Source organism: Bradyrhizobium sp. cir1 (genome assembly GCF_014198245.1).
Classification (GTDB): domain Bacteria; phylum Pseudomonadota; class Alphaproteobacteria; order Rhizobiales; family Xanthobacteraceae; genus Bradyrhizobium.
In genome coordinates, this window is sequence record NZ_JACIHE010000033.1 from 1 (window position 1) to 55,564 (window position 55,564).

Genomic DNA, 55,564 nt, shown 5'->3' on the forward strand with positions numbered 1-55,564 from the left:
CTCTCGCCAAGGCATCGGCTGGTCCTCCCAGCCGACAGAGAACTGTCACCCATCCATCCGGTCTACTGTGTTACCTCTCTATCCGGTCTGGACACGCGCTCTTACCCTCCCCTGGAGGGGGAGGGTAAGAAAGCGGCGATGTCGATCTAATCTCAGCCGTCCTGCGGCTGCGGGCCGTCATAGCCCTCGATGATGATGAGGTCGGCGATCGAGTGCGGCTGGCGCACCTTGATGTTGGCCTGGTATTCCGGCGAATTGTAGCAGGCGATCGCGGTCTGATAGTCCGGGAATTCGATCACGACGTTGCGGGTGCGGCTGGCGCCCTCGACGGTGGTGAACTTGCCGCCGCGGATGACGAAGCGGCCGCCCCATTTCTTGAAGATCGGGCCGTTGGCGACGATGTAGGGCTTGTAGCCCTCGTCATTGTTCACGTCGACGCGTCCGATCCAGTAGCCTTTTGCCATTGTTCTTCTCCCTGGTTGTTAGTGGTTAGCCGAGAGCCTGCGCGATCTCGGCGTGGATGGCGTCGGCGACGGCCTTCGGATCGGCGGCTTCCACCACCGGGCGCCCGACGACGAGATAATCGGCGCCCGCGGTGATCGCACGGCCCGGCGTCATGATGCGCTTCTGGTCACCGCTGGCGGCGCCCGCCGGACGAATGCCGGGAGTGACGAGGCTCATCTGGTGACCGACAATCTTGCGCAAGGCTCCGACCTCTTCCGGCGACGACACAAGGCCATCGACGCCGAGCACCTGCGCCTGCTGCGCGCGCGCCTCGACCAGCTCGGAGACGCTGAGCCGATAGCCGGCAGCGTGCAGATCATCGTCGTTGTAGGACGTCAGCACCGTGACGGCGAGAATCTTCAGGCTGGCGCTGCCGCGGCCTTCGACGGCGCCCTTCATGGTCTGCGGATAGGCGTGCACGGTGACGAAGGTCGCGCCCAGCCTGGCCACGCTCTCCACACCGCGCGTCACCGTGTTGCCGATGTCGTGCATCTTGAGATCGGCAAAAACCTTCTTGCCCCTGTCGGCGAGCTTGCCGATCAGCGGCAGGCCGCCGGCATAGGCGAGCTGATACCCGATCTTGTAGAACGAGACGCTGTCGCCGAGCTTCGCGATCATCGCCTCCGCGGCATCAACGCTCGGCAGATCGAGCGCAACGATCAGGCGGTCTTTCGGGGCGATCTCGGCTGGCGTCATGTCACCTCACATCATGCGTTGGGAAACGTCGATCAACTGCGCTACCAGCTCCTTCAACGCGGCGATATCGCCCTCGTTCTTCAGCCTGTCCATATCGTCATAGGCATCGTTGGCAAAGGCGAGCGTGAGCTGGCTGGCAATCACATTGGCGTGGCAGGAGGTCAGGATCAGCCGCAACGCCTGGAGCGCGCGGGCGGCACCTAACCGGCTCTGCGAAGCGCCGGCGAGCGCGAAGGTGCGGTTGCGGAACACCTCGCCGCGCGCCTCGTGCAGTTCGTGGACGCGGCTGACCCAGTCGATCGCGTTCTTGAGCAGCGGCGGCACCGAGGCATTGTATTCGGGCGAGACGATCAGCACGCCGTGATGCGCGCCGATCATGCGCTTCAGATTGATCGCGTTCTTGGGGACGCCGGACTTGGCCTGGAGATCGCCGTCATAGATCGGCAGCGGAAAATCGGCGAGCGAGATGCGGGTGACGTCGACGCCGGCCCGGGCGAATTCATAGGCCAAGACCGCCGCCAGCTTCGCATTGTGCGAGCCGGTGCGAAGCGAGCCGGGAATGACCAGGATTTTGGGTGCGGACATCCGCTTCCATGCGTTCGGCGAAACGAGCCCGCCGCGCAAAGAGCAATGCCGGCGGAATTAGTGCTTGCGATACACCCAGACGCGGGCCGGCGGAAGGTTCATCCAGATCCGTTCCGAGGCCTCTGTGGACACGCCGGGCAGCGATTTCGGGATCGGCGGCACCACCGCATAGGTGAACTGGATGAAGGGCGCGCCGGGCGCCAGCGCCGTGAAGGCATCGCGAATGAGCCGCAGCCGCGTCAGCATCGGTTTCGTGACCAGCGGCAGGCCCGAGACGACGGCCGAGGCCGGCGCGCTCAGGACGTTCCAGAGCGTGTCGCGCAGCCGATAGGCATCGCCCTGTACGACCTTGGCCTGCGGGTAGCGATCGCGCAGCAGCGCGCAGAAGCCGGGATTGTATTCGACGAGGACGAGACGCTTCTGGTCGACGCCGCGTTCGATCAGCGCCGAGGTGATGGCGCCGGTGCCGGGCCCGAGTTCGACCACGGGCGCGTCCGAATCGACGTCGACATAGTGGGCCATGGTCCGGGCCAAGAGCTTGCCCGACGGCATCACCGCGCCCATGTGGAGGGGCTTTTCGATCCACGATCTGAGAAAGCGCACCTCGTCGTCGAGACGGGGCTTCTTCAACGCACGCGCGGACGATGGCAATGGCATGTCTGGACCGGACGGGACCGCGGAACCGCGGCGTGTCAGAAAATGGTCATAAACAGGTATAGGCCGCGGGCGATACGGTCAAGCCGACTCAGTTCGCCCGATTACCGAAGAAGTCCTTGACCTTGGCGAAGAAACCCTCGGATTCCGGCTGGGTGTTGCCGGAGGAGAGCTTTTCGAACTCGGCCAGCAATTCCTGCTGCTTCTTGGTGAGGTTCTGCGGGGTCTCGACCACGACCTGGACATACATGTCGCCGGTCTGGCGCGAGCGCAGCACCGGCATGCCTTTTGATGCAATGCGGAATCGACGGTTGGACTGGGTCCCGGCGGGCACCTTTACCTTGGCCTTGGCCTTGTCGATGGTCGGCACCTCGAATTCGCCGCCGAGGGCGGCCGTCACCATCGAGATCGGCACCCGGCAATGCAGGTCGGCGCCGTCGCGCTGGAAGAACTGGTGCTGGGCCAGCGACAGGAAGATGTAGAGGTCGCCGGGCGGACCACCGCGGACACCCGCTTCGCCTTCGCCGGCGAGCCTGATCCGCGTGCCGTCCTCGACGCCGGCGGGAATGTTGACCGACAGCGTGCGCTCGCGGGTGACACGGCCCTGGCCCGAGCAGGACGGGCAGGCGTCCTCGATCGTCTGGCCGCGGCCCTGGCAGCCCGGGCAGGTGCGCTCGAGTGTGAAGAAGCCCTGCGACTGCCGCATGCGGCCGGCGCCGCCGCAGGTCGAGCAGGTCTTCGGCTTGGTGCCGGCCTTGGCGCCGATGCCCGAGCAGGCCTCGCAGGTGACCGAGACCGGGATCTCGATCTGCGCGGTCTTGCCGCCAAAGGCTTCCTCGAGGGTGATTTCCATGTTGTAGCGCAGATCGGCGCCGCGCTCGCGGCCGCCCCGGCCGCGCTGTCCGGCCATGCCGAACAGGTCCTCGAAAATGTCGGAGAAGGAGGAGGCGAAGCCGGCGCCGAAACCGGCGCCGCCGCCGGGACCACCCTGCTCGAAGGCCGCATGGCCGAAGCGGTCATAGGCCGCGCGCTTGTCCTTGTCCTTCAGGACCTCGTAGGCCTCGTTGAGTTCCTTGAACTTGATCTCGCTGGTGTCGTCCCCGGGGTTACGGTCGGGGTGAAACTTCATCGCCAGCTTGCGGAACGACGATTTCAGCTTGGATTCGTCGGCGTCTCGTTCGACTTCGAGGGTTTCGTAGTAGCAGCGCTTGGTGGACATGTCTGACCCGGTCTATCCAATCGCGATTCAAGTCGGCGCGAAACGATGTCGCCACGCGACAATATAGGCAGCCTTCCGCCTTGCGGCAGAGGGCGGCACGGCGGGATTGAGAATAACGGCTGGGAATTGATTGATCGTAACAGGGCCGACTTTAGAGGAGTCTTGGCCCGACGAGCCCGACACGACGGCCTCCCCCGCGAGGGGGAAGGCCGGTAGCGTGTGTGGGGTCCAAGCCGTCCGCATCATCACCCTCTTGGGGTTCAGGCGGACTTCTTGTTGTTCTTGTCGTCGTCGACTTCGGTGAACTCCGCGTCGACGACGTCGTCCTTGGCCGCATCCTTCTTGGCGTCGGCCTCGGCCTGCTGCTTGTACATGGCCTCGCCGAGCTTCATCGAAGCCTGGGCCAGCGTCTGGGTCTTGGCCTTGATCGCCTCGGCATCGTCGCCCTTCAGCGCTTCCTTGAGGTCGCTGACGGCATCCTCGATGGCGCGGCGCTCGGTCTCGGCGACCTTCGAGCCGTGCTCGGCCAGCGCCTTCTCGGTCGAATGCACCAGGCCATCGGCCTCGTTCTTGGCGGTCACGGCCTCGCGGCGCTTCTTGTCCGCCTCGGCATTGGCCTCGGCGTCCTTGACCATCTTCTCGATGTCGGCTTCCGACAGGCCGCCCGAGGCCTGGATGCGGATCTGCTGCTCCTTGCCGGTGGCCTTGTCCTTGGCCGAGACGTTGACGATGCCGTTGGCGTCGATGTCGAAGGTCACCTCGATCTGCGGCATGCCGCGCGGAGCCGGCGGAATGCCCATCAGGTCGAACTGGCCGAGCATCTTGTTGTCGGCCGCCATTTCACGCTCGCCCTGGAAGACGCGGATGGTGACGGCATTCTGATTGTCTTCAGCCGTCGAGAACACCTGGCTCTTCTTGGTCGGGATCGTGGTGTTGCGGTCGATGATGCGGGTGAACACGCCGCCCAGCGTCTCGATGCCCAGCGACAGCGGGGTCACGTCGAGCAGCAGCACGTCCTTGACGTCGCCCTGGAGCACGCCGGCCTGGATCGCAGCGCCGATCGCCACGACTTCGTCCGGGTTGACGCCCTTGTGCGGCTCCTTGCCGAACAGCTGCTTCACGACTTCCTGGACCTTCGGCATGCGCGACATGCCGCCGACCAGCACCACTTCGCCGATCTCACCGGCGGTGACGCCGGCGTCCTTCAGCGCCTTGCGGCAGGGCTCGACGGTCTTCTGGATGAGGTCGTCGACCAGCGCCTCGAACTTGGCGCGGGTGAGCTTCATCGTCAGATGCTTCGGGCCGGTCTGGTCCGCGGTGATGAAGGGCAGGTTGATCTCGGTCTGCGTCGTCGACGACAGCTCGATCTTGGCCTTTTCAGCGGCTTCCTTCAGGCGCTGCAGGGCGAGCTTGTCGTTGCGCAGGTTGATGCCCTGCTCCTTCTGGAACTCGTCGGCCAGATAGCCAACGAGACGCATGTCGAAGTCTTCGCCGCCGAGGAAGGTGTCGCCGTTGGTCGACTTCACCTCGAACACGCCATCGCCGATTTCGAGAATGGAGATATCGAAGGTGCCGCCGCCGAGGTCGTACACGGCGATCGTGCCGGCCTTGGTCTTGTCGAGGCCATAGGCGAGCGCGGCCGCGGTCGGCTCGTTGATGATGCGCAGTACTTCAAGGCCCGCGATCTTGCCGGCGTCCTTGGTCGCCTGACGTTGGGCGTCGTTGAAGTAGGCGGGAACGGTGATGACGGCCTGGTCGACCTTCTGGCCGAGATGGGCTTCCGCGGTCTCCTTCATCTTCTGCAGGATGAAAGCCGAGACCTGCGAGGGCGAGTAGGTCTGGCTGTCGGCCTCGACCCAGGCGTCGCCGTTGGAAGCCTTCACGATCTTGTACGGAACGAGCTTCTTGTCCTTCTCGACCATCGGGTCGTCGTAGCGGCGGCCGATCAGGCGCTTCACTGCGAAGAACGTTCGCTCGGGATTGGTGACGGCCTGGCGCTTGGCCGGCTGGCCGACGAGGCGCTCACCGTCGTCAGTGACGGCGACGATCGAAGGCGTCGTGCGCATGCCTTCGGAATTCTCGATGACTTTGGCGTTTTTGCCATCCATCACGGCGACGCACGAGTTCGTGGTGCCGAGGTCGATCCCAATGACCTTTCCCATGGTCCTGATATCCTTCTTTTTGCGGCAGGTTGGCTGGGCCCAGAAGGCACCCGAACCGAAACCCCCTAAGATCAAACATCCGCGATATTGCGATGATTGAGGCTCATATAGGAGGGGGGGAGGGGGCCGCAAGGACCGAAGCAACGTTTCGGCCGTGAAAACATTGGGTTTTAAGAGCTCATATCCGGGCTCAATCGCCCTTGCGGGTGAGGAAATATTAACAGGTCCGGAGATCCGCCACCCCCGCCGCCGTGATCCGCCACACCCTGTTACGGCGGGGCCAAACCCGCTAAAAGGCGGGCCGGCCGACAGCCGCGCAAGGCGGCTTCGCGCGACAATGCGGCCCGGTGGGCGACCATCGAACGGCCTCAATGTGAACCAATCAGAGTGCCCATGAAGCTGATCCGCCCCCTCGCCGCGCTCGCCTTTCTCCTCGCCTCCGCGCTTCCGGCCCTGGCTGCCGACGCCATTTTCCCGCCCGGCCTGCGCCTCGGCATGGTGCCGCTGGTCGGCCTCAGCACGGCCAAGACCTTTCCGGGCTTCGAGAGCGAGGACGGCAGCGTCAAGGTGCTGATCACCGAGCTGCCGCCGGCGGCCTATGGCGAGGTCGTGAGCGCCTTCAATTCCAATCCGGCCGGAGCGAACGGCGTCAAGCAGGACAAGATCGAGACCCCCGCGGGTCTTGCCTATTTCACTACCGAGAGCGGCAAGGCCGGCGAGACCCCGGTGAAGCGCTATTCGATGATCGTGCCGGGTGCCGGCTTCTCCGGTTACGTCGCGGTGCAGATCCCGGAGAATGCGACCAAGATCTACACCGATGAGGCGGTGCGCCAGATGTTCGCGAGCGCCACCACCCGCAAGCAGGTCTCGGCCGAAGAGCAGATCGCGCTGATGCCGTTCAAGATCACCGATCTCGCCGACTTCAAGGACATCCGCACGCTGGCGCCGGGCTCCAGCATCATCCTTGCCGACGGCAACGAGAGCGCAGGCTATGAGTCGAAGCCGTTCATGATCCTCGGCCTGATCGGCGCCACCCCGCAAGCCGCCGACGATCGCGCCCGCTTCGCTCAGGAGGCCGCGCTGCAGATCCCCGGCGTGCGCGAATCCCGCGTCACCATGTCGGAGCCGATCCGCATCAACGGCCAGCAGGGCTTCGAGACCCGGATCGACGGCGTCAGCGGCAAGGACAAGACGCCGGTGACCGTGGTGCAGTGGATCCGCTTCTCCAGCGGCGGCGCCTCGCTGCGCATCATCGCCAGCGCCCCGCGCGACCAGTGGCAAGCCGCCTTCACCCGCTTCCGCGCCGTGCGCGACGGGATTCAGCCGAAGGGGTAGGGCGAGGCGCTCCTACACACTCGGTGTCGTCCCGGCCTAGCGCGCAATTGCGCGCGGGGGGCCGGGACCCATACCGCGTGATCTCGCGGTTTTGGTCGGTCGCAATACCCACGACGAGTCTTCGCCAAACATCTGCCTGGGGTATGGGTCCCGGATCTGCGCTTCGCTTGTCCGGGACGACAGTGAGTTTGGGCTGCGAGCCCAAGCGCTCACCAGAACCGGCTGCATTTTCGGGCTTCTGTTCGTATACGAACGGAACTAGGCTTCCCCCGTTGGATCATCCTGGAGGGAAACGAACGATGCTGGATCGGCGACAGGTCTTGGCAATGCTTGGAACGACAGCGCTCGCGACTCTCGCGCCAACCGCGCTGTTTGCAGCGGCATCGATCAAGCCGGACGATGCGTCCGCGCTGCTCGTCATCGACGTGCAGAACTGCTTCCTGCCCGGCGGCAGTCTCGCGGTGAAGGAAGGCGAGCAGGTGGTGCCCGTCATCAACAAGATGGCAAAAGCGTTTGCGAACGTGGTGATGACGCAGGACTGGCACACGCCCGGCCACGTCTCGTTTGCGTCAGTCCACGCCGGCAAGAAGCCGTTCGAAACCATCGACCTGCCCTACGGCAAGCAGGTGCTGTGGCCGGACCATTGCGTGCAGGGCACCGATGGCGCTTCGCTGTCGAAGGACCTCGCGATCCCGCACGCCGAGCTCATCATCCGCAAGGGTTTTCACAAGGACGTCGACAGCTATTCAGCCTTCCTCGAAGCCGACGGCAAGACCTCGACCGGGCTCGCCGGCTACCTGAAGGGCCGCAAGATCAAGCGCGTCTTCGTCGCAGGCCTCGCGACGGACTTCTGCGTCGCCTGGACCGCGCTGGACGCGCGCAAGGCGGGCTTCGAGGTCTATGTGGTGGAAGACGCCTGCCGCGGCATCGACACCCAGGGCTCGCTGGCAAAGGCCTGGGCCGACATGGCCAAGGCCGGCGTGAAGCGGATTCAGTCCGCGGACATCGCGGTGAGCGCGTAGGGGTTTCGCGCTGTCATTCCGGGGCGGCTCGAAGAGCCGAACTACGGTGCGCAATTGCGCACCTGAGAATCTCGAGATTCCGGGTTCGATGCTTTGCATCGCCCCGGAATGACACCAACACTCAGTTCGTCGCGCCGCTCGACTCGTTGTTGTTGGCCGCGGACGCGGCCTTCGCGCCGCCCTTGGCAACGCCGACCAAGGCCGGGCGCAGCACGCGCTCGCCGATGGTGTAGCCGGCCTGCATGATCTGCACCACGGTGCCCGACGGCACCGATGCATCGGGCACTTCGAACATCGCCTGGTGGAAGTTCGGGTCGAACTTCTGACCCTGCGGATCGAGCTTCTTCACGCCGTGCTTTTCCAGCGCGTTGAGCAGCGAGCGCTCGGTGAGCTCGACGCCCTCGATCAGCGAGATCAGGCCGGGATCGGCCGTGGCACGCGCTTCGGCCGGAACGGCATCGAGCGCGCGCTGGAGATTGTCGGCGATGTCGAGCACGTCGCGGGCAAAGCCGGTGATGCCGTAGAGGCGGGCGTCAGCGACCTCCTTGGTGGTGCGCTTGCGTAAGTTCTCCATCTCGGCCAGCGTCCGCAGCATGCGGTCGCGTGCTTCGGCGGCTTCCTTCTGCAACGTCTCGACCGAGCCCGGCTCGGGATCGTCGGGCATGATGTAGGGTTTTGACACCACGGGCTCGCCGGTCGCTGCAGTCGTGTCTTGAGGTTGCCGGTCTTGCTCGGTCATCGGCTCTAATCTCGAACTCGTTTCCAGGGATTGTTGGCCCGGATATCGTGCCTAAGCTCACGAAAATCAAGCGCCCGTGATCGGCGCAAATGCCGGTCAGCCCCCCAGCAGGCGGCTGACGATGCGGGCGGCATAGTCCACGGTCGGGATCACGCGGGCATAATTCAGCCGCGTCGGCCCGATCACGCCGAGAACGCCGACAATGTGGCCGGCGGCATCCCGATACGGCGAGATGATGGTGGAAGACCCCGACAGCGAGAAGAGCTTGTTCTCGGAGCCGATGAAGATCCGCACGCCCTCGGCGGTCTCGGCGCGGCCGAGCAGGTCGATGACGCCGCGCTTGGTCTCGAGGTCGTCGAACAGCAGGCGCACCCGCTCCAGATCCTCCAGCGCGTGCAGATCTTCCAGCAGATTGGCGTGGCCGCGCACGATGAGCTGGCGGTCCTCGTTCTCGCCGCCGGACCAGCTGGCTATGCCGGCGGAAATCACCTTCTGCGTGAGCTGATCGAGCTCGGCGCGGGCCTCTCCGAGCGCGGTTTCGAGCTCGAGCCGCGCCTCGGCCAGGGTTCGGCCGCGAATCCGGGCATTGAGGAAATTGCCGGCCTCGGTGATCGCCGAGGAGGGAACTCCCGGCGGCAGCGCGAGCACGCGATTTTCGACCTGGCCGTCCTCGCCGACCAGGATCACCAGCGCTTTTTCCGGTTCCAGGCGGACGAATTCGATGTGCTTGAGCCGCGCATTGGACTTCGGCGTCAGCACCACAGCCGCGGCGCGGGTCAGGCCCGACAGCCGCGTCAGCGCCTGGTCCAGCGCCGCCTCGACCGACTGGGCCTGGCCGACCGTGGCAAGCTGGCTCTGGATCGACTGCCGTTCGGCCTCGTTGAGATCGCCGACCTGCATCAGGGCATCGACGAAGAAGCGCAGGCCGAGTTCCGTCGGCAGCCGGCCTGCCGAAGTATGCGGGGCATAGATCAGGCCGAGCTGTTCCAGATCGGCCATGACGTTGCGGACCGAGGCCGGCGACAGCGGCATGGCGATCAGCCGGGAAATGTTGCGCGAGCCGACCGGCTCGCCGGTCGCGAGATAGCTTTCGACAATTTGACGAAAGATGTCGCGGGAACGCTCGTTGAGCTGGGCGAGGCCTGCGCGCGGCGCGATCAGATGGATCGGATCGTGATGGGCCACAGACGGTAACTCCTCTCAGATGCTGATAATTTGTCCATCCAGGACGGTTCTGACAAGCGTGGCGTTTGCGCTCCCGGAATCAGGGGGTGAATAAGGCCTTGCCGCCCACCCTGACCCCACCTACAAGCACCGCGAACAGCCCTTTTCCGAGAGTTTTGGAGGATTTCCCATGCGGCCAAGCCGCCGTGCGCCCGACGAATTGCGCCCCGTGACGCTGGAGCGCGGCGTGGTCAAATATGCGGAAGGCTCGTGCCTCGTGAAATTCGGCGACACCCATGTGCTGGTCACCGCCACGCTGGAAGACCGCCTGCCGCCGTGGCTGAAGGGCCAGGGCCGCGGCTGGGTCACCGCCGAATACGGCATGCTGCCGCGCGCGACCTCGGAACGCACCCGCCGCGAGGCCTCCGCCGGCAAGCAGAGCGGTCGCACGGTCGAGATCCAGCGCCTGATCGGCCGCTCGCTTCGCACCATCGTCGATCTCGAAGCGCTCGGTGAGCGCCAGATCACGGTCGATTGCGACGTGCTCCAGGCCGACGGCGGCACCCGGACGGCCTCGATCACCGGCGCCTGGGTCGCGCTCGCCGATTGCATCAACTGGATGAAGGCGCGCAACATGATCAAGGCCAACGTGCTGCGCGACAACGTCGCCGCCATTTCCTGCGGCATCTACAATGGCACGCCGGTGCTCGATCTTGACTATGCCGAGGATTCGGAAGCCCAGACCGATGCCAATTTCGTCATGACCGGCGACGGCCGCATCATCGAGGTGCAGGGCACCGCGGAACGCGAGCCGTTCACGGAGGCCGAGTTCCTGGCGCTGATGGCGCTGGCGCGCAAGGGCGTCGCGCGTCTCGTGGACTTGCAGAAACTGGCTGTGGCGTAGTCAATAGGCCCATGCACCGCCGAATCACGGACAAGCTCGTCATCGCCACCCACAATCCCGGCAAGCTCGCCGAGATGAAGGAGCTGCTTGCGCCGTACGGGATCGAGGCGGTGTCGGCCGGTGAGCTCGGCCTGGGCGAACCGGACGAAACCGGCAACGACTTCCGCAGCAACGCCGCGATCAAGGCGATCGCAGCGGCGAAGGCGGCCAAGCTTCCATCCTTCGCCGACGATTCCGGTATCGTCGTCGACGCGCTCGACGGCGCACCGGGCATTTTCTCCGCGCGCTGGGCCGGTCCTACCAAGGATTTCAACGTGGCGATGGCCCGGATCGAGCGGCTGTTGCAGGAACGCGGCTCGACCACGCCCGACCGCCGAAGAGCGCATTTCGTCTCCGCGCTCTGCGTCGCCTGGCCCGACGATCATCTCGAAGAAGTCCAGGCACGCGTCGACGGCACGCTGGTGTGGCCGCCGCGCGGCACCGCCGGCTTCGGCTACGACCCGATGTTCCTGCCCGATGGCCACAGCCGCACCTTCGGCGAGATGGAAAGCATCGAGAAGCACGGCCTGCCGCCGCTCGGCCTCGGCCTGTCGCATCGCGCCCGCGCCTTCGTGAAACTGGCGGAGATCTGCCTTGAGCCGCGCTAGAGCGTTTTCGAGCGAAGTGGATACCGGTTCGCGCCAGGAGAACGCGTCAAAACAAGAATCCGAGGCCTTCGGCGTCTACGTGCACTGGCCGTTCTGCCTGTCGAAGTGTCCCTATTGCGACTTCAACAGCCATGTCCGCCACGCCGCGATCGACGAGGCGCGCTTTGCCGCCGCCTTCGCGCGCGAGATCGCAACGACCGCCGAGCGCGCGCCCGGACGCGAAGTGACCTCGATCTTCCTCGGCGGCGGCACGCCGTCGCTGATGCAGCCTTCGACCGTCGGCGCGGTACTCGACGCGATCGGCAAGCACTGGATTGTCGCGGATGACGTCGAGGTGACGCTGGAAGCGAATCCGACCAGCGTCGAAGCCACGCGCTTCGCCGGCTATCGCGCCGCCGGCGTCAACCGTGTCTCGCTCGGCGTGCAGGCCCTCGACGATGCTTCGCTGAAAGCGCTGGGACGAATGCACAGCGCCCGCGAGGCGCTCGATGCGGTCGCCATCGCGCGCCGCTCGTTCGACCGCTATTCGTTCGATCTGATCTACGCCCGCCCCGACCAGACGCCGGCGATGTGGGCCGATGAGCTGCGGCACGCGATCGATGAAGCCGCCGAGCATCTGTCGCTCTATCAGCTTACGATCGAAGAGGGCACGCCGTTCTTCGGCCTGCATCAGGCCGGCAAATTGAAGACGCCGGACGAAACGGTCGCGCGCGCGCTGTACGATGTCACGCAGGAGACCTGCGACAAGCTCGGTCTGCCCGCTTACGAGATCTCCAACCACGCGCGGCGCGGCGCCGAATGCCGGCACAATCTGGTCTACTGGCGCGGTGAGGAATATGCCGGCATCGGCCCCGGCGCACATGGCCGCCTCGACATCGACGGCGTGCGCCATGCCACCGCCACCGAGAAGCGTCCCGAAGCCTGGCTGCTGCGCGTCGAGACCAACGGCCACGGCGTCGTCACCGACGATCTCCTCAACAGCGAGGAGCGCGCCGACGAATTTCTGCTGATGGGATTGCGTCTCGCCGAAGGCATCGACCCCGAGCGCTACACCGCCCTTTCCGGCCGCCCGCTCGACCCCGGCCGCATCGCGCTGCTGCGCGAGGAAGGCGCGATCACGGTCGACGCGACCGGACGCCTGCGGGTCACGAGCAGCGGTTTTCCGGTGCTTGATGCGGTGGTTGCGGATCTCGCGGCGTAGCCGTTCTTCGCCTCTCCCCGCAAACGGGGCGAGGGAGCGCACCTCGCTATGCCCCAAAACTCTTCGGCGAGCCCGCGACCGCAACGCCGCCGCCGGTCGTCACCTTCATCACGGCAAGGCCGCGTTCATTGGTGCCGTCGGGGCGGAAGCGGAACAGGCCGTCGATGCCGGCGAAGCCCGAGGGATTGGTGAGCACGTCGGGCGAGAAGCGCGTCGGGCCCTGCGTGCGCGCCAGCGCGGCGACGAGCGCGACTGCGTCATAGGCGAGTGTGGCGGTACGGATCGGCTCCGCGCCGTACTTCGTGCGGTAACGGCCGGAGAAGGCGCGGAAGCCGGCCGGATCGGGCGCGGCATAGAGGCCGCCCTGTAGCGCCGAGCTCGCATAGACGCGCGGATTGTCCCACAGGCCGGTGCCGAGCAGCTGGATGTTGCGCAAATTCGCACCCGCCGCGGTCATCGCATCCGCGACCGTCACCACGGCATCGCCGTCATCGGCAATGAACAGCGCATCGGCGCTACCGAGCTGCTGCGCCACGGTCCGCGCCGGCGTTGCGCGATCGGCGCCGTATTTCTCGAACGCGACGATGCGGCCGCCGCGCCGCGGCACCGCCGCCTTCACCGCAGCCTCGACGACATTGCCATAGGCATTGTCGGGCACCAGCACGGCGACGGAGCGCTTTCCGATGCTGGCGGAATATTCGACGATGCGGTTGACGTCGGACTCCGGCAGGAACGAGAGCAAATAAACACCGCGGCCGGCGATGCTGGAATCGGTCGAGAACGCGATGACCGAAATGCCGCGGGTGCGCGCGACCTGCGCCACTGCCGGCACCGATTGCGCGAACAGCGGCCCCAGGATGATTTCGGCACCCTCCTCGACAGCCTGCTGCGCGCCGGCTTGCGCCCCTTGCGGACTGCCATTGTCGTCCTTGATCAACAGCTGGATGTTCGGGTTCTGGAACTCGGCCAGCGCCATCTCGGCGGCATTGCGCATGGACTGCGCGGCGAGACCCGCGTTGCCCGCGGCCGAGAGCGGCAGGATCACCGCGACCTTCACCCCGCCGCTGCCGGCGGTCGTCGCCTGTTGCTGCGGCCCGGCCGGCTGGGCCGGCGGCGACGAGCTGGAGAACGGATTGGAGAACTGGCTGAGGCTCTGCTGCACGCCGGCGCAGGCCGACAGCAGGGGCGCGCCAAGCAACAGGCCGAGCGCGCTCCGCCGGGTCGCACCCGATGACAGGGGGCCCGGAACGGGGGATCTTGGATGACGCGGGCCCAGCATGACACTTCTCTTCCGGCCGGCTCTCGCCAGCCGGTCACAACATTCTTTGCCGCGACACAAGCCGCGGATTCAGGCATATTGTCGGCAAATAGTTAACCAAAACAAAAGGATAATGACCGCTTAACGCGGCTGCTTCCCGTCCCGGCCAGCTGTTCGCCGTTCGTCGCGTAGCATCAAGGCGGCGTTTCCGTCGCGAATATGGCACGAGGGCCCTCACTCCCCCTCGACGTGACCTTGGGTCGATCACATTCCCGTCCGTTCCTCGCCCCTCACCTCGGCACGATCTTTTCGAAGAGCAGTTCCCAGCCCTGCGGATCGTGCCTAAGTTGACTTCATTATGCGCGCAAAGCCGGCCCCGATAAATACGCCTGAAGACCCAGACGCCGCCCCGCGCGGCTTCTCCATCGATGCCCATCGGCTCGCGGCCCCGAAGGCGGCGCCGGGCCTCCATCTGGTCGCGACCCCCATCGGCAATCTCGGCGACATCACGCTGCGCGCGCTGCAGACGCTCGCCGGCGTCGATGTCATCGCCTGCGAGGATACCCGCATCACGCGCCGCCTGACCGAGCGCTACGACATCGCAGCAACGCTCAGGCCATATCACGAGCACAACGCCGAAGCCGCGCGCCCGAAGATCCTGGAGGCGCTGGCGCAGGGCGGCTCGGTGGCGCTGGTATCGGATGCCGGCACGCCGCTGATCTCCGATCCCGGCTTCAAGCTGGTGCGCGAGGTCTGCGCCGCCGGTCACGCGGTTTATGCGCTGCCCGGCCCCTCCTCGGTGCTGGCGGCGCTGTCTGTCGCGGCCCTGCCGACCGACAGGTTCTTCTTCGAGGGTTTCTTGCCGGCAAAATCCGCCGCGCGGCGCGCGCGCCTCGCCGAGCTCGCGCGCATCGACGCGACGCTGGTGATGTTCGAGTCGGGAAATCGGATGCAGGCCACCTTGACCGATCTCGCCGAGATCATGGGTGAGCGAGACGCCGCGGTCTGCCGCGAGCTGACGAAGCTGCACGAGGAGGTCAGGCGCGCACCCCTCGCCGAGCTTTCGCGGCAAGCAGACGCGCCGGAGACGCGCGGAGAGTTCGTCCTGGTGATCGGTCCGCCCGCCGCGGATGCCGAGGTGCTGACGATGGATGCGCTTGATGGTCTCTTGCGCGAGCAGCTTGCCGCGCACAGCGTCAAGGATGCCGTGGCGCATGCCGTCGCGCTCTCGGGCCGGCCGCGCCGCGAGGTCTATGCCCGCGCGCTCGAGCTCGCAAAGGACTTGCGGGGCGACGATGGCGAAGACTGAAGTGCCGGCGGAACCGAAAGTCGCCTCGCCCGAGCGCGTCGCCGCGTTCCGCACCGGCATCTCCGCGGAGAGCCGCGCCGCCGCCTATCTCATGGCCAAGGGCTACCGCATCCTCGCAAAACGCTACCGCACCCCGCATGGCGAGATCGACATCGTGGCGCGTCGCCGCAATCTGATCGCCTTCGTCGAGGTCAAGGCACGCGCGAGCCTGGATGACGCTGCTTTCGCCGTAACCCCACGCCAGCAGCAGCGCATCATCGACGCCGCCCAAGGCTGGCTCGTGGCGCATCCCGAGCATGCCGAATTCGAATTGCGATTCGACGCCATGCTGATTGCGCCGCGCTCGCTTCCGCGCCATGTGTTGGCGGCATTCGACGCCTCGACCTGAAAGGCAGACCATGAAACTGAACGTCGCCGTCCAGATGGACCCCATCGCCCGCATCAACATCAAGGGCGATTCCACCTTTGCGCTGCTGCTGGAGGCGCAGAAGCGCGGCCATGGCCTGTTCTATTACACGCCCGACAAGCTCTCGATGGTCGGCGAGGAACTGGTCGCGCCGGTCCAGCTTCTGACCGTGCGTGACGAGCCCGGCGATCATTTCACCCTCGGTGAGCCCAAGCGCGAGGCGCTCAACGGCTTCGACGTGGTGCTGCTGCGCCAGGACCCGCCGTTCGACCTCGCCTACATCACCTCGACGCATTTCCTGGAGCGCATCCATCCGAAGACGCTGGTGGTCAACGATCCGGCCTCAGTGCGCAACGCGCCCGAAAAACTGTTCGTGATGAACTTTCCGCAGCTGATGCCGCCGACGCTGATCTCGCGCGATCTCGACGAGATCAACGCGTTTCGCGACAGGCACGGCGCCGTCGTGATGAAGCCGCTGCACGGCCATGGCGGCGCGGCGGTATTCCGCGTGATGCCGCAGGACATGAATTTCGGCTCGCTGTTCGACATGTTCTCGGTGACGTTCAGGGAGCCCTGGGTGATCCAGCAGTTCATCCCCGAGGTGAAGCACGGCGACAAGCGCATCATCCTCGTCAACGGCGAGTTCGCCGGCGCGGTGAACCGCGTGCCGGCCGCCGACGACCTCCGCTCCAACATGGTGCGCGGCGGCGCCGCGCAGGAGACCGAGCTCACCCCGCGCGAGCGCGAGATCTGCGCCACTGTCGGCCCGGCGCTACGCGAGAAGGGCCTGCTGTTCGTCGGCATCGACGTCATCAACGGCAACCTCACCGAGATCAACGTGACATCGCCGACCGGCATCCGCGCCATCTCACGGCTCGGCGGCCCTGATGTGGCGGCGAAGATCTGGGACGTGATCGAGCAGAAGCGGAAGAAGTAAGCGCCGGTGCGTAGCCAGGATGGAGTGCAGCGTAATCCGGGCTATTCAACTCCATCACCGTCACCCCCGCGCAACGGCGAAGCCGTTGTCGCTGGAGGTGGCCGCTTCTTCAGCGGCCCTCGAAGGGCGACGGCCCTTCTGCAGCACCGGGGCCGTGCATCCTTCGAGGCTCCGCACGCCATGCATTCGCATCGCGTGCCTCGCACCTCGGGATGACGGACCGTGAGCGTTGTCGCGGATGCGACGCGGATTCCGAGCCCATCACTAACCACCCGTTCACCATGACGGCCCCGCGCCTCGTTCGAACGCGCGCGCCGGCATGCGTGAATCTACGGAGCCGCGCTGCTTCAGATAACGCTGCGTTCACCATCTGCCGAAAACCAGCAGCGTGACCGGGCGACGCATTCGGCCTCGCAACACCCCTTATACTTTTACTCCCTACTCATCGACGCAGGGGAACCCGCCAGGTGCGGTTCGAGTGCCCCGCGTAAGAGTAAAAGCGTATGAACACCGCACGCATTGTCGTTCTCGTCATCGCGCTGGGCGCCGGCGGCGTCGCAGCATATCTGGCGAGCGGCTATCAGAATGCGCCCGCGCCCGTCGTTCCCGTCGCCGAGAAGCTGCCGACGGTCGAGGTTCTCGTCGCAAAGAACGACATCCAGCTCGGCCAGGCCGTCAAGCCCGACGACCTGCAATGGGTGTCCTGGCCGGCCGGGACCGCGAGCAGCGCCTTCATCCGCCGCGATGCCAGGCCCGACGCCCAGATCCAGATCGCCGGCTCGATCGCACGCGTCCCGTTGCTGCAGGGCGAGCCGATCCGCGAGCAGAAGCTCGTGAGGGCCGAAGGCTCCGGCTTCATGGCCGCGATCCTGCCCTCGGGCATGCGGGCCGTTTCCACCGAGATTTCAGCCGAGACCGGCGCCGGCGGCTTCATCCTGCCGAACGACCGCGTCGATGTCGTCCTGACACGCCGCCTGAAGAATCCCGACACCAACGGCGCGACCGCCGGCAACGACCTCATCGTGTCGGAGGTCATCCTGTCCAATATCCGCGTGCTCGCGATCGACCAGGCACCGAAGGAAAAGGACGGCCAGACCGCGGTGATCGGCAAGACCGTCACGCTCGAGCTCAAGCCCGATCAGGTCGCCACGCTGTCGGCCGCGCGCCAGGGCGGCACGCTCCAGCTCGCGCTGCGCAGCATCGTCGATGTCAACGCCACCGAACTCACGGTCGAGGATCAGGCTGCCAAGCGGTCCGGCGGGGTCAACGTGATCCGCTACGGGGTGCAGGTGCGGCAACTGACGTCACAGAAGTGATGGGGATAGCATGAACTATGGGGATGATCGGACGGGCCTGCGCATTCGGGGGAATCGCGCAAGCACGTTCTGGACGGGGGCGATGCTGATGCTGGGGCTGCTCGCAGCTCCTGACATGGTCAGCGCTGCTGCAGACGCGCCGGTCGGCGACCAGGCACCGATGCAGGTGCCGGATCTCGGCTTGACGTCGGTTGGCTCGATCGCGCCGGCGAAGACGCGCTTCCTCTCGCTCGGCGTCGGCAAATCTGTGGTCATCGACCTGCCGCGCGAGGTCAAGGACGTACTGGTGGCCGATCCGAAGATCGCCAATGCGGTGATCCGCTCGGCCCAGCGCGCCTACATCATCGGCGGCCAGGTCGGCCAGACCAATGTCGTATTCTTCACCGCCGACGGCCAGCAGGTCGCCTCCTACGACATCGCAGTGAAGCGCGACCTCAACGGCATGCGCTCGGCGCTGCGCCAGTCGCTGCCGGGCGTGCAGATCGAAGGTGTCGGCGACAGCGTGATGCTGACCGGCTCGGTGTCGAGCCCGGTCGAGGCCCAGCAGGCCGGCGACGTCGCCGCCAAGCTCGTCGGCGGCGCCGAGAAGGTCGTCAACAACATCGTCGTGCGCGGCCGCGACCAGGTGATGCTCAAGGTCGTCGTCGGCGAAGTGCGCCGCGACATCGTCAAGCAGCTCGGCGTCGATCTCAGCGCCAGCCTGAATGCCGGCACCGCGGTGGTGAATTTCAACAACTCCAACCCGTTCTCGGTCTCCGGCGGCCCGCTCGTCAGCAGCAACGGGCTCGGTGTCACCGGACTCGCAAAAGGCGTGGCCACGGTCAACGCCACGATGCGCGCGATGGAAAGCGCCGGCGTGATGCGGACCCTGGCCGAGCCCAGCCTGACGGCGATCTCCGGTGAGTCCGCCACTTTCATTGCCGGCGGCGAATTCCCGATCCCTGCGGGCTATTCCTGCGATCCGGTCACCCATGTCTGTACCACCCAGATCACCTACAAGAAGTTCGGCATCTCCCTGAACTTCACGCCGGTCGTGCTCAGCGAGGGACGTATCAGCCTGCGCGTGATGACCGAAGTCTCGGAGCTGTCGAATCAGAACGCCATCTCCGTGACGCAGGCGGTGTCCGCGGGCCAGACCAGCTCGATCACCATCCCGTCGATCCAGACCCGCCGCGCCGAGACCACGCTGGAAATCCCCTCGGGCGGCTCGATGGCGATGGCCGGCCTGATCCAGCAGCAGACCAAGCAGGCCATCAATGGCCTGCCCGGCGTCGACCAGGTGCCGATCATCGGCGCGCTGTTCCGCAGCCAGGACTTCGTCAACAACGAGACCGAGCTGATGGTGATCGTGACGCCCTATGTGGTGCGCGCGGTCGCCCAGAAGGAATTGTCGCGGCCGGACGACGGCTTCGCGCCGGCCTCGGACGCGCAGACGGCCCTGCTCGGCCGCATGAACCGCCTCTATGGCATCGCGCGGCGCGTCGACCCGGTGGGCGGCGCGCCCGGCGATTTCGGCTTCATCATCGACTGAGGCGACCGCACGGCTTGGGGAACGGGGCAAGAGGGGATCAAGCGATGACAAACACGACAGCCGATCGACGTCGCGGCTTAAGTATCGCGCTGGCGCTGACGGGGCTCTCCGTCATGCTCGGCGCCTGCAACACCACCGGCGAGATCGTCACCCAGTCGGTGCCGACCGACTACCGCCAGCGCCACCCGATCGCGGTGCAGGAGGGCAAGAAGTCGGTCGTGATCTTCGTCGGCAAGGCGCGCGGCGGCCTCTCGGACGCGCAGCACACCGACGTCGCGGGCATCGCCAGGGACTGGGTGCGCGAAGGCACCGGCTCCGTCGTCGTCGACGTGCCGACCGACACCGCGAATTCGCGCGCTGCCGCGGCGACCTATCAGGAAATCCGTTCCGTGTTGGCCTCCGGCGGCGTGCCGTCGCGCGCCATCGTCAAGCATCCCTATCGGCCCGAGGATCCCGGCCTGCTGCCCACCATCCGCCTCAGCTATTCCAGGATCGCCGCGGTCGCCGGCCCCTGCGGCCTGTGGCCGGAGGACATCGGGCCGTCCATCCTCGACCCCGGCTACAACGAGAACCACCCGTACTTCAATCTGGGCTGCGCCAGCCAGCGCAACCTCGCGGCGATGATCGACAATCCTGCTGACCTCGAGCAGCCGCGTTCGGAAACACCGGCTTACACCGCGCGGCGCGACATCGCCTTCGAGCGCTATCGCAAGGGCACCCCGATCGCCACCCCCAGTCCCGACGCCGAGAAGGCCAAACTCAGCGACACAGGCAAATGACAGGCTTCAACGACGAAGAGGCGGACGATCCGCGGCACCCCGAGGAACACATTGCACCGGTTCCTCGCATCTCCGTGCAGGCCTTTTGCGAGACCGACCAGACGCTCAAGGCGGTGACCGCGGCGGGCGAGGATCGCCGGCTCGCCAAGGCGCATCTCACCGCCAAGGACGGCGGCTTAGCTGCGGCGATCGAAGCCTATGAATCGATGCCGACACCGAACGTGATCGTGATCGAATCCGACGGCACGCGCGACATCCTCGAAGGTCTCGACGATCTCGCCGGCGTCTGCGATCCCGGCACCCGCGTGGTCGTGATCGGCAGTCCCAGCGACACCGCGCCCTATCGCGAGCTGGTGCGGCGCGGCGTCAACGACTACGTGGTCGGCCCGGTCGAAACACTCGACGTGGTCCGCTCGATCTGCAGCCTGTTCTCGGCGTCCGAAGCCATCATCACCGGCCGCGTCATCGCGGTGGTCGGCGCCAAGGGCGGCGTCGGCGCCTCCACCGTCGCGCACAACGTCGCCTGGACCATCGCCCGCGACCTTTCGCTCGATTCCGTCGTGATCGATCTCGACCTCGCCTTCGGCACCGCGGGTCTCGATTACAACCAGGACCCGGCGCAGGGCATCGCCAATGCGGTGCTGTCGCAGGACCGGCCCGACACCGCGCTGATGGAGCGCCTGCTCGCCAAATGCACCGAGCGCCTCAGCCTGCTCGCCGCGCCTGCCACCCTCGACCGCGTCTATGATTTCGGCGCCGAAGCGTTCGACGCGGTGTTCGACACGCTGCGCATGACGACGCCCTGCATCGTGCTCGACGTTCCCCACCAATGGTCCGCCTGGACCAAGCGTGCGCTGGTCAATGCCGATGACATCGTGATCGTGGCCGAGCCCGATCTCGCCAACCTGCGCAACACCAGGAACATGCTGAGCGTGCTGAAGACGGCACGCCCCAATGACCGGCCACCGCTATACTGCATCAACCAGGTCGGCATGCACAAGCGCGCCGAGATCGAGGTCAAGGCGTTCGCCAAGACCATGGAGAGCCAGCCGATCGCGGTGATCCCGTTCGATTCGAAACTGTTCTCGACCGCGGCCAATAACGGCCAGATGATCGCGGAGGTCGCCAAGAACCACCGCACCACCGCGCTGTTCCAGACCATGGCCAACCGCCTCGCCGGGCGCGGCGAGGTGAAGAAGCCGAAGCGCTCGCTGCTCGCACCGCTCCTGAAGAAGCTGAAGGGCCGCTCGGGCCGCGGATCCGCCCCGCATCGCAAGGCGTCGTAGGTTTCGCGTCCAGAAAACGCGGCAAGCGGGCTACTTCTCGGCCCGCTGCTGCTGCTTCTTCGCCAGCAACTGGCGCAGCGCCGTGACCTTGGCCGCGGCCTGGTCCGGCGGCAGATCGCCCTTCACGAGGATTTCAGCCTCGGCCTCGCGGCCTTGCAATCCCAGCACGAGCGCGAGATTTGCACGGATCCGCACATCGTTCTGATTGCGCTGATAGGCGCGGCCGAGCACCTGTTCGGCCCGCGGCAGATTGTTCTGGAGCATGTAGGACAGGCCGAGATTGGACAGAACCTGCGGCTCGTCAGGCACGATCTTCAAGGCGCTCGCGTAATATTGCTGCGCCTCCTCGTTGCGGCCGAGCTGATCGAGCGCCGCGCCCTGCGCCGACAGGATCCGCCAGTCGGGATCCTCGGGCGAATGCGCGCGGCCCAGGACGTCGAAGGCCTGCTGGAAATTGCCGTTGTCGGCGAGCGCGCGGCCGTAGCCGGCGAGCAGCGCCTTGTTGCTGGGATGGGCGAGCACGGCCTGCTCGAGCACCGCGACCGCCTGGGCGCGCTGGCCGCTGTCGCGCAGCGCCTTGCCGTATTCGATCGCAATTGCGGGATCGCTGGGCTTGGCGCGATAGCGCTCGCGCAGCGCGTCCATGTCCGACCTGACGTCAGCCTTGGCGTCGGCCTTGCCGGCTGTTTCCGATTTGCCACCGAGCGCGCCGGTGACGTCCTCGAGGCTCGTCGTCTGACAGCCGCCGAGGGCAAGCACGATGAGCGCGGAAAGCAGAAATCTCGCCGGGGGAAAGGCGAGGGAAGAACGCTTGGACATACTCTGATCACTCGGCAACTGATCAGAGATGCTTACCGATTAACGCTAAAGTCCCGTTAAGGACGCGTATCGATTGGACTTAGTCGGTGAATTCCGCACCGAATTCGCAACCGATGCGCCAGCGCAGGCGGCACTGGCGCGAATAGTCCGGCGCGAAGATGATGGTGAATTGCGGCGGCACTTCCAGAAATTCCGCCACGACTTTCACGCCCCCGTCCGAGATATCCGTAATCGTGCAGTCCCTGGGCAGCGAGCCCGCGCCAAAATGAATCTTGGCGAGCCGGCTGCACACCCGACGTTCGCTTCTCCGGCGATTTACCAGCATCTTGCTTATTCACTTGTTAGATCACGGCCCATCCCGCAGCCCTAGGAGTAGCGGACATTCGTTGGAATGTGCTGATGACAGAAGCTCGCATTCGAAACGCAGTGTCGGCATCGCGTTGACGATTGGTTAGGGCTTGCGCGGCCCCGGAAATGTTCCCGTAATGTTCTTGCGCATCGCGTCCTCCCCTGCTACCCTTGATTGTGCAAGAGGGCAGGCTGGTTCGACATGGTTCAACGGGTTTCTACCGTCGCCTTTGAGGGGATCGAGGCCCGCGCGGTCGACGTGCAGGTGCAGGTCGCGCCAGGCCTGCCGGCCTTTGCCATCGTCGGCCTGCCTGACAAGGCGGTGTCGGAGGCGCGCGAGCGGGTGCGCGCGGCGCTGATCGCCTCTGGCCTCGCGCTGCCGGCGCGGCGGATCATCGTCAATCTGGCGCCTGCCGACCTGCCGAAGGAAGGCAGCCATTACGACCTGCCGATCGCACTCGGCCTGATGGCGGCGATCGGCGCGATCCCGCCGGATGCGCTGACCGGCTTCACCGTGCTCGGCGAGCTCGGCCTCGATGGCTCGATCGCGCCGGTGGCGGGGGTGCTCCCCGCCGCGATCGGCGCCAATCAGCGCGAGGAAGGCTTGATCTGCCCGGCGGCCTGCGGCTCGGAGGCGGCGTGGGCAAGCCCTGATATCCAGATCATCGCAGCACAATCGCTGATCCAGATCGCCAACCACTTCAAGGGCACGCAGGTGCTGTCGCGGCCCTCTCCTAGAGTGCACGAGGCCGCCGCCTCAAAGCTCGACCTGCGCGACATCAAGGGCCAGGAAAGCGCCAAGCGCGCGCTGGAGATCGCAGCCGCCGGCGGGCACCATTTGCTGATGATCGGCGCGCCCGGCGCCGGCAAATCGATGCTGGCGGCGCGCCTGCCCTCGATCCTGCCACCGCTGTCGCCGGGCGAGCTGCTCGAAGTCTCGATGATCGCCTCCGTGGCCGGCGAGATCGAGGGCGGCGCGCTGACCTCGCGGCGGCCGTTCCGCTCGCCGCATCACTCCGCCAGCATGGCCGCGCTCACCGGCGGCGGCATGCGCGCCAGGCCCGGCGAGATCTCGCTCGCGCATCAGGGCGTGCTGTTCCTCGACGAATTGCCGGAGTTCGATCCGCGCGTGCTGGATTCGCTGCGCCAGCCGCTGGAGAACGGCGAGGTCTCCGTGTCCCGCGCCAATCACCGCGTCACCTACCCTGCACGCTTCATGCTGGTCGCGGCGATGAATCCCTGCCGCTGCGGCAACGCCTTCGAGCCCGGCTATGCCTGCAAGCGCGGCCGCATCGACCGCTGCACGTCCGACTACCAGGCCCGCATCTCCGGCCCGCTGATGGATCGCATCGACCTGCGCATCGAGGTGCCGGCCGTGACCGCGGCCGATCTGATCCTGCCGCCGGCGGCAGAGGGCTCGGCCGAGGTCGCCGCACGCGTGGCCGCGGCGCGCGACATCCAGCTCGCGCGTTACACTGAAGCGGGCCTGCCCAACATCCGCACCAACGCCGAAGCGCCCGCCTCCGTGCTGGAGGAGATCGCAAAGCCCGACGCGCAAGGCGCCAAGCTGCTGCGCGATGCCGCCGAGACCATGCGGCTGTCGGCGCGCGGCTATCACCGCGTGCTGCGGGTGGCGCGGACGCTCGCCGATCTCGATCACGCCGACAAGATCGGCCGGCTGCATCTCGCCGAGGCGCTGTCCTACCGCGCACTCGCGGAGGATGTGCGCCAGATGGCGTGATCATTCCGCGCGTCAACCCGGCGGTAACGAGTTTCCTTTACCCTCTGCAAACCATAAGGCCCAACGAATTCTCAAAAGGGCCCGGCGAGTAGAGTGTCATGTTGCGTTTCAATATCCTGGCCTCGGTCGTTCCCCTGTTGGCGGCTGCCGTGTTTGCCCGCGGCGAGATCGGATCGGTCTCGCATCCCTGCATCGCCCTGGGCGAAACCTCCGTCGAGCTGACATCCCTGTTCTGGACCGCCGGCGTCCACGTCGCCTTCACCGACGATCCCGCGCGGGCCACAGTGCGGGTCCAGATCACCGACGATGCGGACGCGGCGGACTTCGCGGTGGTGGACGACGGTCTCGGTTCCGAGACCGACTCCTGCCAGGCCAATCCGGCCAACCGTCTCGTCACGATTGCCGCGCAGCCGGTCGACGGCGGACCGGTGATCTATCTCTCGACTGACGGGCCCGCCGATTACCGCATCTATGTGCGATCGAAGACGTTCTCGCAGCGCGAGGCGGCGGCGCTGATCGTCGGTGCCCATAACGGCCACCGCCCGTTCCCACTCCAGGCCGCCTCGCTCTAGGCCGTTAACACCTCGTCAACCCTGTTTGGAGGCGGCTTCAAAGCCTCAAGCTGTTCGCAAGGTCGGCGCGACATCGTCGCACGCGGCGGTAGTGGGGTTTCAGACAAGGGTCGGTGGCGATGGGTCGGACGTTCCGGATCAAGGTGCGCATGCGCCGCTTCAGGCGGCAGCATCCGAGAATCGCCTTCGCGATCCGCTCCTTCATGATCTTCTCGGCGACGTTCGGCGGCGCCTATGGCTTCGTCTCCGGCAGCCGCTCGGAAAATTCCGGCTACGATCCCAACGCCTTTGCGATCGGCGCGAGCTTCTTGTTCGCCCTCGCCTGCCTGGGCCTTGCCACGCTCAGCATGCGGCTGCGTTTCGTCAACAAGCGGATGCGCACCCTCGCCGCCCACAACGAGGTGCTGATCGACCGCAATTGGGAGCTGAAGGAAGCCGAAGAGCGCGCCCGCAGCCTGTTCGAGCAGCAGGGCGACCTGATCGTGCTGCGCGACCATCAGGGCCGCATCACCTTCGCCAACGACGCCTATTGCGCGCTCGCGGGACAGGCGCGCGGCGCGCTTGTCGGCACGCGTTTCGATTTCGACGTGCTGGAGCAGGGCGACAGCGCCCGCGAAAGCAACGGCACGCGCATCCACGACCAGAAGATCACCACACCGCACGGCGCGCGCTGGATCGCCTGGCGCGAAGGTTACGTGCGGCTCGACGCCGGCCAGGCGGCCGAACTGCAGAGCGTCGGACGCGACGTCACCGATCGCACCGAGACCGAGCGTGCGCTGTCGGAGGCGCGCGACCAGGCCGATGCTGCCAACCGCGCCAAGTCGCGCTTCCTGGCGATGGCCTCGCACGAGATCCGCACCCCCCTGAACGGCATCATCGGCATGGGCGGCCTCTTGCTCGACACCAATCTGACGCCGGAGCAGGCGACCTATGCGAGGGCGGTGAAGACCTCGGGCGAAGCGCTGATGGCGCTGATCGAGGAGCTGCTCGACTATTCCAAGATCGAGGCCGGCAAGCTCGACCTCGAGCAGCGTCCGTTCGCGCTCTCGACCCTGATCGAGGAGATCACCGAGCTGCTGGCGCCGCGTGCGCAGGCCAAGCAGTTCGAGATCGCCGCCTATGTCGACGAGCGCCTGCCGCTGGAGGTGGTCGGCGACGCCGCACGGCTGCGCCAGGTGCTGCTCAACCTCGCCGGCAATGCCATCAAATTCACCGCGAGCGGCGGCGTCGCGCTGATCGTCGAGCCCGGCATCTGGCCGAACGAGATCAGCTTCCTGGTCCGCGACACCGGCATCGGCATTGCAGCCGAGGCGCAGCAGCGCATCTTCCGCGAGTTCGAGCAGGCCGACGAGCGCGTCGCCCGCACCTATGGCGGCACCGGGCTTGGGCTCGCCATCAGCGAACGCATCGTCAAGCGCATGGGCGGCCGGATCACGCTGACCAGCGAGCCGGGCAAGGGCGCGACCTTCGAGGTCGCAGTGCCGCTCGCACCGTCGCAAGGAAGCACGGGGCAGACGACGTTCCCGAGCCCTGACCTCTCAGGCAAGTCGATCCTCCTGATCGCCGAGGGCATCGAGGCCTCGCTGATCGCGCGGCGCCTGGAGCGCTGGGGCGGTCAGACCTGCCTGGTGACGGACGCCACTGTCGCGGAAGCGCTGCTGCCGGAACGCTCCTGGCATGCGGTGCTGGTCGATCGCGCCATCGGTCCTGCCATCGCGGACCGGCTGGGCGAAGCCGCCCGCGCGCATGCGCCGCAACGGCTGGTGCTGCTAACGTCGAGCTCGCGCCATGAGAAGCTCTCGCCGGCCTTCACCGGCTTCCTGGTGAAGCCGCTGCGCGCCGCCTCGCTCGCCGCACGCCTGGCGCTGGCGCCGGAGATCCCCTCGCCCGACCTCGCGCCGGAACCGCCGGGTGACTCCACGCGCGCAGCGCCGCCGAAAGTCCTGTCGATCCTCGTCGCCGAAGACAATGAGATCAACGCGCTGCTGATGCGCTCGCTGCTGACGAAACTCGGCCATCGCGTCGTCATCGCCGTCCATGGCGAGGCCGCGCTGGAATCCTGGCTCGCCGCTGCATCGGCCGGCACGCCCTACGATCTCGTGCTGATGGATATCCAGATGCCGCAGCTCGACGGCATCGAGGCGACCAAACGCATCCGCGCCCATGAGGCCGCCACCGGCGGCCATAACACGCCGATCCTGGCGCTTACCGCCAATACGCTGGCGGAGGATCGCTACGCCTGCTTTGAGGCAGGCATGAACGGCTTCCTGATCAAGCCGCTCGATCGGGACAAGCTCGACGAGGCACTGGCCGGCCTCGCGGCGTCACGGCATCTGGCGATCTAATCCATTCGCGGGAACCTCGGCCCGGTCGACTATCAGTAATTGAAATCGATCGCCTTGCGCGTCACCATGCCTGGGGGCGCGCTATCGAGGATTTCGCACATGAACGTGCTTTGCCGCCTCGCACTCATTGTTCTCTTCGCTGGCATTTCCCAACGCGCCGCAGCCGACACGCCGGACCTCATCGCATCGCTGCAGCAAGGCGGCTACGTTCTCCTCTTTCGGCACACTGCCACCGATGACAGTCAAAAGGACGTCTATCCCTTCAAGTTCGACGACATGGGCGCCCAGCGTCAGCTCAGTGAAAAGGGCAGGGATGCGGCGCGCCAGATCGGGGCGGCGATCAGGGAGCTCGCGATTCCGATCGGCGATGTCTACACCAGCCGGCTGAACCGTGCGATCGAGGCCGGCAAGCTGATCTCCGGCCGCGAGGTCAAGCCGGTCGATGCGTTGACGGACAGCAGCAACGCCAGTGCATCGGGGATGGCAAACCCGACCAGTGCAAATGCCAAAGCGGGCCAGGCCGTACGTCAACTCGTCGATACGCCGCCGAAGCCCGGCACCAACACCTTCCTGATCACGCACAAGACGAACATCGCCGATGCCTTCGGCAAGGAGGCCGGCGACGTGCAGGAAGGCGAAGCTTTCGTCTACAGGTGCGGCAGCTCGGGCCCCGCCACCTTTGCAGGACGCATCAAGCTCGCGGATTGGAACGCGAAAGCGGGCAAGTGACGGGACCGCGACTTGCCGCTCCGCCACGATCTTGTGATACCGATGTCGTGTGACACGCGACTAAGAGGCTGGCGAACACGTGAGAACATCGGAAGACCGCTCATTCCTCATCCTGCTTGCCGCGATCTCCGTTGCGTTCGGTTGGGTGCTTTGGCCGTTCTCTGGAGCATTGCTGTGGGCCACGCTGCTGGCGATCATCTTCGCACCGCTCTATCGACGCGCGCTGAAAACCCTCCCGGGAAGGCACAACCTCGCCGCCCCATTCACTGTCGTCGTCGTGCTCGTCATGGTGCTGATCCCCGTGGCGATCGTCATCGCTTCGCTTGTCGAGCAGGGAGGGGAGCTGTATCAGCGCGTTCAGAGTGGGGAGATCAGTTTCGCTCATCACCTGCAGCGGCTGAAATCCGCGCTGCCTGACTGGGCTGCTTCCATCTCTGACCGCCTGGCCGGCATCGATCTTTCGGCCCTGAAGGAACGCCTGTCGAGCCTGGTCGTCCCCGCCGGCCAACAGCTGGCCGGGCATGCTTTCAACATCGGTCAGCTGACGCTGGAGTTCGTCGCAAGCCTGCTCGTGATGCTGTACCTGCTGTTCTTCCTGCTGCGCGACGGTGACAAGCTCAACACGCGCATCCGCGACGCGCTCCCGCTGCATCCGAGCCACACCGCCGAAATTCTCGATGCCTTCACCCTCACGGTGCGCGGGACGATCAACGGCATCGTCCTCGTGGCCCTGATTCAGGGGACGCTTGGCGGACTGATCTTCTGGCTGCTCGGCCTGACTGCGCCGCTGCTGGCGGGCGCTCTGATGGCACTGCTCTCGCTCCTGCCCGTGCTCGGCTCCGCCCTGGTCTGGGTTCCGGCCGGACTCTACCTGCTCGTGGCAGGCGCAGTCACAAAGGGAATAATCCTGCTCGCGTTCGGTACTTTCGTGATTGGTCTTGCGGACAATTTTCTCCGCCCTGTCCTGGTCGGCCAGTCGATCCGAATGCCAAGCTACATTGTGCTGCTTGCCACCCTGGGCGGCCTTGCAACTTTCGGCGCGAACGGCTTCGTCATCGGCCCGCTCGTCGCCGCAATGTTTCTGACGACGTGGCACATCTTCGCCGGCTCGAAAGCGCAGCAGTAGGTCCGGAAACGATCAGTTATGCGGCAGAAGCCGTAGACCGCGGCGTCGCGAGCTTGCCAACCGGCGGTACGTCTGCCTTGAAGATGGTCTCGGTCTGCGCTGCGCGCTTGCAATGCGGGCACACGAAGAGATGCGCAATGATCGGGGTCGGCTCGTCCGCGAGCAGTTCGGAGCGGAACCACTTCATCTCGATATGGCAGTCGGGGCAGGTCGGCGCTTCAAGCCGCTCTGCAGCGCTTCTGAGACGATCAACCATGGTGCCTCCCGCCGTTTTTGAAGTATAGCGGAAGACCCGTTATCGGTCTGCAACAAAAGACACTTTCGCCGGGCCAGCCAGGGCCCATCTCACCGGCGCGGCTACAGCCGCCTGAGCGCCACGCTCTCCACCACGTGGTCGGCGCCCTTCTTCAGGATGAGCGTCGCGCGCGGGCGGGTGGGCAGGATGTTGTCCTCGAGATTGGCGAGGTTGGTGCGCTCCCAGATCGCGGTGGCCGTCGCGGTGGCTTCCTCGTCCGAGAGCAGGGCGTAGCGGTTGAAATAGGATTTTGGATTGGTGAACGCGGTGTCGCGCAGCGCCAGGAAGCGCTTGATGTACCACCGCCGCAGCGCCGCCTCGTCGGCGTCGATATAGACCGAGAAGTCGAAGAAGTCGGAGACGACGGGCACCGCCTTGCCGTCGCGCGGCAGCTTGCCGGTCTGCAGCACATTGACCCCCTCGACGATCAGGATGTCCGGCTGGTCGATCTCGGCCCACTGGTTCGGCACGATGTCGTAGGTCAGATGCGAATAGACCGGCGCGCGGACATGGCGGCGTCCCGACTTGATGTCGGAGAGAAAGCCGAGCAGCAGCGGCAGGTCGTAGCTTTCAGGGAAACCCTTCTTCTGCATGATGCCCTGCCGGTCGAGCACGGCATTGGGATACAGAAAACCGTCGGTCGTGATCAGGTCGACCTTCGGACGCGGCGACCAGCGCGCCAGCAGCGCCTGAAGCACGCGGGCCGTGGTGGACTTTCCGACCGCGACCGAACCGGCGACGCCGATGATATAGGGCACCTTGCGGTCGCGAATGTTGAGGAACTGGCGCTCCGAATAATACAGGCGCTGCATCGCATCGACGTAGATCGACAACAGGCGCGAGAGCGGCAGGTAGATGTCCTCGACCTCCTGCAAGTCGAGGCGATCATGCAGCGAGCGCAGCCGGTCGAATTCGCCCGGCTCCAGCGTCATCGGCGTATCGTCGCGCAAGCGCGCCCACTGCTCGCGCGTATAAACGCGGTAGGGATTATACTGCTGCTCGGGTGCGCGGATATCCATGACGCCGCCTTTCCGTTGCCTCAATCAATCGCTTTTGCGCGACGCCTTTTCTTCCAACCCTGACATCGAGGTGCGCTTGCCCAGCGCGGCCTCGACCTCTTCCAGCTTTATGCCGCGTGCCTTCAAAAGCACAAGCAAATGATAGAGCAGATCGGCGCTCTCGGCGATCAGATGCGCGCGATCGTTTTCGACTGCTGCGATTACGGTTTCGACTGCTTCCTCACCGAACTTCTTGGCGCAATGCTCGGCGCCCTTGTCCAGGAGCTTGCGGGTATAGGAGGCCTCGCCGCCGGCCGCGGCGCGGGCGTCGATGGTCTCGGCCAGGTCGTGGATCGTGAAACGCGACATCGGACTTACTCAGAAACACATGAGGCCACGGAGGCCATTCCCGCCGGCTTGTGTAGCATTTCTACGAACGGGAGTCGTCAGGCATCCAGGCGCATCGGCAGCCCGCGCCGGGCCATGTGCTCCTTGGCTTCGCGGATGGTGAATTCCCCGAAGTGGAAGATCGAGGCGGCCAGGACGGCTGTGGCGTGCCCGTCTCGGATACCGTCGACGAGGTGGTCGAGATTGCCGACGCCGCCCGAGGCGATCACGGGAACGGGAACGCTGTCGGCGATCGCGCGGGTCAGCGGAATGTCGAAACCCTGCCGCGTGCCGTCGCGATCCATCGAAGTGAGCAGGATTTCACCGGCGCCGAGCGAGACCACCTCCTGGGCATATTCAATCGCATCGATGCCGGTGGAATTGCGCCCGCCATGGGTAAAGATCTCCCAGCGGTCGCCGCCCGGGCGCTTGACGCGCTTGGCGTCGATCGCGACCACCACGCACTGCTCGCCGAATTTTTCGGCAGCTTCCTTGACGAACTCGCGCCGCGACACCGCCGCGCTGTTGATCGAGACCTTGTCGGCGCCGGCGCGCAGCAGCGTCTTGATGTCGTTGACCTCACGCACGCCGCCACCGACGGTGACAGGCATGAAGCAGGCCTCCGCCGTGCGCCGGACCACGTCCAGCATGATGCCGCGGTTCTCATGGGTCGCCGTGATGTCGAGGAAGGTCAGCTCGTCGGCGCCGGCGGCGTCATAGGCGATCGCGGCCTCGACGGGATCGCCGGCATCGCGCAGATCGACGAAGTTGACGCCCTTGACGACGCGGCCGTCCTTGACGTCGAGGCAGGGGATCACGCGCACCTTGAACATCTGATGTCTCCTAGGCGCGCGCGTTGCGGATCAGGGTGAGGGCGGCGGCGGGATCGAGCCGGCCGTCATAGAGCGCACGGCCCGCAATCGCGCCGGCGAGCTTCCTGGCGCGCGGCGTCAGCATCGCTTTGACATCCTCGATCGAGGCGAGGCCGCCGGAGGCGATCACGGGGATCGAGATGGCGTCGGCCAGCGCGATGGTCGCATCCAGGTTCAGACCCTTGAGCAGGCCGTCGCGCGCGATGTCGGTGAAGATGATGGCGGCGACGCCGGCATCTTCAAAACGCTTGGCGATCTCGAGCACCATCACCTGCGAGGTCTCGGCCCAGCCTTCGACCGCGACCTTGCCGTCGCGGGCATCGAGGCCCACGGCCACGCGGCCGGGGAATTGCTTCGCAGCAGACTTCACCAGTTCGGGATCACGGACTGCGGCGGTGCCGATGATGACGCGGGTGATGCCCTTGTCGAGCCAGGCTTCGACAGTCTTGAGATCGCGAATGCCGCCGCCGAGCTGCACCGGAATCTTGATCGTCTTCAGCATCGCCTCGACGGCCTCAGCATTCACCGGCTTGCCCGCGAAGGCGCCGTCGAGATCGACGACGTGGAGATATTCAAAGCCCTGCTCGGCAAAGCTCTGCGCCTGGGCCGCGGGATTGAGATTGAACACGGTCGCGCGCGCCATGTCGCCTTGCTCGAGGCGCACGCATTGGCCGTTCTTGAGATCGATCGCAGGAAAGAGAATCACGGTTTCCATCGCAAGAAGTTCGAGATCAGAGCCAGGCCGAAACGCTGGCTCTTCTCGGGGTGGAATTGGGTGCCGATGGCGGTGTCCTTCGCGACGATCGCGGTGACAGGCCCGCCGTAATCGGCGCGCGCGAGCACGTCCGCCTCGCTGGCGGGATTGAGATGATAGGAGTGCACGAAATAGGCGTGCTGGCCCTTCGGGCCGAGCGGCAGCTTGTTCAGCACCGGATGCTCCCTGAGCACCTCGAGTGTATTCCAGCCCATGTGCGGGATCTTCAGGCTTTCATCGCGCGGCGTGATCTTCTCGACGTCGCCGCCGATCCAGTTCAGGCCTTCTGTGATGACGTGCTCCTTGCCGCGGCTCGCCATCAGCTGCATGCCGACGCAGATGCCGAAGAACGGCCGCGCCTTGACGCGCACCGCTTCGGTGATCGCCTCGACCATGCCGTTGACCGCATCGAGGCCGCGACGGCAATCGGCGAAGGCGCCGACGCCCGGCAGCACCAGACGGTCAGCCTCGTAGGCCTGGTCCGGATCGCTGGTGACGAAGACCTTTTGCGGGGTCTCCAGGCTGCGCGCGGCGCGCTCAAAAGCCTTGGCGGCGGAATGCAGATTGCCGGAACCGTAATCGATGATGGCGACGCTCACCTTGACCCTCCCGGTTCTGGAAACAATCCAATGATGCCGCCGGCCGGAATGGGCGGCGGGTTCGAGAATTGCTGACCCGGCACGCCCCGGGTCGGCGGCGGGCCGCCGCGATCGACGGCCCATTGATCGCCAGCGATGCCGTGCTGCTTCTGGCTCCAGCGCTCGAAGAAGCGACGCTCGGCGGTGTCATGGTCGTCGGCGACGACGATGTCGAGCTGCCGCCACTTGCCGCGTGACAGCGTCCAGCGGCGCAGGCTGGAGCCCTCGAACCCCATCAGCACCGCGATGATCATATTGGCGAAGAAGATCGAGCTGCGGCCGACGCCGAGGCTGTGCAGCCCGGCATCGAACGCGCCCAGGAAGACGATCCAGCCGATCAGCGCCAGCCACAGCCGGTTCCACAGCAGCCAGATCGGGCCGAAGATCATTGCCCAGAAATGGAAGCCGTCGCGCACGAAGACGAACTTGTCGGTCGCGCGCAGATCGGCTCCGCCAGGGAAGGGAGCATGAACTGTGTAGACAGGCATGGTGATGCCCCGTTCTCGAGAATTCAGTGATGCCGCCGGCAGCGTTTCGTCAACCGACGGAGATGTCAGCCGCCGAGCGAGCCCTTGGTGGACGGGATTTCGCCCGCCGCCTTCGGATCGATCGCAACGGCGGTGCGCAGCGCCCGCGCCAGACCCTTGAAGCAGGACTCGGCGATATGATGGCTGTTATCGCCATATAGGGTCTCGACGTGGAGAGTCACGCCGGCGTTCATGGCGAAGGCCTGGAACCATTCCCGCACCAGCTCGGTGTCGAACTCGCCGATCTTGTCGCGGGGGAATTCCGCCTTGAACACCAGGAACGGGCGGCCCGAGATGTCGATGACCACGCGCGACAGCGTCTCGTCCATGGGCATGTGCACGCCGGCATAGCGGGTGATGCCCGCCATGTTGCCGAGCGCCTGCTTGACGGCCTGGCCAAGCGCGATGCCGGTGTCTTCGGTGGTATGGTGATAATCAATGTGCAGGTCGCCCACCGCCTTGACCGTGAGGTCGATGCGGGAATGGCGGGCGAGAAGATCGAGCATATGGTCGAAAAAGCCGATGCCGGTCGCGATATTGGCCACGCCGGTACCATCGAGGTTCACGGAGACCTCGATGTCGGTTTCCTTGGTCTTGCGCTTGATCGTCGCGGTGCGCATTGAAAGCTGGCTTTCATCCTAGCTTGGAGCCGAAAACGCCAGTCTATTAACAGCCAAATGACACCTTCGCTACTGCGGGAACGCCCCAACAGGGCAGCACTTCCGCCTATGGTGAGCGAAATCTAGGGCCGGAACGGCCCGTTGTGCCCTCAGCCCTGACCGCCTAAATCAGGCCGGACAACGAGGTATTTCATGCAGAATTCCCAGAACAGCTCGCCGGTCTGGCACGGCACCACGATTTTGACGGTCCGCAAGGGCGGCAAGGTGGTGGTCGGCGGCGACGGCCAGGTCTCGATCGGCCAGACCGTGATCAAGTCCAACGCCAAAAAGGTCCGGAAACTCGGGAAGGGCGACGTGATCGGCGGCTTCGCCGGCGCCACGGCCGACGCCTTCACGCTGTTTGAACGGCTGGAATCCAAGCTCGAGCAATATCCGGGGCAGCTGACCCGGGCCGCCGTGGAGCTCGCCAAGGACTGGCGCACCGACCGCTATCTGCGGCGGCTGGAGGCCATGATGATCGTGGCCGACAAGGACGTCTCCCTGGTCCTGACCGGCACCGGCGACGTGCTCGAGCCCGAGGCCGGCGTGATGGCGATCGGCTCTGGCGGTAATTACGCGCTGGCCGCTGCCCGGGCCCTGCTCGACACCGACAAGGACGCCGAGACCATCGTCCGCCGCTCCCTCGACATCGCCGCCGACATCTGCGTCTACACCAACCGCAATGTGACCATCGAGAGCCTGCCGAGCGGCTAGGCGATGGCGCCCGCCTATGCCTTCCGCCCGATGACCGCGGCCGACCTGCCGCTGATCCGGCGGTGGCTGGGTGAAGCCCATGTGCGGGAATGGTGGGGCGATCCGGACGAGCAGCTCGCGCTGGTGAGCGGCGATCTCAATGAGCCCGCGATGGAGCAGTTCATCGTCTTGGCCGGCGACAGGCCCTTCGGCTATCTTCAGTGCTACCGCCTGACCGCCTGGAATACGGGCTTCGGGCCGCAACCGGAGGGCACGCGTGGCATCGACCAGTTCATCGGCGACAGTGACATGATCGCGCGCGGCCACGGCTCGGCGTTCATCCGCGCGTTCGTCGACGAGCAGTTGCGGCACGGCCTGCCGCGCGTCGTCACCGATCCGGATCCGCTCAACGCGCGCGCCATACGCGCATACGAGAAGGCCGGCTTCGTCCGCGACCGCATGGTCGAGACGCCGGACGGGCCGGCGCTGTTGATGGTGCGCGAAGCATGACGCTGGCCCATGCGCAGGAGAGCAAGGTCGCATTTCCACCGCTCGCCTGGGCCGGCCTCGCGCTGTTGTTGCTGGCGCTGCAAGCGGCGATCCTGTTTGCAATGGGACGCGTGCCGATCTGCACCTGCGGCTACGTCAAGCTGTGGCATGGCGTGGTGAACAGCTCGGAGAATTCCCAGCACATCGCTGACTGGTACAGTTTCTCGCACGTGCTGCACGGCTTCCTGTTCTACGGCCTGACCTGGCTGCTGTTCGCACGACTGCCATTCCTGACCTTGTCTTTTCGAAGTTTGTCCTGGCCGGCCCGGCTGATCATCGCCATGCTGATCGAGGGCGCGTGGGAGATCGTCGAGAACTCGCCCTTCATCATCGAGCGCTACCGCGCTGGCACGATCTCGCTGGACTATTACGGCGACAGCATCATCAATTCGGTCTCGGACAATCTGGCCATGATGCTCGGGTTCCTGGTCGCGCGCGTGCTGCCGGTATCTGCGACCATCCTGCTCGGCCTTGCCTTCGAGATCATGCTGGCGCTTCACATTCGCGACAATCTGACGCTGAATATCCTGATGCTGATTCATCCGATCGAGGCCGTAAAACAATGGCAATCGGGCCCGCCCATCATCTGACCTAAATTGCGGCTTGTCCTCGGCCGCCTCCCGCCCTAGCTAAACAGACATGACAGACTTCTCCCCCCGCGAAATCGTTTCCGAACTCGACCGTTTCATCGTCGGCCAAGGCGACGCCAAGCGCGCCGTCTCGATCGCGCTGCGCAACCGCTGGCGGCGGCAGCAGCTGGAAGGCTCCTTGCGCGAAGAGGTGCTGCCGAAGAACATTTTGATGATCGGCCCCACCGGTGTCGGCAAGACCGAGATCGCGCGGAGGCTCGCCAAGCTGGCGAATGCGCCGTTCCTGAAGGTGGAAGCGACGAAGTTCACCGAGGTCGGCTATGTCGGCCGCGACGTCGAGCAGATCGTGCGCGATCTCGTCGAGGTCGCGATCGCCCAGGTGCGTGAGAGGAAGCGCAAGGACGTGCAGGCGCGCGCCCAGCTCGCCGCCGAGGAGCGCGTGCTCGATGCGCTGGTCGGCGCCAATTCGAGCGCGGCGACGCGGGAATCCTTCCGCAAGAAGCTGCGCGCCGGCGAGCTCAACGACAAGGAAATCGAGATCGAGACGCAATCGTCCGGCGGCGGCATGCCGATGTTCGAGATCCCGGGCATGCCGGGCGCGCAGATGGGCGCGATCTCGATCGGCGACATCTTCGGCAAGCTCGGCGGTCGCAGCAAGACGCGGCGGCTGACGGTGGAAGGCTCGCACGAGATCCTCGTCAACGAGGAATCCGACAAGCTGCTGGACACCGAGCAGCTCACGCTGGAGGCGATCAGCGCGGTCGAGAACAACGGCATCGTGTTCCTCGACGAGATCGACAAGATCTGCGCCCGCGAGGGCCGCGTCGGCGGCGACGTCTCGCGCGAGGGCGTGCAGCGCGATCTCCTGCCGCTGATCGAAGGCACCACGGTCTCGACCAAGCATGGCGCGGTCAAGACCGACCACATCCTGTTCATTGCGTCCGGCGCCTTCCATGTCGCAAAGCCATCCGACCTCTTGCCGGAATTGCAGGGCCGCCTGCCGATCCGCGTCGAGTTGCAGGCGCTGACCCGCGACGACATGCGGCGCATCCTGACCGAGCCCGAGGCCTCGCTGATCAAGCAATATGTCGCCCTGCTGCAGACAGAGGGCGTGACGCTCGACATCACCGACAACGCCATCGACGCGCTGGCCGACGTCGCGGTGGCCGTCAATTCCACCGTCGAGAACATCGGCGCGCGGCGGCTGCAGACCGTGATGGAGCGGGTGCTGGACGAGATCTCCTTCACCGCCCCCGACCGCAACGGCGAGACCATCAAGGTCGATGCCGACTACGTGCAGAAGCACGTCGGCGACCTCGCCAAGAACGCCGATCTGAGCCGGTTCATTTTGTAATTCTTCGGGTCCGCGCTATTCATTCCGGCGTCGTCCCGGCCTAGTGCGCAATTGCGCACGGGGGCCGGGACCCATAACCACCAACGGTTATTGTTGGAAAAGATAGCGGCTCCAGCGTTGGCTCAAAACGAACATTCGTGGCTATGGGTCCCGGCCCCCCGTGCGCAATTGCGCACTAGGCCGGGGACGACGCCGACAGTTGACGCGCGCCGGGTGCCACGTGCTCGCTAATCTCCGCCAAAACCCCTGGCGGCTCCTGCTCGCGATCAACGCCGCATTCATCGCCGGCGTGTTCATCCACAAGATCCAGCTGCCGCCTTACGTCCCCTATATCCATCTCCTCGTCGACTACCATTTCGGCTTCATCAAGCGCGCGCTGATCGGGGCGATCGTCGCGCTGTTCACCGCGAAGGTGCCGGTCTGGCTGGTGTTCGCGCTCGGCGGCGTGACCTGGCTGGTGACGTTCGGGCTCTATGCAAAACTGTTCCAGAGGACGTTCGGCTTCACCGCGAAGACGCTGCCGTTGTTCGTCTTCACCGCGGGCTCGCCGTTCTTCCTGAAGAATTTCATGCACACGCTCGGCCATTTCGACATCTATGGCTGCGCGCTGGCGATCGTCCTCCTGCTGATGCCGGCCCGCTCGTTGCTGTTCGTGGCTGTGGCCGCGCTGTTCTCCATCGTGCTGGTGCTGATCCACCACATTCATCTCTTGATGTACGTGCCGACGATCATCACCATCGTGGTGATCAGGCATTATCTCGCTTACAGCAACAATCGCACTAACGTCGCATTCGGCGTGATCGCCCTCGCCGTCGTCTCTGCGCTGTTCTTCGCCGCGCAATTCCTGGGAACGATGCCGATCCCGGAGGCGGACTTCGTCGCGTATCTGAAGACCCGGATGGCCGATCCGTCCCGCACGGACCTGCTGCAATTTGCCTACATCTGGTATCAGCCGCTGGCGAAGGAGATCTCGGACACCTGGGGCCGCCTGCCGCACAACATCCTCGGCGTGCCCGTGTTCGCGCTGCTGATCTGGCTGCACACGCCGCTGTGGCGCTTCTTTGCCAACCTGATCGGCGCGCTCGACAGCGATCTGCACAAGCGGTTCGTCGTCGCGGCGCTGATCGGCGTCAGCCTCGGCTATCTCGTGATGTTCGCGATGGTGTTCGACTATTCGCGCTGGATCTCGAACTGGGCCGTCTGCATGTTCCTGATCCTGCATGCGGTGAAGATGCTGCCGGCAAAGCAGGAAGCTGCGCTGATCCCGGAGGAGGATCAGAAGACCAACATCTTCGGCCTGATCATCACCTTGATCCCGCGCGTCGGCATCGTCCGGCCGTTCTAACCCCTCGCCCGCCTGATCCGCACATACAGCGCGCCCTCGCCGCCATGGCCGATATGCGCCGTCTCGAAGCCGACAACGAAGGCGCGGAATTCGGGCAGGCTCAGCCATTCCGGCACCTGGCGGCGCAGCACGCCGCTTTCGCCGCCGCTGCGGCCCTTGCCGGTGATGACGAGCACGAAGGTCAGGCCGTCATGATGGGCCCGGTGCAGGAAGCCGGTGAGCGCGCGATGGGCGCGCATCTGGGTCATGCCGTGCAGGTCGAGCCGCGCCTCGATCTCGCTGCGGCCGCGCGACAGTTTTGCGCGCTCGCGCTTGCCGAGCGGCGCCAACGGCGGGACCGACGGTTTCGCGACACGGGGCGCCGGCGCAGCGGCAACCGGCCTTGCCGATGGCGAAGGCCGGGCCACCTGGACCACGGGCGAAGGCCCGGCGGGCGGCGCAGCATGTGCCTTGGCCGCGCGATGCTTCCTGAGCGGCTTGACCTGCCTTGCGACCGTATCCCACAGCTCGCGCTCCTCCTCGCTCAGCGCGCGGCGGCGCGGCGAGGGGCGGGGCTCCAGCACGGGCGGACGGGACGATCGCTTCATTGCTGCCGATGGGGACGATTCTTCACGGGTCGCCGCGGCTCGGAGGCAGGCTCGATCGCGGGACGCGGCACCGGTAGCGGCACAGGACCGGCGATGGCAACCGTTTCGCTCTTGCCAGGCGTCGCGGCGGCAGCAGCTGTGCCCGTCTTGGCCGGATCGGTTTGCGGAAACAGCTTTGCGATTTTCTCCGAGGGACGCGGATCCGGTACCGGCAGCCGTGCGCCCCTCACCGAGGGATCGAGGTCCTTCGGGACCAACATGACAAAGTGCATGGGATGGCGCAGCCGGCCGGAGACGCGGCCGGCCTCCTGCCCGGCGCCGAAATAGAGATCGGCACGCGCGGGGCCGATGATGGCCGAGCCGGTGTCCTGCGCGATCATCAGTCGATGGAACGAGGTCTTGGTACGTTCGGACTCGATCGGCAGCTCGCCCTCGATGAAGAACGGCGTGCCATAGACATGCAGCGATTTGTCGACCGCGATCGAGCGTCCCGCCGTCAGCGGAATGCCTTGCGCACCCACCGCCTCGTCCTTGTCGGAGAGGTTGACCTCGCGGAAGAAGATGTAGGCGCGGTTCTGGCGGCGCAGCTCCTTGGCGCCATCAGGATTCTGCGTCATCCACTCCCTGATCTTCTGCATCGACATCTCCTCTTTCGGAATGATGCCGCGCTCGATCAGGATGCGTCCCACCGCCGTGTAGGGATAGCCGTTATAGGCGTCGTAATTGAGCCGGAGCGTCGTGCCGTCCTCGAACTTGATCCGCGCCGAGCCCTGGATCTGCGCGAACAACAGATCGGTCGGGTCTTTCAGCCAGGCGACCTCCAGCCCGCGGCCGGCGATCTTGCCGTCCTCGATCTCGCCGCGGTCGTAATAGGGCACCAGCTTGCGGCGGCCGATCTTGCGGTAGACCGGGCCCTTGTTGGGCAGGCTGACCGAGTCCTGCTTGTAGCCGCGCACGAACAGGTTCGAGGGCCGGCGATAGACCGGGACATTGTAGACGTCGGTCTGCGTGCGCGATCCCTCGAGTACCGGCTCGTAATAGCCGGTGACGAAACCGTCGGGCTCCCCTAAGCGGGAGATGCGCAGCGGCGCGAAATTCTCCTCGAAGAATGTCTTCGCCTTGGCGTCGTCGCTGAGCTCGAGCGATTTGGCGACCCGGCAGGGCTCGCTAAGCGATGCCCCCAGCGCCTTTGGCTCGGAAGCGCCGTTCTGAGCATTGACCGACTTGCAGCTGGCGCGAAATGTCTTGTAGGCGGCGAGATGATCGTCGTCGCTCCAGCCTTTCACGTCGGTCCAGGCCAGCGGCAAATATTGCGCGCCTGAGATCTCGAATGGCAGGGGCAGCTGCGGATAGGGCAAGGCCCGCGGCGGGGTAGCGGCCAATTGCGGGGGACGGTGATGGTGGCTGCGATAGTGGCGCCGAGCCGCCTCGGCGCCGAGCGAAAACGCCGACAGCACGACGACACCCGCGCAGAACGCCGTCGCGCTGTTCTTGAGAAAGAGCTTAATTCGCGCTTCCGGTGCCAACCAGCTTCCAGTTCGGATCGCGAGAGGTGGTGTCGCGGGCGAAAGTCCAGATATCGGTGATGTCGGCAACCGTGTCGGCGCTGCCGTCGACGATGTTGCCGGCCCTGTCGCGGGTGGCCGAGATCATCTGCGAGACGAAGCGGATCGTGAGTTGGGCAGTGCGGTCGCGCAGCTCGGCGCCGACCAGCTCGGCCTTGTCGATCGAGACGAAGCGCGTCTCGGTCTTCTGCTCGTTCTTCTCGCGCTCCTTGATCGCGGCGTCGAAGCTTTCATAGACATCCGACGACAGCAGGTCGCGCAGCGCGCGGCGATCGCCATTGGCAAAGGCCAGCACGATCATCTCATAGGCGCCGCGGGCGCCCGAGATGAAGTGGCGCGGATCGAAGGTGGAATCCCTCTCGACGATGGCATCGAGACCCTGGGCCAGTGCGGTGCCCGGTTCAGCCAGACCCTTCCAGCGGTCGCTGGGCGCGGCCGGCTCGGCCGTCGGCGCCAGCGGAGCCTGGTCGATCACCTTGCCCGGCATGGTCACGACGTTCTTGTCCTGGGCACCCCCCAGCGCATTGCGGGCGGCCGTGTGATCGAACGGAGGCCGCTCGTTGCCCGTGCGCTGTCCCAGCACGCTGCGCAGCCTCAGAAAGATGAAGACCGCCAACGCCAGGAAGATGATGGTGTAGATGTCCACGTCGTATTCGCTTTCTGGTCTTTGCTCTGGGTCTTCGCTTCGGGGTCGTCGCCGGGAAAATCAATCCGGCCAGTAGACCGTTCCATACGGAAACGGCAAGTTTACATCACCATTTTAGGTCCGCGCGTCTGGTCCCTGGGATGTAGGCACGAAATCTTGCCTGGCCAATGGCGCCTTTTGGCACAGCAGTAAGTGTAGCGCGTTTTATGCTTAAGGGGAAACCCGATCCTGCCCGGAAATCGCGTATCTTCAATCATTTAAGGCGCGATTTCGGCGAAAGGCCGCCCTGAACGTCACAGTTGCGGGCACGGTCTGGATTCCCCACCCGGGACCGTTCGTCCTTGTGGAACGAGGTGGCCCTATGTTAGCCAACCGCCGCGAAATTCAGCCCAAATCGGGTAACGGGTAAGGAGACACTTCGATGACCAACGGTAACGGCACCCCTCCCGAGGCGGCCCAGGCACCCCAGCTTAACGTACTGGCGCAATACACCAAGGACCTGTCGTTCGAAAATCCGAACGCGCCGAGCTCGCTCCAGCAGCAGGGCCAGCCGCCCCAGATCAACATCCAGATCAATGTCGGCGCCAATAACCTCAGCGAGCAGGAGTTCGAGGTGACGCTGACGGTCGAAGGCAAGGCCGAGACCGCGGGCAAGGTGATGTTCTCGTTCGAGCTCGCCTATGCTGGCGTGTTCCGGATCGTCAACGTGCCGAAGGAGAACCTGCACCCGCTGGTCATGATCGAATGCCCGCGCCTGCTGTTCCCGTTCGCCCGTGAGATCATCGCAACCGCGGTGCGCGACGGCGGGTTCCCGCCGCTGATGCTGGACCCGGTCGATTTCGTCGGTCTCTATCGCCAGAACATGGAACGGCAAATGGCCGCCCAGGGTGGCCAGACCGGCCAGGCCTAAGCTACAGGCTTAACCAGCCGGAAGGGCGACTGGAGCGGCGAGATACTCGTTCCAGATCGCCTTTTCGCCCATCGTTGCGATGAAGGCCCGATGGGCCTCCCGCTCGGCATCTGAAACCCGCGGCGCGAGCGGTACTGACCGCTGCCGCCGCGGCGTATCGCCGGCGGAACTGACGCGAATCTCTTCGCCCTCCGAAGCCAGCAGCAGCTGCGACTGCCGCGCTCCCACCAGATCGACATAGACTTCTGCGAGCAGTTCTGCGTCGAGCAGCGCGCCGTGCTTGGTGCGGTGTGAATTGTCGATCGCATAGCGCGAGCAGAGATCGTCGAGCCGGTTCGACACGCCGGGATGCTTGCGGCGCGCCAGCAGCAGCGTATCGACCAGCCGCTCGCGCGGGATCGCCGCGCGCTTGATCTTGTCGAGCTCGGCATTGATGAAGCTGATGTCGAACGAGGCGTTGTGGATCACCAGCGGCGCATCGCCGATGAACTCCAGAAACGCATCGACGACCTCGTGGAACAGCGGCTTCGTCGAGAGGAATTCGGCCGACAGCCCGTGCACGGCAAAGGCTTCCGCCGGCATGTCCCGTTCGGGGTTGATATAGACGTGATACGTCTGTCCCGTCGGCATGCGGTTGAAAATTTCGACGCAGCCGATTTCGACCAGGCGATCGCCACGGAGCGGATCGAGGCCGGTGGTTTCGGTGTCGAGGACGATTTCGCGCATGATCGGGAGGCCGTGCAAGAAGTCTTGTAAGTCGGCGAATCAGGTTCGCCGCTGCGGCATCTTAACGACCTCGGCCAGGATGTGCTTGATTTGGGCGCGCACCGGCTCAAGTCCGTGTGAGGTATCCACCACGAAATCGGCCCGCTTGCGCTTCTCGGCATCGGGCGTCTGCTTGGCGATGATGGCATCGAGCTTGGCCGCGTCCATCGTGCCGCGCGCCAGCACCCGCTCGCGCTGGAGTTCCGGCGAGGTCGATACCACGACCACCGCGTCGACCCGCTTCTCGCCGCCGGTCTCGAACAGCAGCGGGATGTCCAGCACCACGACCGGCGCCTTGGCGGCCTCGGCGTCGGCAAAGAACTTCTTCCGGGAGGCACCGAGCATCGGATGGACGATCTGCTCGAGCTGCTTGATCGCGGCGGGATCGTGCACCACGCGCGCAGACAGTTTGGGACGATCGACCTTGCCGTTGACGGTGGTGCCGGGGAAGGCGGCCTCGATCGCCGGCGCCGCTTCGCCCTCGTAGAGCTGATGCACGGCGGCGTCGGCGTCATAGACGGGCACGCCGGCCTCCGCGAACAATTTCGCGGTGGTGGATTTGCCCATCCCGATCGAGCCGGTCAGTCCCAGGATCCGCATCAGCGCCCTGCCATCTCCGTCATTCACACCGCAATTAGCTGTTCGCTCCGCAGGAACGCAAGCAGCGGCAGCAGCGGCAGGCCGAGAATGGTGAAATGGTCGCCCTCGATGCGCTCGAACAGATGGATGCCGAGACCCTCGAGCTGATAGGCGCCGACGCTTCTGGTCACGGCATCGCCGGCGGCGTCGAGATAGGCCGAGAGTTCGGCCTCGCTCATCTGCCGCATGGTCATGCGCGCCACCGAGACATCCTCGAAAACGATCTTGCCGTCCCGGGCCACGGCCACGGCGGAATTCAGCTCGTGCGTCTTACCGGCGAGATCGCGCAGCTGCGCCAGCGCCTGCGGGCGGCCGGCCGGCTTGTTGAAGAGACGGCTGCCGAGAGCCAGCGTCTGGTCGGCGCCGATCACATAGCTTCCGGGACGATCGGCAGAGACTGCCTTGGCTTTTTCGCGGGCCAGGAGCAGCGCGATCTCGCGCGGATTGCTGAGATTGGAGCTCGCCTGGATGCCGCGCTCGTCGATGTCAGCCGTGACGGCCTCGAATTCGAGCCCGGCATTGGCCAGCAGCATTTTTCGCGCGCTGCTTTGCGAAGCCAGGATCAACGGAGATGTGCCGCGCCACAGACCCATCGCGACAACTATTCCGAGGGCCGGTTGCGCTGGCGATCGCTGTAAAGCTTCATGATCGCCGCGGCGGTTTCCTCGATCGAACGCCGCGTGACGTCGAGCAGCGGCCAATCGTGCTTGGCGCTCAGCTTGCGGGCGAACGCGACTTCCTCGGTGACCGACTGTCTGTCGGTATAGGTATCGCTGCCGCTGCCGGATTCGGCGCCCATGGAGAGCAGGCGGTTCTGGCGGATCTGGATCAGGCGCTCCGGCGTCGCATGCAGGCTCACCACCAGCGGACGCGTCAGCGTCTCCAGCTGCGCCGGAACGGGAATGCCGGGCACCAGCGGCACGTTCGCCGTGCGGATGCCGCGATTGGCAAGATAGATCGATGTCGGCGTCTTCGAGGTGCGGGACACACCGACCAGAACCACGTCGGCCTCGTCGAGACCTTCGACATGCTGACCATCGTCATGGATCATCGTGTAGTTCAACGCGTCGATACGCTTGAAATATTCCGCGTTGAGCACGTGCTGGGCGCCGACGCGTCCCGTGGTCGCTGCTCCCAGATAAGCCTCGAACAGCTGCATCACCGGCCCGATGATCGAGAGGCTGGGAACATTGATCTGCTTGCACTTGTCCTCGAGCCTGGCGACCAGATCCTTCTCGAGCAGCGTGAACAGCACGATCCCCGGTGCTTCCTCGATCTCGTCGAGCACCCGGTCGAGCTGCTTCTGGCTCCGCACCAGCGGATAGACATGCTCGACCGGCGTCACATTGGCGTACTGCGCGGCGACCGCGCGCGCGACGGTGATCAGCGTCTCGCCGGTGGAGTCGGAGACCAGATGCAGATGGAAATAATTGTTCGAGGTCGGCACAAAAACTCTTTGGATGAGGGCGCGGTGGTTTGTGGATTTCTGTGGAGCTTAACCCCTCGGAAAGGGATGTGCGACACCAGGGACGGGACAAGTGCCAATTTTCTTCACACCGCTGCCCGTCAGAACAAGTCCCGCACCTCTCGATGCGGGAAACGGGATTGCGCGAATAAGCCTCTTGATAAGCTGCCGATCGGCCAGCGCAAGCCTTTGAGCGCGGATGACTTATCGGAACAGGCCGGACCTGCGCAGGATATGTTGATGAATGTGAACAAGCGCGGGTGAAGTGGCGGACGGAATTGTGTGAGTCCAATCCACGGTCACTCAGACTCAAACCTTTAAGAATCTAAGATTCTAGATTTGAGGAAGGCGCTACGGACGGATATGTGTGCAGGTGAGACCTTAACGAGTTCTTACTATCCCCAGCTCCTTTCGCTGGGCATCAATCCGGACCGCGAAAATGTTCGAAGACGTCTATCTCTGGATCAAGGCGCTGCACGTGATCGCCGTCATCTCCTGGATGGCGGGCATGCTCTATCTGCCGCGGCTGTTCGTCTATCATTGCGACGCCGAGATCGGCTCGAAGCAGTCAGAGACGTTCAAGATCATGGAGCGCCGGCTGTTCAAGGCGATCATCAACCCGGCCATGATCGTCACCTGGCTCGCCGGGCTCTTTCTCGCCTGGTCCGGCCACTGGTTCACGTTCGGCTGGCTGCACGTAAAACTGGCATTGGTCCTGGCGCTGTCGGCGGTCCACGGCTTTTTTTCGCGCTGGCTGAAGGATTTCGCCGCCGACAGGCGTCCGCGAAGCCAGAAATTCTATCGAATTATCAATGAGGTGCCGACCGTCCTGATGATTCTCATCGTCATCATGGTGATCGTGAAGCCGTTCTAGGCAGCCCTCGCGCGGATTCGCTCAGCGCTTCGGCTTGCGGAGAAGGGAGTGATTTTCTATATTATCGATATCCCACCCAACGCAGGCGGATGTGGTTGTGTCTGAGCTTTCCAGAGGCCGGACACCGCATCAGGTTTGAAGCCTCACCGGCACTCTCCTTGCCAGACCTGCGGACCTTATCTTCTCACGTCCGCATTTCAGAGCCTCCTCGCACCCCTTCCAAGGTTACCCCACAGGACCACCCCAATGCGGGAAATTAAACTCCAGGACCTCAAGTCGAAGACACCGGCCGAGCTCGTCTCGTTCGCGGAAGAGCATGGGGTCGAGAATGCCAGCACCATGCGCAAGCAGGAGCTGCTGTTCGCCATCCTCAAGCAGCTTGCGATCGCCGAGACGGATATCGTCGGCGAAGGCGTCGTCGAGGTGCTCTCCGACGGTTTCGGCTTCCTACGTTCGCCCGACGCCAATTATCTGCCGGGCCCGGACGACATCTACGTTTCGCCCTCGCAGATCCGCCGTTTCGGCCTGCGTACCGGTGACACCATCGAAGGCCACATCCGCAGCCCGAAAGAGGGCGAGCGCTACTTTGCGCTGCTCAAGGTCAACACGCTCAATTTCGAGGACCCGGAAAAGGCCAAGCACAAGGTCAATTTCGACAACCTGACGCCGCTGTTTCCGAACCAGCGTTTCCGCATGGAGATCGACGATCCGACGCGGAAAGACCTTTCTGCACGCGTGATCGACATCGTAGCCCCGATCGGCAAGGGTCAGCGCGCGCTGATCGTGGCGCCGCCGCGCACCGGTAAAACCGTGCTGATGCAGAACATCGCGCACTCGATCACCGCAAATCACCCGGATTGCTATCTGATCGTGCTGCTGATCGACGAGCGCCCGGAAGAAGTCACGGACATGCAGCGCTCGGTGAAGGGCGAGGTCGTGTCCTCGACCTTCGACGAGCCGGCGGTGCGCCACGTCCAGGTCGCCGAGATGGTGATCGAAAAAGCCAAGCGCCTGGTCGAGCATGGCCGCGACGTCGTGATCCTGCTCGATTCGATCACGCGCCTCGGCCGCGCCTACAACACCGTGGTGCCGTCATCCGGCAAGGTGCTGACCGGCGGTGTCGACGCCAACGCGCTGCAGCGCCCGAAGCGCTTCTTCGGTGCCGCCCGCAACATCGAGGAGGGCGGCTCGCTGACCATCATTGCAACCGCGCTGGTCGATACCGGCAGCCGCATGGACGAAGTCATCTTTGAAGAGTTCAAGGGCACCGGTAACTCGGAGCTGATCCTGGACCGCAAGGTCTCGGACAAGCGCACCTTCCCGGCGATCGATATCTCGCGCTCCGGCACCCGCAAGGAGGAGCTCATCACCGATCCGCAGGTGCTCAAGAAGATGTACGTGCTCCGCCGCATCCTCAATCCGATGGGCACGATGGACGCGATCGACTTCCTGCTCGACAAGCTGCGCTCGACCAAGAGCAATTCGGAGTTCTTCGACTCCATGAACACCTGAGTGCAGTGCAGCAAAGCATTCAAGGGCGCCTTCGGGCGCCCTTTTTGTTGTGCAGCTTTGTTGCGGCAAAGTGCTGCATGAAGGGCAGCCGGCGACCTGATCTTGGATGAACATTTAATCTGTTGATATATCAAAATAATACTTGAATTCCGGTCGGCTCATCCGCCGTGCGAGGGGTGTTCCTGCAGCAAAAATGCTGCGGCGGTATTGCAGTGCAATATGAATTTGCTGCGGAATCTGGTGCAGCAAAAATCCCGCCGCTTGGCGGCTAAAAACGGATGTTTGCCTTTTCGCCGGGAGCCGGACAAATAGGCCATGCATCCGCGAGACCAGACCATTTTTGCGCTGTCATCCGGCCGGGCGCCGAGCGCGATTGCCGTGGTACGCGTCTCCGGCTCGCAAGCTGGCCGGGCGCTGACGACGCTCGCGGGCCGGCTGCCGGCGCCGCGACAGGCGAGCCGTCGGCTGCTCCGGGACGGCGCGGGCCAGCCGATCGACGACGCGGTCGTGCTCTGGTTTCCAGGGCCGGCCAGTGCGACCGGCGAGGACATCGCCGAATTTCACGTCCATGGCGGCCGGGCGGTGCTGGCGGCGCTCCTCGCCGCTATTTCTTATATTCCGAATACACGGGCGGCCGAGCCCGGCGAGTTCACCCGGCGCGCTTTCGAGAACGGCAAGCTCGACCTGACCGAGGCCGAGGGCCTCGACGACCTCATTCACGCCGACACCGACCGCCAGCGTCGCCAGGCGCTGCGCCAGCTGCAGGGCCTGCTCGGCGACCGCGCGCGCGACTGGCGCGAGCGCATCATCGAGGCATCCGCGCTGATCGAAGCCGGCATCGATTTTTCCGATGAAGGCGATGTGCCGGCGGAGCTGAGGGCGCCGGCGGTGAAAGCGATCAAGGCTCTTCACGGCGAAATCGCAGAAGTGCTTGCGGCACAGGGACATTCTGAACGCCTACGCGACGGCCTCGTGGTTGCGATTGCCGGCGAGCCGAATGTCGGCAAGTCGACGTTGATGAATCAGCTGGCGCGGCGCGAGGTCGCGATCGTCTCGCCGCATGCCGGGACCACGCGCGACGTGATCGAGGTGCAGCTCGATCTCGACGGCTATCCCGTCACAATCATCGACACCGCCGGCATTCGCGAGACCGACGATCCCGTCGAGCAGGAGGGCGTGCGTCGCGCACGCGCGCGGGCCGAGGACGCCGACCTCGTGCTGTGGCTGGTGGAGGGCGGGCGCGCCGTCAATCCGGATGCAAGACCATCGTCGTGGGCGTCCGGGGATGGAAGCGATCGGCCGGGCAGCGCGGTCTGGATCGTGCGCAACAAGATCGACCTTGGCGGGGCCGGGGGAGCCGAGTCGGCAGGCGAGTTCGGGATCTCGGCAAGCCGGGGCGATGGGATTCCTGAGTTGGTCGATGCGCTCGTGGCGTTCGCCGCCAACTTCTTCGGGACCACCGAGGGTGCTTTGGTGACCCGGGCCCGCCAGCGCGACCTGTTGCGCCAGGCGTCAGACAGCTTGCGCCGGAGTCTGGAGCATGTAGAAGAGGGCGAAGAGCTCGCGGCCGAAGAGCTGCGTGCCGCTGCCTATGCACTGGGCCGGCTGCTGGGCCGGGTGGACGTCGAGGACGTCCTCGGGGCCATTTTCCAGAAATTTTGCATCGGAAAGTAGCGCTAGTTCTTTATTGTAGAACTAGCGCTTGTTCCATTTCTTATGTTTCACGTGAAACAGCGGCCCGCTCGGTTTCTATCTCACGTGAAATCTGCTTTCGGGCTCCAGCCACTTTCATGTGTATAGCGGCGCGCTTGCTCCGGCCGGACTCAGTGGCTCGCTTGTGTGATCCGAGATTACCCCAGGCCGGCGGGGGGTGGGAGGCCGGCGGCCGCGCCTCAATCTCGTCATTGCGAGGAGCCCTTGCGACGAAGCAATCCAGACGCCATCCGCGGAAGGACTCTGGCTTGCTTCGCTGCGCTCGCAATGACGGCGTGTGGTATCGATCGCGCTCTCGACCCGAAGACCGTAACATCCATCCCAGTCCCCGCCGTTTACCGGTTCCAGCTCGTGGGTCGTTTTGTTTCACGTGAAACAGCAGCTTCTCCAACACGCCTCCTACTGTGCATGGGGTTGTTTTCGCCAAAATGCTTCCGCACCCTGGGGACGCCCTGTTTCACGTGAAACACTGGGGCCCCACCCAGTTTCCACTTCCGGCTTTTTCCTCTCTGAGCTAGAAGTCCGCCCATGCGGACAGAGCGAGAGAGTTTCGACGTCATCGTGATTGGCGGCGGCCACGCCGGCTGTGAAGCCGCGGCTGCCGCTGCCCGGATGGGTGCAACGACCGCTCTGGTGACGCACCGCTTCTCCACGGTCGGCGCGATGTCCTGCAATCCCGCCATCGGGGGTCTCGGCAAGGGTCATCTGGTCCGCGAAGTGGATGCGCTCGATGGCTTGATGGGCCGGGTCGGCGACGTCGGCGGCATCCAGTTTCGCGTTCTCAATCGCCGCAAGGGCCCCGCTGTTCGTGGTCCGCGCGCCCAGGCGGACCGGAAGCTCTATGCCGCCGCGATGCAGGCCGCGATCCGTCAGACCGAGGGCCTTTCCGTCATCGAAGGCGAAGCTGACGAGCTGATCGTGGTCGAGGGACGGGTCACCGGACTGCGTCTGGCCGATGGCCGGGAGCTTCGGGCAGGCGCGGTTGTCGTCACCACCGGGACCTTTCTCCGCGGCCTGATCCATCTCGGTGAGAAGAATTGGCCCGCCGGCCGTGTCGGCGAGGCACCTGCCATGGGTCTTTCCAGCTCCTTCGAGCGCGCCGGCTTCACCCTCGGGCGGCTCAAGACCGGCACTCCGCCGCGTCTGGACGGCACCACGATCGACTGGTCAGCAGTCGAAATGCAGCCCGGAGACGAGCCGCCGGAGCCTTTCTCGGTGATGACTGAGCGGATCACGACCCCGCAGATCCAGTGCGGGATCACCCGGACCACGCCCGCGACCCATGAGGTGATCCGGGCCAACGTCCATCGCTCCCCGATGTACTCCGGCCAGATCAAGAGCTCCGGACCGCGTTATTGCCCCTCGATCGAGGACAAGATCGTCCGCTTTGGCGACCGCGACGGCCACCAGATCTTTCTGGAGCCGGAAGGGCTCGACGACAGCACCGTCTATCCCAACGGCATCTCGACCTCGCTGCCGGAGGAGGTCCAGCTCGCGATCCTCGCCAGCATTCCCGGCCTGGAGCGGGTGAAGATGGTTCGCCCGGGCTACGCCATCGAATACGACCACATCGACCCCCGCGAACTCGATCCGACCCTGCAGACCAAGCGTCTGCGCGGCCTGTTCCTGGCCGGGCAGATCAACGGCACCACCGGATACGAGGAAGCCGCCGGACAGGGCATCGTGGCCGGCCTGAACGCCGCGCTCTCCGCCAGCGGTGCTGCGCTGACGGTGTTTGATCGTGCCGATGGCTATCTCGGCGTGATGATCGACGACCTCGTCACCCGCGGGATCAGCGAGCCCTATCGGATGTTCACCTCGCGGGCCGAGTACCGGTTGACGCTGCGGGCCGACAATGCCGATCAGCGTCTGACCGAGAAGGGGATCACGCTTGGATGCGTCGGAAGCGCCCGGACCCGGCATCACCGGACCAAGATGGATGCCCTGAACGCGGCTCGGACCCTTTCGAAGTCGCTAACCATCACCCCGAACGAGGCCATCAAGCACGGGCTGTCCCTGAACCGGGATGGCCAGCGCCGCTCCGCCTTCGAGCTGATGGCCTATCCGGAGATCGGCTGGAGCCAGGTCCGTGCGATCTGGCCGGAGCTGTCCACTATCGATCCCGTCATCGCCACCCATCTCGAGATCGACGCCAAATACGATGTCTATCTGGAGCGCCAGAGCGCCGACGTCGAAGCCTTCAGGCGCGATGAGGGGATGGTGCTGTCGGAGGTCGACTACCAGCAGGTCCCCGGTCTCTCCAACGAGGTCCGCGCCAAGCTGGAGAAGGCGCGGCCGTTCACCGTCGGCCAGGCCGGTCGGATCGACGGCATGACGCCGGCGGCGCTCGGCATCCTTGCGGCCTATCTCCGGCGCGAGGCACGGAAGACTTCCAAGGCAATTGCATAGGCGTTTCACGTGAAACAGCGCGGACCGGGCGGGGACAGGCCGCTATCCCGACGACCCGGAGCAGGTGAGGGTGTCGGTCGTCGACCGGACCCAGCACCGGCCGGACCGAAGATCGCCAGGGCCAGCGCCAACGATCAATCGCTCGACGCCATCATCGCCGCCGACAAACGCGCGGCGCTGAAGCTCGCTCCCGTTTCACATGAAACAGAAGCCCGCCTCGATCGCTACATCGCACTGCTCCGGGAGTGGCAGGCCAAGACCAATCTCGTCGCGCCCTCGACCCTGCCAAACCTCTGGACCCGGCACATCGCCGATTCGCTCCAGCTCGTCGATCTCGCGCCGACGGCAAAGCGCTGGGCCGACCTCGGCAGCGGCGGCGGTTTTCCCGGCGTCGTCCTCGCCTGCGCCATGGCGGGGACGCCGGACGCGAGCGTCCATCTTGTCGAGCGAATCGCCAAGAAGGCCGCCTTCCTCCGTGAAGCGATTCGCGTCACCGCATCTCCGGGAGTCGTACATCTCGCTGAGATCGGGGATAATGTGGATAGAATCACCGGCCCCGTCGATTGCGTCACCGCGCGTGCGCTGGCTCCGCTACATCAACTCATCGGCTTTGCGGAGCCGCTGATGCGCCAGGGCGCAAAGGCGTTATTTCTCAAGGGTCAAGATGTAGAGGCTGAATTGACCGAAGCCGCTAAATATTGGAATATTCAGCCGCAGCTCCACCGAAGCCGTACCGGCGACGGCTGGATCGTGGAGCTGAGTGCCGCCGAACGGCGCAGCTGAGGCGTTCAGGGGTGAGTGGGGAAATTCAATGAGCGTGACTGACGAGCCGCAAGACCAGACTGCCCAGGAACAGCCAGCTGAAGTGCCACAGGGCCACCCGCGCATCCTGGCGCTGGCGAATCAAAAGGGCGGTGTGGGAAAAACAACCACAGCGATCAACCTCGGCACGGCACTCGCCGCGATCGGCGAGCGCGTCCTGATCGTGGATCTCGATCCGCAGGGCAACGCTTCGACCGGACTCGGCATCGATCGCCGCAACCGCTCCTGCTCGACCTACGACGTGCTGATCGGTGAAGCGCCTCTGCGCGAAGCCGTGGTCTCGACCGCGGTGCCGCGGTTGCACATCGCGCCGTCGACCATGGATCTCTCCGGCCTCGAGCTTGAGCTCGGCACCACGCCCGGCCGCGCCTTCAAGCTGCGCGACGCGATCGGCGCACTCAACAACAATGTCTCGCCGGATGCCGACTACACCTATGTGCTGATCGACTGCCCGCCCTCACTCAACCTGCTCACGGTCAACGCGATGGCGGCATCGGACGCGATTCTGGTGCCGCTGCAATGCGAGTTCTTCGCGCTCGAAGGTCTGTCGCAATTGCTGCAGACGGTGGAGCAGGTGCGCTCGACGCTCAATCCGAACCTGTCGATCCACGGCATCGTGCTGACCATGTTCGACTCGCGCAACAACCTGTCGAACCAGGTCGTCGCCGACGTCCGCCAGTTCATGGGCGAGAAGGTCTACAAGACCATGATCCCGCGCAACGTGCGCATCTCGGAAGCGCCGTCCTACGGCAAGCCGGTGCTGGTCTACGATCTCAAATGCGTCGGCAGCGAAGCGTACCTGCGGCTCGCCACCGAAGTGATCCAGCGCGAGCGCGAGCTGCGCACGACGCATTGATGATGCCGTAGGGTGGGTTAGCCGAAGGCGTAACCCACCACGTCTATCTTCGCGAAAACAGAAGAGGTGGGTTACGCTTCGCTAACCCACCCTACGATTCGAAATTCAGTTCTGGAGTGCTGCACCGTGAATCCAAGGGAGCTGGCGATGGCCGACGAAGCGCGTTCGCGACTGGGCCGGGGTCTTGCAAGTCTGATCGGTGACGTCGGCGGCGAGGCCCAGCATGTCGATCGTCCGCGCGCGCAGCGCAAGGTGCCGATCGAATTCATCAAGGCCAATCCGCGCAACCCGCGCCGGACCTTTTCGGACACCGAGCTGAAGGAACTCTCCGACTCCATCAAGCAGCACGGCGTGATCCAGCCGATCGTGGTGCGCCCCGTGAAGGGCGCGCAGGATCGCTACGAGATCATCGCCGGCGAACGGCGCTGGCGCGCCTCGCAGATGGCGGGCCTGCACGAGGTGCCGATCGTGCCGGTCGACATCAGCGACAGCGATGCGCTGGAGTTCGCGATCGTCGAGAACGTGCAGCGCGAGGACCTCAACCCGATGGAGGAGGCGCAGGGCTATCACGCGCTCGCCAACGAGTTCAAACGCAGCCAGGACGACATCGCCAGGGTCGTCGGCAAGAGCCGCAGCCACGTCGCCAACATGATGCGGCTGACCAAGCTGCCGGCCGAGGTGCAGGCCTTCATCGCGACCGGTGAATTGACGGCCGGTCACGCCCGCGCGCTGATCGGCGTCCCCGATCCGCTCGCCGCGGCCAAGCGCATCGTCGCGGAAGGCCTCAACGTCCGCCAGGCCGAGGCGCTCGCGCATGAAGAGGGCGTGCCGGAGCGCAAGCCGCAGAAGGCGCGCGCTACCAGTGGCAAGGAAAAGGATCCTGACACGATCGATCTGGAAAAGCGCGTCAGCGACGCGCTCGGCCTCAAGGTCACCGTCAATCACCGCGACCCCGGCGGCTCCGTGCAGATCAACTACCGCAACCTCGATCAGCTCGACGAAGTGATGAAGCGGCTGGCCAAGGGCGGGATTTAGACGCACCGACTCTCTATCACCGTCACCCTGAGGTGGCCGCTTCTTCAGCGGCCCTCGAAGGGCGACGGCCCGGCTGTATCCCGGCCGTTCATCCTTCGAGGCTCCCCGCGCGCCGCGTTGCGTCGCGCGGCTCGCGCCTCAGGATGACGGGTTTGGCGCTTCGCTCAGTCATTGGCGCGCGTCTGCATCCACCTCGTCATTGCGAGCGCAGCGAAGCAATCCAGAATCTTTCCGCCGAGGGACTCTGGATTGCTTCGCTACGCTCGCATCGACGAGTCGAGAGAGTTGCACTTCGCAATGACGTGGAGAGACTCAGCCCCGCCGCTTCGCATTCGCGGCGATCGCCATCAGCGTGCGCTGGGCGATGGCGGCGGCTAGTGTGGATTGCTTGCGGGTCTCGAGCGCTGCGGTTGCGAGCTGCTCGATGATGGTGGCGAGCCGCGCCACGCTGAAATTGCGCAGCGCCGTCTCCACTGCGGGCTTTCGCGAGAAGTGCAGGCGCGGATAGCCGCCGTCGAGCACGGCGGAGGCCGGCTGGCCGTCGGCAATCGCAAGCGCGGATTTGTGCAGCCATGCGGCCTGGCGCTGTGCGGCCGAGATGATCACGCCGGGATAGGTGCCGGCGATCATGGCCTTGGCGAATTCGGTCTCGACGATGTCGGGCCGGCCGGCGAAGGCGCCGTCGACGATCGGATCGAGCTTCAGCTCCGAGGCATCGGCGACGACGGACATGACGTCATCCAACGTGATCTCGCCTTTGCCATGCGCGTA

57 protein-coding genes (1 of these 57 cut by a window edge) are annotated in these 55,564 nt (G+C 65.1%); 30 read left to right on the forward strand and 27 right to left on the reverse strand.

The window, feature by feature from the left end:
• Window positions 1-152 precede the first annotated feature (152 nt).
• The 6 genes from GGD63_RS36025 to dnaK all read right to left on the reverse strand — a co-directional run bounded on the left by GGD63_RS36025 (window position 153) and on the right by dnaK (window position 5,820).
• Window positions 153-464 carry a DUF1330 domain-containing protein gene (locus GGD63_RS36025; RefSeq protein WP_183249458.1) on the reverse strand — a complete coding sequence of 104 codons (312 nt, stop codon included), beginning with the start codon at window positions 462-464 and terminating at the stop codon, window positions 153-155.
• A 25-nt stretch (window positions 465-489) separates the two neighbouring features.
• Complete coding sequence (pyrF, locus tag GGD63_RS36030; RefSeq protein ID WP_183249460.1) at window positions 490-1,200, reverse strand: orotidine-5'-phosphate decarboxylase; 711 nt, start codon at window positions 1,198-1,200, stop codon at window positions 490-492.
• A 6-nt stretch (window positions 1,201-1,206) separates the two neighbouring features.
• Window positions 1,207-1,785 carry an NADPH-dependent FMN reductase gene (locus GGD63_RS36035; RefSeq protein WP_183249461.1) on the reverse strand — a complete coding sequence of 193 codons (579 nt, stop codon included), beginning with the start codon at window positions 1,783-1,785 and terminating at the stop codon, window positions 1,207-1,209.
• 57 nt (window positions 1,786-1,842) lie between these two features.
• Window positions 1,843-2,442, reverse strand: a complete 600-nt coding sequence (locus GGD63_RS36040; RefSeq protein ID WP_183249463.1) for a class I SAM-dependent methyltransferase — start codon at window positions 2,440-2,442, stop codon at window positions 1,843-1,845.
• Between the two features lie 88 nt (window positions 2,443-2,530).
• Window positions 2,531-3,658 carry a molecular chaperone DnaJ gene (dnaJ, locus tag GGD63_RS36045; protein ID WP_183249465.1) on the reverse strand — a complete coding sequence of 376 codons (1,128 nt, stop codon included), beginning with the start codon at window positions 3,656-3,658 and terminating at the stop codon, window positions 2,531-2,533.
• Window positions 3,659-3,918: 260 nt separating this feature from the next.
• A complete protein-coding gene (gene dnaK / locus GGD63_RS36050; RefSeq protein WP_183249467.1) occupies window positions 3,919-5,820 on the reverse strand; it encodes a molecular chaperone DnaK in 1,902 nt (633 codons plus the stop codon).
• 393 nt (window positions 5,821-6,213) lie between these two features.
• Here dnaK and GGD63_RS36055 point away from each other — a divergent pair, with 393 nt between their 5' ends.
• Together GGD63_RS36055 and pncA are read left to right on the forward strand one after the other, a co-directional pair.
• Window positions 6,214-7,155 carry a hypothetical protein gene (locus GGD63_RS36055; protein WP_183249469.1) on the forward strand — a complete coding sequence of 314 codons (942 nt, stop codon included), beginning with the start codon at window positions 6,214-6,216 and terminating at the stop codon, window positions 7,153-7,155.
• 299 nt (window positions 7,156-7,454) lie between these two features.
• On the forward strand, window positions 7,455-8,177 hold the full coding sequence (gene pncA / locus GGD63_RS36060) for a bifunctional nicotinamidase/pyrazinamidase (RefSeq protein ID WP_183249470.1): 723 nt from the start codon (window positions 7,455-7,457) through the stop codon (window positions 8,175-8,177).
• A gap of 121 nt (window positions 8,178-8,298) precedes the next feature.
• Here pncA and grpE read toward each other — a convergent pair whose 3' ends face one another.
• On the reverse strand, window positions 8,299-8,916 hold the full coding sequence (grpE, locus tag GGD63_RS36065) for a nucleotide exchange factor GrpE (RefSeq protein ID WP_183249472.1): 618 nt from the start codon (window positions 8,914-8,916) through the stop codon (window positions 8,299-8,301).
• 96 nt (window positions 8,917-9,012) lie between these two features.
• Window positions 9,013-10,101 carry a heat-inducible transcriptional repressor HrcA gene (gene hrcA, locus GGD63_RS36070; RefSeq protein WP_183249474.1) on the reverse strand — a complete coding sequence of 363 codons (1,089 nt, stop codon included), beginning with the start codon at window positions 10,099-10,101 and terminating at the stop codon, window positions 9,013-9,015.
• Window positions 10,102-10,270: 169 nt separating this feature from the next.
• Between hrcA and rph the strand changes: the two genes are divergently transcribed.
• Genes rph through hemW form a run of 3 tightly spaced genes read left to right on the forward strand, consistent with a single transcriptional unit; the run spans window position 10,271 to window position 12,832 of the window.
• Entirely contained in the window at window positions 10,271-10,984 is a 714-nt protein-coding gene (gene rph, locus GGD63_RS36075) for a ribonuclease PH (protein WP_080133847.1), read from the forward strand.
• Window positions 10,985-10,995: 11 nt separating this feature from the next.
• On the forward strand, window positions 10,996-11,631 hold the full coding sequence (rdgB, locus tag GGD63_RS36080) for an RdgB/HAM1 family non-canonical purine NTP pyrophosphatase (protein WP_183249477.1): 636 nt from the start codon (window positions 10,996-10,998) through the stop codon (window positions 11,629-11,631).
• A 16-nt stretch (window positions 11,632-11,647) separates the two neighbouring features.
• The gene (hemW, locus tag GGD63_RS36085) at window positions 11,648-12,832 is read left to right on the forward strand and encodes a radical SAM family heme chaperone HemW (protein WP_183249570.1); all 1,185 of its coding nucleotides are present in this window, start codon (window positions 11,648-11,650) and stop codon (window positions 12,830-12,832) included.
• A 46-nt stretch (window positions 12,833-12,878) separates the two neighbouring features.
• Here hemW and GGD63_RS36090 read toward each other — a convergent pair whose 3' ends face one another.
• Entirely contained in the window at window positions 12,879-14,111 is a 1,233-nt protein-coding gene (locus GGD63_RS36090; protein ID WP_183249479.1) for a penicillin-binding protein activator, read from the reverse strand.
• Window positions 14,112-14,448: 337 nt separating this feature from the next.
• On the opposite strand from GGD63_RS36090, the gene rsmI reads away from it, so the two are divergent.
• The 7 genes from rsmI to GGD63_RS36125 all read left to right on the forward strand — a co-directional run bounded on the left by rsmI (window position 14,449) and on the right by GGD63_RS36125 (window position 21,654).
• A complete protein-coding gene (rsmI, locus tag GGD63_RS36095; RefSeq protein ID WP_183249481.1) occupies window positions 14,449-15,399 on the forward strand; it encodes a 16S rRNA (cytidine(1402)-2'-O)-methyltransferase in 951 nt (316 codons plus the stop codon).
• Window positions 15,386-15,787: a YraN family protein gene (locus tag GGD63_RS36100; RefSeq protein ID WP_183249483.1), complete on the forward strand. Its 402-nt coding sequence runs from the start codon at window positions 15,386-15,388 to the stop codon at window positions 15,785-15,787. The genes rsmI and GGD63_RS36100 overlap by 14 nt, the downstream gene beginning before the upstream one ends.
• Before the next feature lie 10 nt (window positions 15,788-15,797).
• Window positions 15,798-16,742 (forward strand): glutathione synthase, encoded by a 945-nt coding sequence (gshB, locus tag GGD63_RS36105; RefSeq protein ID WP_183249484.1) that lies wholly within the window; start codon window positions 15,798-15,800, stop codon window positions 16,740-16,742.
• Between the two features lie 503 nt (window positions 16,743-17,245).
• Window positions 17,246-18,058, forward strand: coding sequence for a Flp pilus assembly protein CpaB (gene cpaB, locus GGD63_RS36110; RefSeq protein WP_183249486.1), 813 nt, complete (start codon window positions 17,246-17,248; stop codon window positions 18,056-18,058).
• A 10-nt stretch (window positions 18,059-18,068) separates the two neighbouring features.
• Window positions 18,069-19,589 (forward strand): type II and III secretion system protein family protein, encoded by a 1,521-nt coding sequence (locus GGD63_RS36115; RefSeq protein WP_183249488.1) that lies wholly within the window; start codon window positions 18,069-18,071, stop codon window positions 19,587-19,589.
• Between the two features lie 44 nt (window positions 19,590-19,633).
• Entirely contained in the window at window positions 19,634-20,368 is a 735-nt protein-coding gene (locus GGD63_RS36120; protein WP_183249490.1) for a CpaD family pilus assembly protein, read from the forward strand.
• Window positions 20,365-21,654, forward strand: a complete 1,290-nt coding sequence (locus tag GGD63_RS36125) for an AAA family ATPase (protein ID WP_183249492.1) — start codon at window positions 20,365-20,367, stop codon at window positions 21,652-21,654. The genes GGD63_RS36120 and GGD63_RS36125 overlap by 4 nt, the downstream gene beginning before the upstream one ends.
• 30 nt (window positions 21,655-21,684) lie before the next feature.
• Here GGD63_RS36125 and GGD63_RS36130 read toward each other — a convergent pair whose 3' ends face one another.
• Together GGD63_RS36130 and GGD63_RS36135 are read right to left on the reverse strand one after the other, a co-directional pair.
• Window positions 21,685-22,473: a tetratricopeptide repeat protein gene (locus GGD63_RS36130; protein ID WP_183249494.1), complete on the reverse strand. Its 789-nt coding sequence runs from the start codon at window positions 22,471-22,473 to the stop codon at window positions 21,685-21,687.
• Between the two features lie 79 nt (window positions 22,474-22,552).
• On the reverse strand, window positions 22,553-22,798 hold the full coding sequence (locus GGD63_RS36135) for a PilZ domain-containing protein (RefSeq protein ID WP_130364001.1): 246 nt from the start codon (window positions 22,796-22,798) through the stop codon (window positions 22,553-22,555).
• A 225-nt stretch (window positions 22,799-23,023) separates the two neighbouring features.
• Between GGD63_RS36135 and GGD63_RS36140 the strand changes: the two genes are divergently transcribed.
• From GGD63_RS36140 to GGD63_RS36160, 5 genes are all read left to right on the forward strand, one after another.
• On the forward strand, window positions 23,024-24,562 hold the full coding sequence (locus tag GGD63_RS36140) for a YifB family Mg chelatase-like AAA ATPase (protein ID WP_183249496.1): 1,539 nt from the start codon (window positions 23,024-23,026) through the stop codon (window positions 24,560-24,562).
• A gap of 98 nt (window positions 24,563-24,660) precedes the next feature.
• Window positions 24,661-25,134 (forward strand): hypothetical protein, encoded by a 474-nt coding sequence (locus GGD63_RS36145; RefSeq protein WP_183249498.1) that lies wholly within the window; start codon window positions 24,661-24,663, stop codon window positions 25,132-25,134.
• A 119-nt stretch (window positions 25,135-25,253) separates the two neighbouring features.
• On the forward strand, window positions 25,254-27,479 hold the full coding sequence (locus GGD63_RS36150; protein WP_183249500.1) for an ATP-binding protein: 2,226 nt from the start codon (window positions 25,254-25,256) through the stop codon (window positions 27,477-27,479).
• Window positions 27,480-27,578: 99 nt separating this feature from the next.
• The gene (locus tag GGD63_RS36155) at window positions 27,579-28,208 is read left to right on the forward strand and encodes a histidine phosphatase family protein (RefSeq protein ID WP_183249502.1); all 630 of its coding nucleotides are present in this window, start codon (window positions 27,579-27,581) and stop codon (window positions 28,206-28,208) included.
• Window positions 28,209-28,287: 79 nt separating this feature from the next.
• Entirely contained in the window at window positions 28,288-29,334 is a 1,047-nt protein-coding gene (locus tag GGD63_RS36160) for an AI-2E family transporter (protein WP_183249503.1), read from the forward strand.
• Window positions 29,335-29,350: 16 nt separating this feature from the next.
• Here the strand turns inward: GGD63_RS36160 and GGD63_RS36165 are convergent, their stop codons facing one another.
• From GGD63_RS36165 to hisB, 8 genes are all read right to left on the reverse strand, one after another.
• Window positions 29,351-29,590: a hypothetical protein gene (locus tag GGD63_RS36165; protein WP_183249505.1), complete on the reverse strand. Its 240-nt coding sequence runs from the start codon at window positions 29,588-29,590 to the stop codon at window positions 29,351-29,353.
• A gap of 101 nt (window positions 29,591-29,691) precedes the next feature.
• Window positions 29,692-30,648 carry a type I pantothenate kinase gene (gene coaA / locus GGD63_RS36170; RefSeq protein WP_183249507.1) on the reverse strand — a complete coding sequence of 319 codons (957 nt, stop codon included), beginning with the start codon at window positions 30,646-30,648 and terminating at the stop codon, window positions 29,692-29,694.
• A gap of 24 nt (window positions 30,649-30,672) precedes the next feature.
• Window positions 30,673-30,996, reverse strand: coding sequence for a phosphoribosyl-ATP diphosphatase (locus GGD63_RS36175; protein ID WP_183249509.1), 324 nt, complete (start codon window positions 30,994-30,996; stop codon window positions 30,673-30,675).
• Between the two features lie 77 nt (window positions 30,997-31,073).
• Window positions 31,074-31,847 (reverse strand): imidazole glycerol phosphate synthase subunit HisF, encoded by a 774-nt coding sequence (gene hisF / locus GGD63_RS36180; RefSeq protein ID WP_018646048.1) that lies wholly within the window; start codon window positions 31,845-31,847, stop codon window positions 31,074-31,076.
• A 10-nt stretch (window positions 31,848-31,857) separates the two neighbouring features.
• Window positions 31,858-32,592: a 1-(5-phosphoribosyl)-5-[(5-phosphoribosylamino)methylideneamino]imidazole-4-carboxamide isomerase gene (hisA, locus tag GGD63_RS36185; RefSeq protein ID WP_183249511.1), complete on the reverse strand. Its 735-nt coding sequence runs from the start codon at window positions 32,590-32,592 to the stop codon at window positions 31,858-31,860.
• Window positions 32,589-33,239, reverse strand: a complete 651-nt coding sequence (gene hisH / locus GGD63_RS36190) for an imidazole glycerol phosphate synthase subunit HisH (RefSeq protein WP_183249512.1) — start codon at window positions 33,237-33,239, stop codon at window positions 32,589-32,591. Before hisH ends, hisA begins: the two co-directional genes overlap by 4 nt.
• Window positions 33,236-33,766 carry a DUF2628 domain-containing protein gene (locus GGD63_RS36195; protein WP_183249514.1) on the reverse strand — a complete coding sequence of 177 codons (531 nt, stop codon included), beginning with the start codon at window positions 33,764-33,766 and terminating at the stop codon, window positions 33,236-33,238. Before GGD63_RS36195 ends, hisH begins: the two co-directional genes overlap by 4 nt.
• 65 nt (window positions 33,767-33,831) lie before the next feature.
• On the reverse strand, window positions 33,832-34,425 hold the full coding sequence (gene hisB, locus GGD63_RS36200) for an imidazoleglycerol-phosphate dehydratase HisB (RefSeq protein ID WP_183249516.1): 594 nt from the start codon (window positions 34,423-34,425) through the stop codon (window positions 33,832-33,834).
• 192 nt (window positions 34,426-34,617) lie between these two features.
• On the opposite strand from hisB, the gene hslV reads away from it, so the two are divergent.
• The 5 genes from hslV (at window position 34,618) to GGD63_RS36225 (ending at window position 38,995) form a co-directional block, all read left to right on the forward strand.
• Window positions 34,618-35,178, forward strand: coding sequence for an ATP-dependent protease subunit HslV (gene hslV / locus GGD63_RS36205; RefSeq protein ID WP_183249518.1), 561 nt, complete (start codon window positions 34,618-34,620; stop codon window positions 35,176-35,178).
• A gap of 3 nt (window positions 35,179-35,181) precedes the next feature.
• Window positions 35,182-35,667, forward strand: coding sequence for a GNAT family N-acetyltransferase (locus GGD63_RS36210; protein ID WP_183249520.1), 486 nt, complete (start codon window positions 35,182-35,184; stop codon window positions 35,665-35,667).
• Window positions 35,664-36,296, forward strand: a complete 633-nt coding sequence (locus tag GGD63_RS36215; protein ID WP_183249522.1) for a DUF2585 domain-containing protein — start codon at window positions 35,664-35,666, stop codon at window positions 36,294-36,296. Before GGD63_RS36210 ends, GGD63_RS36215 begins: the two co-directional genes overlap by 4 nt.
• 49 nt (window positions 36,297-36,345) lie before the next feature.
• Entirely contained in the window at window positions 36,346-37,650 is a 1,305-nt protein-coding gene (hslU, locus tag GGD63_RS36220) for an ATP-dependent protease ATPase subunit HslU (protein ID WP_183249524.1), read from the forward strand.
• 220 nt (window positions 37,651-37,870) lie between these two features.
• The gene (locus GGD63_RS36225; protein ID WP_183249525.1) at window positions 37,871-38,995 is read left to right on the forward strand and encodes a hypothetical protein; all 1,125 of its coding nucleotides are present in this window, start codon (window positions 37,871-37,873) and stop codon (window positions 38,993-38,995) included.
• Here GGD63_RS36225 and GGD63_RS36230 read toward each other — a convergent pair.
• The 3 genes from GGD63_RS36230 to GGD63_RS36240 are packed head-to-tail and all read right to left on the reverse strand — an operon-like array spanning window position 38,992 to window position 41,793.
• On the reverse strand, window positions 38,992-39,582 hold the full coding sequence (locus GGD63_RS36230) for a Smr/MutS family protein (protein WP_183249528.1): 591 nt from the start codon (window positions 39,580-39,582) through the stop codon (window positions 38,992-38,994). The genes GGD63_RS36225 and GGD63_RS36230 overlap by 4 nt on opposite strands.
• On the reverse strand, window positions 39,579-41,108 hold the full coding sequence (locus GGD63_RS36235) for a murein transglycosylase A (RefSeq protein WP_183249530.1): 1,530 nt from the start codon (window positions 41,106-41,108) through the stop codon (window positions 39,579-39,581). The genes GGD63_RS36230 and GGD63_RS36235 overlap by 4 nt, the downstream gene beginning before the upstream one ends.
• Complete coding sequence (locus GGD63_RS36240; RefSeq protein WP_183249532.1) at window positions 41,086-41,793, reverse strand: Tim44/TimA family putative adaptor protein; 708 nt, start codon at window positions 41,791-41,793, stop codon at window positions 41,086-41,088. Before GGD63_RS36240 ends, GGD63_RS36235 begins: the two co-directional genes overlap by 23 nt.
• 421 nt (window positions 41,794-42,214) lie before the next feature.
• On the opposite strand from GGD63_RS36240, the gene secB reads away from it, so the two are divergent.
• The gene (gene secB / locus GGD63_RS36245; protein WP_018646030.1) at window positions 42,215-42,703 is read left to right on the forward strand and encodes a protein-export chaperone SecB; all 489 of its coding nucleotides are present in this window, start codon (window positions 42,215-42,217) and stop codon (window positions 42,701-42,703) included.
• Between the two features lie 9 nt (window positions 42,704-42,712).
• Here the strand turns inward: secB and dnaQ are convergent, their stop codons facing one another.
• The 4 genes from dnaQ to GGD63_RS36265 are packed head-to-tail and all read right to left on the reverse strand — an operon-like array spanning window position 42,713 to window position 45,554.
• A complete protein-coding gene (gene dnaQ / locus GGD63_RS36250) occupies window positions 42,713-43,429 on the reverse strand; it encodes a DNA polymerase III subunit epsilon (protein WP_183249534.1) in 717 nt (238 codons plus the stop codon).
• 39 nt (window positions 43,430-43,468) lie between these two features.
• Complete coding sequence (gene coaE / locus GGD63_RS36255; RefSeq protein ID WP_183249536.1) at window positions 43,469-44,068, reverse strand: dephospho-CoA kinase; 600 nt, start codon at window positions 44,066-44,068, stop codon at window positions 43,469-43,471.
• Window positions 44,069-44,091: 23 nt separating this feature from the next.
• Window positions 44,092-44,700: a Maf family nucleotide pyrophosphatase gene (locus GGD63_RS36260; protein ID WP_183249538.1), complete on the reverse strand. Its 609-nt coding sequence runs from the start codon at window positions 44,698-44,700 to the stop codon at window positions 44,092-44,094.
• 8 nt (window positions 44,701-44,708) lie between these two features.
• Window positions 44,709-45,554, reverse strand: coding sequence for a pyruvate, water dikinase regulatory protein (locus GGD63_RS36265; RefSeq protein WP_183249540.1), 846 nt, complete (start codon window positions 45,552-45,554; stop codon window positions 44,709-44,711).
• A 457-nt stretch (window positions 45,555-46,011) separates the two neighbouring features.
• Between GGD63_RS36265 and hemJ the strand changes: the two genes are divergently transcribed.
• From hemJ to GGD63_RS36300, 7 genes are all read left to right on the forward strand, one after another.
• The gene (gene hemJ / locus GGD63_RS36270) at window positions 46,012-46,446 is read left to right on the forward strand and encodes a protoporphyrinogen oxidase HemJ (RefSeq protein ID WP_183249542.1); all 435 of its coding nucleotides are present in this window, start codon (window positions 46,012-46,014) and stop codon (window positions 46,444-46,446) included.
• Between the two features lie 246 nt (window positions 46,447-46,692).
• Window positions 46,693-47,958 (forward strand): transcription termination factor Rho, encoded by a 1,266-nt coding sequence (gene rho / locus GGD63_RS36275; RefSeq protein WP_183249544.1) that lies wholly within the window; start codon window positions 46,693-46,695, stop codon window positions 47,956-47,958.
• Between the two features lie 315 nt (window positions 47,959-48,273).
• Window positions 48,274-49,632: a tRNA uridine-5-carboxymethylaminomethyl(34) synthesis GTPase MnmE gene (gene mnmE, locus GGD63_RS36280; RefSeq protein WP_183249546.1), complete on the forward strand. Its 1,359-nt coding sequence runs from the start codon at window positions 48,274-48,276 to the stop codon at window positions 49,630-49,632.
• Window positions 49,633-50,199: 567 nt separating this feature from the next.
• On the forward strand, window positions 50,200-52,080 hold the full coding sequence (gene mnmG / locus GGD63_RS36285) for a tRNA uridine-5-carboxymethylaminomethyl(34) synthesis enzyme MnmG (protein WP_183249548.1): 1,881 nt from the start codon (window positions 50,200-50,202) through the stop codon (window positions 52,078-52,080).
• A 150-nt stretch (window positions 52,081-52,230) separates the two neighbouring features.
• Window positions 52,231-52,863 (forward strand): 16S rRNA (guanine(527)-N(7))-methyltransferase RsmG, encoded by a 633-nt coding sequence (gene rsmG / locus GGD63_RS36290; RefSeq protein WP_312013485.1) that lies wholly within the window; start codon window positions 52,231-52,233, stop codon window positions 52,861-52,863.
• Window positions 52,864-52,891: 28 nt separating this feature from the next.
• Window positions 52,892-53,758, forward strand: a complete 867-nt coding sequence (locus tag GGD63_RS36295) for a ParA family protein (protein WP_183249552.1) — start codon at window positions 52,892-52,894, stop codon at window positions 53,756-53,758.
• A gap of 147 nt (window positions 53,759-53,905) precedes the next feature.
• Window positions 53,906-54,793, forward strand: coding sequence for a ParB/RepB/Spo0J family partition protein (locus GGD63_RS36300; protein WP_183249554.1), 888 nt, complete (start codon window positions 53,906-53,908; stop codon window positions 54,791-54,793).
• 312 nt (window positions 54,794-55,105) lie between these two features.
• Here the strand turns inward: GGD63_RS36300 and holA are convergent, their stop codons facing one another.
• On the reverse strand, window positions 55,106-55,564 hold the 3' end of the coding sequence (holA, locus tag GGD63_RS36305) for a DNA polymerase III subunit delta (RefSeq protein ID WP_183249572.1). 570 nt of this gene lie beyond the right edge of the window; the window shows 459 of its 1,029 coding nt (coding positions 571-1,029); the start codon falls outside the window, past its right edge — the gene reads right to left on this strand; its stop codon occupies window positions 55,106-55,108.

Bases quoted from the DNA above. Each gene is read 5' to 3' on its own strand.
- mnmE (WP_183249546.1), top strand. From the start codon at position 48,274: ATGCATCCGCGAGACCAGACCATTTTTGCGCTGTCATCCGGCCGGGCG.
- rdgB (WP_183249477.1), top strand. From the start codon at position 10,996: ATGCACCGCCGAATCACGGACAAGCTCGTCATCGCCACCCACAATCCC.
- hslV (WP_183249518.1), top strand. From the start codon at position 34,618: ATGCAGAATTCCCAGAACAGCTCGCCGGTCTGGCACGGCACCACGATT.
- GGD63_RS36115 (WP_183249488.1), top strand. From the start codon at position 18,069: ATGAACTATGGGGATGATCGGACGGGCCTGCGCATTCGGGGGAATCGC.
- rph (WP_080133847.1), top strand. From the start codon at position 10,271: ATGCGGCCAAGCCGCCGTGCGCCCGACGAATTGCGCCCCGTGACGCTG.
- GGD63_RS36155 (WP_183249502.1), top strand. From the start codon at position 27,579: ATGAACGTGCTTTGCCGCCTCGCACTCATTGTTCTCTTCGCTGGCATT.
- GGD63_RS36100 (WP_183249483.1), top strand. From the start codon at position 15,386: ATGGCGAAGACTGAAGTGCCGGCGGAACCGAAAGTCGCCTCGCCCGAG.
- GGD63_RS36300 (WP_183249554.1), top strand. From the start codon at position 53,906: ATGGCCGACGAAGCGCGTTCGCGACTGGGCCGGGGTCTTGCAAGTCTG.
- GGD63_RS36230 (WP_183249528.1), bottom strand. From the start codon at position 39,582: ATGAAGCGATCGTCCCGTCCGCCCGTGCTGGAGCCCCGCCCCTCGCCG.
- GGD63_RS36035 (WP_183249461.1), bottom strand. From the start codon at position 1,785: ATGTCCGCACCCAAAATCCTGGTCATTCCCGGCTCGCTTCGCACCGGC.
- grpE (WP_183249472.1), bottom strand. From the start codon at position 8,916: ATGACCGAGCAAGACCGGCAACCTCAAGACACGACTGCAGCGACCGGC.
- GGD63_RS36130 (WP_183249494.1), bottom strand. From the start codon at position 22,473: ATGTCCAAGCGTTCTTCCCTCGCCTTTCCCCCGGCGAGATTTCTGCTT.
- GGD63_RS36120 (WP_183249490.1), top strand. From the start codon at position 19,634: ATGACAAACACGACAGCCGATCGACGTCGCGGCTTAAGTATCGCGCTG.
- hslU (WP_183249524.1), top strand. From the start codon at position 36,346: ATGACAGACTTCTCCCCCCGCGAAATCGTTTCCGAACTCGACCGTTTC.
- pyrF (WP_183249460.1), bottom strand. From the start codon at position 1,200: ATGACGCCAGCCGAGATCGCCCCGAAAGACCGCCTGATCGTTGCGCTC.
- GGD63_RS36195 (WP_183249514.1), bottom strand. From the start codon at position 33,766: ATGCCTGTCTACACAGTTCATGCTCCCTTCCCTGGCGGAGCCGATCTG.
- GGD63_RS36260 (WP_183249538.1), bottom strand. From the start codon at position 44,700: ATGGGTCTGTGGCGCGGCACATCTCCGTTGATCCTGGCTTCGCAAAGC.
- secB (WP_018646030.1), top strand. From the start codon at position 42,215: ATGACCAACGGTAACGGCACCCCTCCCGAGGCGGCCCAGGCACCCCAG.
- rsmI (WP_183249481.1), top strand. From the start codon at position 14,449: ATGCGCGCAAAGCCGGCCCCGATAAATACGCCTGAAGACCCAGACGCC.
- GGD63_RS36025 (WP_183249458.1), bottom strand. From the start codon at position 464: ATGGCAAAAGGCTACTGGATCGGACGCGTCGACGTGAACAATGACGAG.
- dnaK (WP_183249467.1), bottom strand. From the start codon at position 5,820: ATGGGAAAGGTCATTGGGATCGACCTCGGCACCACGAACTCGTGCGTC.
- GGD63_RS36145 (WP_183249498.1), top strand. From the start codon at position 24,661: ATGTTGCGTTTCAATATCCTGGCCTCGGTCGTTCCCCTGTTGGCGGCT.
- coaE (WP_183249536.1), bottom strand. From the start codon at position 44,068: ATGCGGATCCTGGGACTGACCGGCTCGATCGGGATGGGCAAATCCACC.
- GGD63_RS36150 (WP_183249500.1), top strand. From the start codon at position 25,254: ATGGGTCGGACGTTCCGGATCAAGGTGCGCATGCGCCGCTTCAGGCGG.
- GGD63_RS36175 (WP_183249509.1), bottom strand. From the start codon at position 30,996: ATGTCGCGTTTCACGATCCACGACCTGGCCGAGACCATCGACGCCCGC.
- GGD63_RS36215 (WP_183249522.1), top strand. From the start codon at position 35,664: ATGACGCTGGCCCATGCGCAGGAGAGCAAGGTCGCATTTCCACCGCTC.
- pncA (WP_183249470.1), top strand. From the start codon at position 7,455: ATGCTGGATCGGCGACAGGTCTTGGCAATGCTTGGAACGACAGCGCTC.
- hemJ (WP_183249542.1), top strand. From the start codon at position 46,012: ATGTTCGAAGACGTCTATCTCTGGATCAAGGCGCTGCACGTGATCGCC.
- mnmG (WP_183249548.1), top strand. From the start codon at position 50,200: ATGCGGACAGAGCGAGAGAGTTTCGACGTCATCGTGATTGGCGGCGGC.
- hisF (WP_018646048.1), bottom strand. From the start codon at position 31,847: ATGTTCAAGGTGCGCGTGATCCCCTGCCTCGACGTCAAGGACGGCCGC.
- hisB (WP_183249516.1), bottom strand. From the start codon at position 34,425: ATGCGCACCGCGACGATCAAGCGCAAGACCAAGGAAACCGACATCGAG.
- GGD63_RS36135 (WP_130364001.1), bottom strand. From the start codon at position 22,798: ATGCTGGTAAATCGCCGGAGAAGCGAACGTCGGGTGTGCAGCCGGCTC.
- dnaJ (WP_183249465.1), bottom strand. From the start codon at position 3,658: ATGTCCACCAAGCGCTGCTACTACGAAACCCTCGAAGTCGAACGAGAC.
- GGD63_RS36295 (WP_183249552.1), top strand. From the start codon at position 52,892: ATGAGCGTGACTGACGAGCCGCAAGACCAGACTGCCCAGGAACAGCCA.
- GGD63_RS36210 (WP_183249520.1), top strand. From the start codon at position 35,182: ATGGCGCCCGCCTATGCCTTCCGCCCGATGACCGCGGCCGACCTGCCG.
- GGD63_RS36040 (WP_183249463.1), bottom strand. From the start codon at position 2,442: ATGCCATTGCCATCGTCCGCGCGTGCGTTGAAGAAGCCCCGTCTCGAC.
- GGD63_RS36140 (WP_183249496.1), top strand. From the start codon at position 23,024: ATGGTTCAACGGGTTTCTACCGTCGCCTTTGAGGGGATCGAGGCCCGC.
- GGD63_RS36125 (WP_183249492.1), top strand. From the start codon at position 20,365: ATGACAGGCTTCAACGACGAAGAGGCGGACGATCCGCGGCACCCCGAG.
- dnaQ (WP_183249534.1), bottom strand. From the start codon at position 43,429: ATGCGCGAAATCGTCCTCGACACCGAAACCACCGGCCTCGATCCGCTC.
- coaA (WP_183249507.1), bottom strand. From the start codon at position 30,648: ATGGATATCCGCGCACCCGAGCAGCAGTATAATCCCTACCGCGTTTAT.
- GGD63_RS36090 (WP_183249479.1), bottom strand. From the start codon at position 14,111: ATGCTGGGCCCGCGTCATCCAAGATCCCCCGTTCCGGGCCCCCTGTCA.
- GGD63_RS36055 (WP_183249469.1), top strand. From the start codon at position 6,214: ATGAAGCTGATCCGCCCCCTCGCCGCGCTCGCCTTTCTCCTCGCCTCC.
- GGD63_RS36165 (WP_183249505.1), bottom strand. From the start codon at position 29,590: ATGGTTGATCGTCTCAGAAGCGCTGCAGAGCGGCTTGAAGCGCCGACC.
- rho (WP_183249544.1), top strand. From the start codon at position 46,693: ATGCGGGAAATTAAACTCCAGGACCTCAAGTCGAAGACACCGGCCGAG.
- gshB (WP_183249484.1), top strand. From the start codon at position 15,798: ATGAAACTGAACGTCGCCGTCCAGATGGACCCCATCGCCCGCATCAAC.
- cpaB (WP_183249486.1), top strand. From the start codon at position 17,246: ATGAACACCGCACGCATTGTCGTTCTCGTCATCGCGCTGGGCGCCGGC.